At 68.7% G+C, this 57671-nt stretch carries 41 protein-coding genes and 1 pseudogene (1 of these 42 running past the window's edge); 23 read left to right on the top strand and 19 right to left on the bottom strand.

Annotated features, from left to right (window positions below; genetic code table 11):
- The 3 genes in view from OG792_RS22010 to OG792_RS22000 are tightly spaced (each overlapping or abutting the next) and all read right to left on the bottom strand, a layout consistent with a single transcriptional unit that may run on beyond the window.
- Positions 1-757: the 5' portion of an NAD(P)-dependent oxidoreductase gene (locus tag OG792_RS22010; RefSeq protein WP_329101789.1), read on the bottom strand. It extends 212 nt beyond the left edge of the window; the window shows 757 of its 969 coding nt (coding positions 1-757); its start codon is at positions 755-757; the stop codon falls past the left edge of the window.
- A complete protein-coding gene (locus tag OG792_RS22005; RefSeq protein ID WP_329101787.1) occupies positions 754-1605 on the bottom strand; it encodes a PmoA family protein in 852 nt (283 codons plus the stop codon). The genes OG792_RS22010 and OG792_RS22005 overlap by 4 nt, the downstream gene beginning before the upstream one ends.
- Positions 1598-2740, bottom strand: a complete 1143-nt coding sequence (locus tag OG792_RS22000) for a Gfo/Idh/MocA family protein (protein WP_329101785.1) — start codon at positions 2738-2740, stop codon at positions 1598-1600. The genes OG792_RS22005 and OG792_RS22000 overlap by 8 nt, the downstream gene beginning before the upstream one ends.
- Positions 2741-2870: 130 nt before the next feature.
- Here OG792_RS22000 and OG792_RS21995 point away from each other — a divergent pair, with 130 nt between their 5' ends.
- The 4 genes from OG792_RS21995 to OG792_RS21980 all read left to right on the top strand — a co-directional run bounded on the left by OG792_RS21995 (position 2871) and on the right by OG792_RS21980 (position 7454).
- Positions 2871-4058: a XylR family transcriptional regulator gene (locus OG792_RS21995; RefSeq protein ID WP_329101783.1), complete on the top strand. Its 1188-nt coding sequence runs from the start codon at positions 2871-2873 to the stop codon at positions 4056-4058.
- Between the two features lie 203 nt (positions 4059-4261).
- Positions 4262-5632 carry an ABC transporter substrate-binding protein gene (locus OG792_RS21990; protein WP_329101781.1) on the top strand — a complete coding sequence of 457 codons (1371 nt, stop codon included), beginning with the start codon at positions 4262-4264 and terminating at the stop codon, positions 5630-5632.
- The gene (locus OG792_RS21985; RefSeq protein ID WP_329101779.1) at positions 5629-6573 is read left to right on the top strand and encodes a carbohydrate ABC transporter permease; all 945 of its coding nucleotides are present in this window, start codon (positions 5629-5631) and stop codon (positions 6571-6573) included. The genes OG792_RS21990 and OG792_RS21985 overlap by 4 nt, the downstream gene beginning before the upstream one ends.
- A complete protein-coding gene (locus tag OG792_RS21980) occupies positions 6573-7454 on the top strand; it encodes a carbohydrate ABC transporter permease (RefSeq protein WP_329101777.1) in 882 nt (293 codons plus the stop codon). The genes OG792_RS21985 and OG792_RS21980 overlap by 1 nt, the downstream gene beginning before the upstream one ends.
- A 174-nt stretch (positions 7455-7628) precedes the next feature.
- Here the strand turns inward: OG792_RS21980 and OG792_RS21975 are convergent, their stop codons facing one another.
- From OG792_RS21975 to OG792_RS21965, 3 genes are all read right to left on the bottom strand, one after another.
- Positions 7629-8972 carry an ADP-ribosylglycohydrolase family protein gene (locus OG792_RS21975; protein WP_329101774.1) on the bottom strand — a complete coding sequence of 448 codons (1344 nt, stop codon included), beginning with the start codon at positions 8970-8972 and terminating at the stop codon, positions 7629-7631.
- A gap of 99 nt (positions 8973-9071) precedes the next feature.
- Positions 9072-10214 carry an ADP-ribosylglycohydrolase family protein gene (locus OG792_RS21970; RefSeq protein WP_329101772.1) on the bottom strand — a complete coding sequence of 381 codons (1143 nt, stop codon included), beginning with the start codon at positions 10212-10214 and terminating at the stop codon, positions 9072-9074.
- A complete protein-coding gene (locus OG792_RS21965; protein ID WP_329101770.1) occupies positions 10211-11221 on the bottom strand; it encodes an ADP-ribosylglycohydrolase family protein in 1011 nt (336 codons plus the stop codon). Before OG792_RS21965 ends, OG792_RS21970 begins: the two co-directional genes overlap by 4 nt.
- Positions 11222-11476: 255 nt before the next feature.
- Here OG792_RS21965 and OG792_RS21960 point away from each other — a divergent pair, with 255 nt between their 5' ends.
- From OG792_RS21960 to OG792_RS21935, 6 genes are all read left to right on the top strand, one after another.
- Positions 11477-12472, top strand: coding sequence for a LacI family DNA-binding transcriptional regulator (locus tag OG792_RS21960; protein WP_329101769.1), 996 nt, complete (start codon positions 11477-11479; stop codon positions 12470-12472).
- Positions 12473-12621: 149 nt separating this feature from the next.
- A complete protein-coding gene (locus OG792_RS21955; RefSeq protein WP_329101767.1) occupies positions 12622-13989 on the top strand; it encodes an ABC transporter substrate-binding protein in 1368 nt (455 codons plus the stop codon).
- Between the two features lie 9 nt (positions 13990-13998).
- Complete coding sequence (locus OG792_RS21950) at positions 13999-14922, top strand: carbohydrate ABC transporter permease (protein ID WP_329101765.1); 924 nt, start codon at positions 13999-14001, stop codon at positions 14920-14922.
- A complete protein-coding gene (locus OG792_RS21945) occupies positions 14919-15824 on the top strand; it encodes a carbohydrate ABC transporter permease (RefSeq protein WP_329101763.1) in 906 nt (301 codons plus the stop codon). The genes OG792_RS21950 and OG792_RS21945 overlap by 4 nt, the downstream gene beginning before the upstream one ends.
- Positions 15821-16729, top strand: coding sequence for a ribokinase (locus OG792_RS21940; protein WP_329101761.1), 909 nt, complete (start codon positions 15821-15823; stop codon positions 16727-16729). Before OG792_RS21945 ends, OG792_RS21940 begins: the two co-directional genes overlap by 4 nt.
- Before the next feature lie 171 nt (positions 16730-16900).
- A complete protein-coding gene (locus tag OG792_RS21935) occupies positions 16901-18502 on the top strand; it encodes a beta-1,3-glucanase family protein (protein ID WP_329101760.1) in 1602 nt (533 codons plus the stop codon).
- 49 nt (positions 18503-18551) lie between these two features.
- On the opposite strand, the gene OG792_RS21930 is transcribed toward OG792_RS21935, so the two are convergent.
- From OG792_RS21930 to OG792_RS21900, 7 genes are read right to left on the bottom strand one after another with little or no spacing between them, the layout of a single operon-like run.
- Positions 18552-19355 (bottom strand): HpcH/HpaI aldolase family protein, encoded by an 804-nt coding sequence (locus OG792_RS21930; protein ID WP_329101758.1) that lies wholly within the window; start codon positions 19353-19355, stop codon positions 18552-18554.
- A gap of 28 nt (positions 19356-19383) precedes the next feature.
- Positions 19384-20361, bottom strand: coding sequence for an aldo/keto reductase (locus OG792_RS21925; RefSeq protein ID WP_329101756.1), 978 nt, complete (start codon positions 20359-20361; stop codon positions 19384-19386).
- Positions 20358-21206: a dipeptide/oligopeptide/nickel ABC transporter ATP-binding protein gene (locus OG792_RS21920; protein WP_329101754.1), complete on the bottom strand. Its 849-nt coding sequence runs from the start codon at positions 21204-21206 to the stop codon at positions 20358-20360. Before OG792_RS21920 ends, OG792_RS21925 begins: the two co-directional genes overlap by 4 nt.
- Positions 21203-22042: an ABC transporter ATP-binding protein gene (locus tag OG792_RS21915; RefSeq protein ID WP_329101752.1), complete on the bottom strand. Its 840-nt coding sequence runs from the start codon at positions 22040-22042 to the stop codon at positions 21203-21205. Before OG792_RS21915 ends, OG792_RS21920 begins: the two co-directional genes overlap by 4 nt.
- Positions 22042-22944, bottom strand: a complete 903-nt coding sequence (locus OG792_RS21910) for an ABC transporter permease (protein WP_329101750.1) — start codon at positions 22942-22944, stop codon at positions 22042-22044. The genes OG792_RS21915 and OG792_RS21910 overlap by 1 nt, the downstream gene beginning before the upstream one ends.
- Positions 22941-23876, bottom strand: a complete 936-nt coding sequence (locus OG792_RS21905; RefSeq protein WP_329101748.1) for an ABC transporter permease — start codon at positions 23874-23876, stop codon at positions 22941-22943. The genes OG792_RS21910 and OG792_RS21905 overlap by 4 nt, the downstream gene beginning before the upstream one ends.
- A 3-nt stretch (positions 23877-23879) precedes the next feature.
- Entirely contained in the window at positions 23880-25499 is a 1620-nt protein-coding gene (locus tag OG792_RS21900; protein ID WP_329101747.1) for an ABC transporter substrate-binding protein, read from the bottom strand.
- A 222-nt stretch (positions 25500-25721) separates the two neighbouring features.
- Between OG792_RS21900 and OG792_RS21895 the strand changes: the two genes are divergently transcribed.
- The 3 genes from OG792_RS21895 to OG792_RS21885 are packed head-to-tail and all read left to right on the top strand — an operon-like array spanning position 25722 to position 28737.
- Positions 25722-26912, top strand: coding sequence for a four-carbon acid sugar kinase family protein (locus OG792_RS21895; RefSeq protein ID WP_329101745.1), 1191 nt, complete (start codon positions 25722-25724; stop codon positions 26910-26912).
- Positions 26909-27913: a 4-hydroxythreonine-4-phosphate dehydrogenase PdxA gene (gene pdxA, locus OG792_RS21890; protein WP_329101743.1), complete on the top strand. Its 1005-nt coding sequence runs from the start codon at positions 26909-26911 to the stop codon at positions 27911-27913. The genes OG792_RS21895 and pdxA overlap by 4 nt, the downstream gene beginning before the upstream one ends.
- Before the next feature lie 26 nt (positions 27914-27939).
- Positions 27940-28737, top strand: coding sequence for a DeoR/GlpR family DNA-binding transcription regulator (locus OG792_RS21885; protein WP_329101741.1), 798 nt, complete (start codon positions 27940-27942; stop codon positions 28735-28737).
- Positions 28738-28774: 37 nt separating this feature from the next.
- Here the strand turns inward: OG792_RS21885 and OG792_RS21880 are convergent, their stop codons facing one another.
- Positions 28775-29584, bottom strand: coding sequence for a nucleotidyltransferase domain-containing protein (locus tag OG792_RS21880; RefSeq protein WP_329101739.1), 810 nt, complete (start codon positions 29582-29584; stop codon positions 28775-28777).
- A gap of 303 nt (positions 29585-29887) precedes the next feature.
- Between OG792_RS21880 and OG792_RS21875 the strand changes: the two genes are divergently transcribed.
- Positions 29888-31018, top strand: coding sequence for a helix-turn-helix transcriptional regulator (locus OG792_RS21875; RefSeq protein WP_329101737.1), 1131 nt, complete (start codon positions 29888-29890; stop codon positions 31016-31018).
- Positions 31015-31665, top strand: a complete 651-nt coding sequence (locus OG792_RS21870) for a hypothetical protein (protein ID WP_329101734.1) — start codon at positions 31015-31017, stop codon at positions 31663-31665. Before OG792_RS21875 ends, OG792_RS21870 begins: the two co-directional genes overlap by 4 nt.
- Positions 31666-31696: 31 nt before the next feature.
- Here the strand turns inward: OG792_RS21870 and OG792_RS21865 are convergent, their stop codons facing one another.
- The gene (locus OG792_RS21865; RefSeq protein WP_329101732.1) at positions 31697-32647 is read right to left on the bottom strand and encodes a LysR family transcriptional regulator; all 951 of its coding nucleotides are present in this window, start codon (positions 32645-32647) and stop codon (positions 31697-31699) included.
- Positions 32648-32778: 131 nt separating this feature from the next.
- On the opposite strand from OG792_RS21865, the gene OG792_RS21860 reads away from it, so the two are divergent.
- The 4 genes from OG792_RS21860 (at position 32779) to OG792_RS21845 (ending at position 43103) form a co-directional block, all read left to right on the top strand.
- Positions 32779-34044 carry an MFS transporter gene (locus tag OG792_RS21860; protein ID WP_329101730.1) on the top strand — a complete coding sequence of 422 codons (1266 nt, stop codon included), beginning with the start codon at positions 32779-32781 and terminating at the stop codon, positions 34042-34044.
- 266 nt (positions 34045-34310) lie between these two features.
- Positions 34311-35375, top strand: coding sequence for a serine/threonine-protein kinase (locus tag OG792_RS21855; protein ID WP_329101728.1), 1065 nt, complete (start codon positions 34311-34313; stop codon positions 35373-35375).
- A gap of 13 nt (positions 35376-35388) precedes the next feature.
- Positions 35389-38190 (top strand): helicase-related protein, encoded by a 2802-nt coding sequence (locus tag OG792_RS21850; protein WP_329101725.1) that lies wholly within the window; start codon positions 35389-35391, stop codon positions 38188-38190.
- Positions 38187-43103 carry a class I SAM-dependent DNA methyltransferase gene (locus OG792_RS21845; protein WP_329101724.1) on the top strand — a complete coding sequence of 1639 codons (4917 nt, stop codon included), beginning with the start codon at positions 38187-38189 and terminating at the stop codon, positions 43101-43103. Before OG792_RS21850 ends, OG792_RS21845 begins: the two co-directional genes overlap by 4 nt.
- A gap of 164 nt (positions 43104-43267) precedes the next feature.
- Here the strand turns inward: OG792_RS21845 and OG792_RS21840 are convergent.
- A pseudogene (locus tag OG792_RS21840) lies at positions 43268-43449 on the bottom strand (IS5/IS1182 family transposase); the annotation flags it as partial.
- A 51-nt stretch (positions 43450-43500) separates the two neighbouring features.
- On the opposite strand from OG792_RS21840, the gene OG792_RS21835 reads away from it, so the two are divergent.
- Positions 43501-44229, top strand: a complete 729-nt coding sequence (locus OG792_RS21835; protein ID WP_329101722.1) for an EcsC family protein — start codon at positions 43501-43503, stop codon at positions 44227-44229.
- A 138-nt stretch (positions 44230-44367) separates the two neighbouring features.
- Here OG792_RS21835 and OG792_RS21830 read toward each other — a convergent pair whose 3' ends face one another.
- A complete protein-coding gene (locus OG792_RS21830; RefSeq protein WP_329101720.1) occupies positions 44368-44994 on the bottom strand; it encodes a DUF397 domain-containing protein in 627 nt (208 codons plus the stop codon).
- Position 44995: 1 nt separating this feature from the next.
- Entirely contained in the window at positions 44996-45136 is a 141-nt protein-coding gene (locus tag OG792_RS21825) for a hypothetical protein (RefSeq protein WP_329101718.1), read from the bottom strand.
- A 656-nt stretch (positions 45137-45792) separates the two neighbouring features.
- Between OG792_RS21825 and OG792_RS21820 the strand changes: the two genes are divergently transcribed.
- Positions 45793-47847: a DUF262 domain-containing protein gene (locus OG792_RS21820; RefSeq protein ID WP_329101716.1), complete on the top strand. Its 2055-nt coding sequence runs from the start codon at positions 45793-45795 to the stop codon at positions 47845-47847.
- A gap of 522 nt (positions 47848-48369) precedes the next feature.
- Here the strand turns inward: OG792_RS21820 and OG792_RS21815 are convergent.
- A complete protein-coding gene (locus OG792_RS21815) occupies positions 48370-48810 on the bottom strand; it encodes a hypothetical protein (protein ID WP_329101714.1) in 441 nt (146 codons plus the stop codon).
- 189 nt (positions 48811-48999) lie between these two features.
- Between OG792_RS21815 and OG792_RS21810 the strand changes: the two genes are divergently transcribed.
- Entirely contained in the window at positions 49000-55425 is a 6426-nt protein-coding gene (locus OG792_RS21810) for a DEAD/DEAH box helicase (RefSeq protein ID WP_329101712.1), read from the top strand.
- Positions 55422-57602: a UvrD-helicase domain-containing protein gene (locus tag OG792_RS21805; RefSeq protein WP_329101710.1), complete on the top strand. Its 2181-nt coding sequence runs from the start codon at positions 55422-55424 to the stop codon at positions 57600-57602. The genes OG792_RS21810 and OG792_RS21805 overlap by 4 nt, the downstream gene beginning before the upstream one ends.
- Positions 57603-57671 lie beyond the last annotated feature (69 nt).

The raw sequence follows: 57671 nt of genomic DNA, 5'->3' as shown, positions 1-57671 counted from the left end.
GGGTGACCAGCACGACCAGGCAGCCCTTCGGCAGGGCCCGGATGTGCTCGGCGGTGATCAGCCCCGTTGTGCTCGCCAGCAGCGGCACCATCGGGGCGAAGATCTCCGCGTCGGCGAGGAGCCGGTCGAGGTGCCAAACCTTCCGGGCACCCGACCGGTGGAACGACGGCTCGGTGGCGTACGGGTCCCAGGCGGCGACGTCGGCCCCGAGCATGTGCGTCCAGCTCGCGTACCGGCTGGCGATGTTGCCGGCGCCGACGATCCGTACCCGCTTGCCGGAGACGGTGCCGTGGCTGAAGTTCGGGTCGTCGCCGAACTGGCCGTACGTGTACCTCCACGGTGAGTCGTCGGCGACGATCGCGGCGTGCTGCTGGGGGATCCGGCGCAGCCCGCCGATCGTGAGCCCGAGCGCGTACTCGGCGACGGACTGCGCCCAGTAGCCCTCGGACCCGTGGATGATCCGCCGGACGTTGTGGCGGCGGAGGCGCTCGTCGACGTCCTCGGACGGGGGCCAGGAGCCGGCGACGTACGCCTCGGCGAGCGCGGGCAGCCCGTCGAGGTCGGCGTCGGTGGGGTGGACGCCGAGCGAGATCAGCCGTTCGACCGTGCCGGGGTCGGCGACGACCGTGGGCAGTGCGACGGTCTCCCCGGCGGAAAGCCGCGTGAAGGTGGCCGTCGGGAGCAGCCCATGGAGGTGGTCGGCGACGAACGGCCAGGTCCGGTCGAAGTCCGGGTGCACCACGATCGCTGTCTTCATGCGGACACCTCCGCGAACGCCCGCCACGCCTTTTCTATCTCCTGCGGCGCGACGGTGGCGCCGAAGACCACGACATTGTGGCAGAACCGCTGCTCCTGGCCTTCTGCGAGCTGCCAGGCACCGGCGATGCTGACACTGGGCCCGATGCCGAACTCGTTGTCGACCCGCCAGGGCGCGGGGTGCCGGAAGTTGGCGGGGTGGTCCATCACGGCCACCACGGGCGCCGGCTCGCCGGGTCCGGCGTCGAGGAGCGGCATCTGGACCGCGACCCACCGGGCCGTCTGCTGCTCGGCCTCCGCGCCGGTCCGGCCTTCACTGTTGTACGCCGTTGCGCCGTTCTCGGGCCGGTAGGGCATCCGCAGGAACAGCCCGCCATAGGCGTACTGACCGAACGTCAGGTCCCGTACCGCCCGGAGTCCGAGGACGAGACCGAGCTCGTACCGGTCGCCGTGGTCGGTCAGCGTCCACGCCTGGGTCTCGTCCAGCAGCGGCTCGCCGGCCGGGGAGCGCAGTTCGGTCAGCACCTGCCAGCTGGCGGTGTTGCCGTCGGCCGTCGGCTCGCCGACCAGCCTCGGGTGGAACGAACCGTCGTTGACGTGCCCGGGGTGCATCCCCTCGTGCCAGAAGCCGACGCCGTTGACGTCGTTGAGGCCGACGGAGAGGCCGTGCTGCCACGGGTGGTGGTCGGGCGCGTCCTCGGTGACCGTGCCCACGCCGGTCGGCGAGACGATCGGGTGGATGAACGGCCGCAGGTCGGGCCGGACGTGCTGGGTCAGGATGGGTGTCTCGGTGCCCGCGCGCAGCACGCTGACGCTGCCGAGCTCCACCCGTACGGTCAGGTCAGGCATGGACGCCGACCCCGGAGAGCGCGTCGGCCGCCGGACGGGCGAAGACCGGCAGGTCGATCTCCTCGCCGCCGCGCAGTGCCGACTCGTGGGCGCAGATACCGGCGCTGGTCCAGTTGGCGGCGGCGTAGACGTCGGGGAACGGCGCTCGGCCCTCGACGATGGCCGTCACGAACTCGTGCGCCAGGTGGGGATGCGAGCCGCCGTGCCCGCTGCCCTGGGTGAACGACAGGTGCTGGTTCTCGGTGGCGTCGTAGACACCCCGGGTGGTGTATTCGCGGATCGACGCGGGGAGCCGGTCGGCGTAGTCGGGTATGTCGACGCGCCGGCCGTCCTCACCGGTGAACACGACGGGGCTCTCGCGCTCGATCTGCTGCCACTCGTAGCTCTCCTTTTCGCCGTACACGTCGAAGCTCTCCACGTACTCGCGGGCGATGTCGAACAACGAGCGGGTGACCTCCATGGCGAGGTCGGAGTCACGCAGCCGGAACAGGGCGGTCTCGACGGCGAACGGCGGCCCGCCGCGCGCCGCGGCGTGGTTGACGCGACCGGAACCGAGGCAGCGCACCGACTCGGCCTCGCGGTCGCCGAGGGCGAGCAGCGGTGCGATCGCGTGGGTCGCGTAGTGCATGGGCGGCAGGTCGAGCCAGTAGTCGGGCCAGCCCGCCATCTCCTGCATGTGGGCGCCACGGAGGAACTGGATCCGCCCGAGTTGTCCGCTGTCGCGAAGGTCCTTGGCATAGAGGAACTCGCGGGTGTAGACGGCGGTCTCCATCATCATGTAGGACTTCCCCGAGTCCTGCTGGGCTTTGACGATCCGGGCGCAGTCCTCGACGGAGGTCGCCATCGGTACGGTGCAGGCGACGTGCTTTCCGGCGTTGAGCGCGGCGATCGACTGCTCGGCGTGCGCGGCGATGGGTGAGTTGATGTGAACGGCGTCGATCTCCGGGTCGGCCAGCATCGACTCGATGCTGGTGTGGCGGCCGGCGATCCCGAAGTGGTCGGCGATGCGGCGCAGCGAGTCCTCGGTGCGCTGGCACACCGCGACGAGCTCGGCGTGCGGATGGGCCTGGTAGATCGGGATGAACTCCGCGCCGAAGCCCAGCCCGATGATTCCGATCCGTACTTTTTGCGTCATGCGTGTACCTTCCGTCGTTACGAAGCCAACGTACGGACGGCGTTTCGGAACTACCATGAACTATCCCGCTGCAAGCCTTAGATTTTCTACGCTCGCTGCGGACCCCCGGGAAAGCGAGCGGACCGTGACCATGACGATCAAGCAATCCCCGGCACCGGCCGAGCAGGTCGGCACCCGGCACGTGGCCCTGCTGGTCGAGACGTCCAACGCCTATGCGCGTGGGCTCCTGGTCGGGATCAAGAAATACCTGGTCACCCACCCCGGCTGGTCGATCTACCTGGCCGAGCACAGCCGCCACGAGACGGACCTGTCGTGGCTCGACGGGTGGCGCGGCCACGGCGTCATCGCGCGCATCGAAAACCACGAAACCGCCGATCGGGTACGCCGGCTCGGCGTACCCGCGGTCGACCTCAGCGCCGCCCACCTCACCCCCGAACTGCCGTGTGTCGAGACCGACGACGACACGATCGCCCGCTGGGCGGTGGAGCACTTCGCCGAGCGCGGGCTGCGCACCTTCGCCTTCTGCGGCGACGCGCGCTACGGCTGGTCGGTCAAGCGGGCCGAGCGCTTCGCCGCGCACGTACGCGGCCTGGGCATCGAGCCGCACGAGTTCCGGATGGAACCCTCCGGCACGCTGGCCGGCGACCGGCAGGCCCTCGCCGGTTGGCTGCTCGGCCTGCCCAAGCCGGTCGGGGTGCTGGCCTGCTACGACATCGCCGGCCAGGAGGTCCTCGAAGCGTGCAAGATCGCCGGCCTGCCGGTGCCGGACAGTGTCGCCGTCCTGGGCGTCGACAACGACGACCTGATGTGCAGCCTGACCACCCCGGCGCTGTCGAGCATCCAGCCCGACACGACCCGCACCGGCTTCCTGGCCGCCTCGCTGCTCGACCGGATGATGTCCGGCGACAACCTCGATCCGCGCCTGCACCTCATCCCGCCGCTGCGGGTGGTGACCCGGCAGTCGACGGACATCCTCGCGGTCACCGACCCGGTCGTCGCGGGGGCACTCCAGCTGATCCGCGACCGGGTCGACGAGGGTGTCCCGGTGCTGACGATCCAGCGCCACGTCGGGCTCTCCCGGCGCGCGCTGGACTACCGCTTCCTGCGCGTCCTCGGCCGCACCGTGCACGAGGAGATCACCCGGGTACGCATGGAGCGCCTCGCCGACCTGCTCATCCGTACCGACTGGACGCTGCCGCAGTTGGCCGAGCGCCTGAACTTCAGCCACGCGGAATACATGGGCGTCGCGTTCAAGAAATACAGCGGGAAGTCACCGGGGGAGTACCGGCGCGCCAACCGCGCCCAACTCCCGCGCTGACCGGGGCGGGTCGCAGGACGTCCTCCGGGGGGTCCCGCAGGTGTAAGAAAACTCAGGAAAGCAGCATGATATCGCATGGTCTTGGTCGGTCGAGCCACCTAGCTTCTAGGGATCGTTGCACCCGTTCGCGGCGACCTAGCACAAATGGCGGAGTCAAGATGACCAATGTCTATAACCGCGGCACGCGAAAATTGTCCCGCCGGATGCGCTTTCTGAGCGCCGTCGCGGCGGTCACCGCTGTGCCGCTCCTGCTCGTCAGCTGCACGTCCGCGCCGGAGGAAAGCGACAACGTTCCCGCGGGCGAGGTCGGCGGCACCCTCAACCTCTGGGTCGGCATGGACGCGGTCGACGATGCCAGCACCGCCGATTACAAGCGTCTTTACCTCGATCCGTTCACCACCCTGTACCCCAATGTCCAGTTCAAGCTCAGTCCGCAGAACAACGAGGGTCTGACGCAGAAGGTCCAGACGGCGCTCGCCGCAGGCCAGGGGCCGGACCTGCTACCGCTCAACGCGTCGATCGCCATCGACTTCGCCGACGCCGGCTACCTCGCCGACCTCGGTTCCCTCGCGGAGCAGGAGAAGTGGAAAGACAAGATCTTCCCCTGGGCCATGGACATCGGTGTCGTCGACGGGAAGCTTTCCGTGCTGCCGGTGAGCTACGAGACGATGGTGCTCTACTACAACAAGACGCTGTTCGAGAAGAACGGGTGGCAGATTCCCAACGACCGCCCGTCGCTGGAGGCGCTCGCCGCGACGATGATGGCGGCCGGAATCACGCCGTTCGCCAACGCCAATGCCGACTACGCCGGTGCCACCGAGCACGTGTTCTCGTGCTTCATCAACATGGTGGCGGGCCCCGGCAAGATCCATGACGCCCTCACTGGCTCGATCCCCTTCACCGACCAGGCGTTCGTCGACTCGGTCGACCTGATGGTCGACTACTTCAAGCGGGGCTACTTCAGCGGCGGGGTCAAGCAGTATTTCTCGACCACCGACCCGCAGAAGATGGCCAGCCTCGCCAACGGCAAGACCGGCATGTTCCTCTCCGGAAGCTGGGAGATCGGAGCGATGAACGAGTATTTCAAGGACAGCGAGAGCGATTGGGACTGGGCCCCGATTCCGGCGCTCGCGCCCGGCGTGCCCGCCAACGTGTTCCCGCTGGCCCTGGGTGAGTCCGTGGCCCTCAACGCCGCGAGCAAGAACCTCCCCGCCGCCAAGGCATACCTGAAGTGGAAGTATTCGGACACCAACGCCAACTGGCAGGCGATCAAGGACTTCGGCGACCAGCCCCTTCCGATCAAGTTCGACGCCGCCGCCGCACCCGAGGGCATCGACCCGCGGTTCCTCACCCAGTACACGGCCCTGAGCGAGGCGTCGCTGTCGAAGAAGGTCGGCTACGTGACCTGGACCTCGTTCGGCCCGGGAGCCGAGACCTACCTCTCCGAGAACCAGGACCGCCTGCTGACCGGCAACCTGTCCACCCGTGACTTCCTCGCGAATCTCGACAAGGCGTTCAAGAAGGACCTCGACGAGAAGCTCATCCCGCCGGTCTTCGACACGGCAGCGCGATGACAGCGCCACCCGTCACGACGTACGCCGAACCGGCCACGCGGGAGGTGCCCGCGCCTCCCCGAGGTCGCATTCGCAGGAACTCGCGACTGGTCGCGATCACGTTCGTGGTGCCCGCGCTCGCCCTCAACCTGCTGGTGATCGCCGGACCGACGGTCAGCAGCGTCGTCTACTCGTTCACCGACTGGAACGGCATCAGCAACCCGGAGTTCACCGGCTTCGACAACTGGGTCACCCTGGTCCACGACGACGCGTTCTGGAACGCCATCGCCAACAACTTCATCTACCTGGTCATCTTCCTGACCGTACCGATGGCGATGGGCCTGCTCGGCGCGTTCATGCTCTCCCGGATCCGCCGCGGCGCGTCGCTCTTCCGGGTGCTCTACTTCATCCCCTACCTGCTGGTCAGCGTGATCACGGCGCAGATCTGGCGGAACATCCTCGACCCCGAGTTCGGACTCGCGTCCGCGTTGAACAGCATCGGCATCCACTGGCTCGACGACGTCTACTTCTTCGCCGACGAGCGCTTCGCGCTCTACAGCGTCGCCTTCGTCGACAACTGGCACTTCTGGGGTTTCCTCGTCGTCCTCTTCCTCGCCGCGATGCAGGGGATCGACGGCAGCCTCTACGAGGCCGCGCGGATCGACGGGGCCAACGCCTGGCAGGAATTCCGGAACGTGGTGCTGCCCGGCATCCGACCGACGTTGACCTTCGCGCTGACGATCATCGCGATCGGGAGCCTGCTGGTGTACGACTACCCGTTCATCCTCACCAACGGTGGGCCGGCGGGTTCCACGGACGTCGCGTCGCTGCTCGTCAACCGGACGGCGTTCCTCGCCCGGGACGCGGGCTACGCCTCGGCCATCGCGCTCGCGCTCTCCGTACTGAGCGCGATCTTCCTGGTCCTGTTCGGGTTCCTGCGTCGCCGGGAGGAGGAGCTCTGATGTCGGTGCTGACCGCTGTCCGCGCACGTCGGCGTGCGCGGCCCGGGGAGCGGCCGCCGGGTGGTCTCGACCGCACCCCGTTCTCGTACGTCGTGCTCACCCTGCTCGGTCTGTTCGCGCTGCTTCCCGTGCTCGTGCTGGTCGTCAACGCGTTCAAGACGAGCCTGGAGATCGGCACCAACCCGCTCGGCCTACCGACCTCGATCGACCTGTCGAACTTCGCGGAGGCGTGGCGGCGGGGCAACATGGCCCAGGGTTTCGTCAACACCGCGTTCCTCGTCGCGGGCACGATCGTCGGGACCTGGCTGTTCGCGGGCGCCGCGGCCTATTCGCTGGCGAGGCTCAACCTGCCGTGGAAGCGGGGACTGGAGACCTATTTCTTCGTCGTCATCTCGCTGCCGGTGCAGATGTTCATCGTGCCGCTGTTCTTCCTCTGGGTGAAGCTCGGGCTGATCAACACGCTCTTCGGGCTCGTCGTCATCTACGTCGCGCTCAACACCCCGTTCTCGGTGCTGTTGCTCCGTACGTTCCTCGTCGGCATCCCGAGGCAGCTCGACGAGGCGGCCCGGCTCGACGGGGCGAACGAGTGGCAGATCGCCACCCGCGTCATCATGCCGCTGAGCTGGCCCGGCTTCCTGACCGTCGGTCTGGTCTCGGGGCTCGGCGCCTACTCGGAGCTGCTGTTCGCGGTGACCTTCCTGATCGACGTCGACAAGATGCCCGTAGCCACGTCGTTCCTGTCCTTCAGCACCGGCTACACCCAGTTCTACAACCTCGTCAACGCGGCGGGCGTCATCATCGTGCTCCCGCTCATCGTGCTGTTCCTGTTCATGCAGCGACGCTTCATCACGGGTCTCGCGGCCAGCGGGAGCAAGGGATGACCACCTGATCCACCACGGCGGCACAGGATCCGCTACGGCGGCCCGTTCACCCACGAGGTCATCGAACGGGCCGCCGGTCTGTCGGCCGGGTGACGTGGTGACGGAAACGGGGCGTCCCCCCCGGTTATGAGGGGGGACGCCCCGTTTGGGCGGAACCGTGTTCGAGTACGGGGCCTACGCCCTCTCGCCCGCCTCGGGCGTACGCGGGGACAGCGCACCCGATGCGGCGAGGGCGGCTGTCCGCCGGGCCAGATCGGAGATCGCCGAGTTGTCGTAGCCGAAGAGGGCCGACCGGGTACGGTCCTGCAACGGTGCGATGAAGTGCTCCGGCAGGCGGGCCGCGCCGAGTACGACCCCGACGACGGAGCCCGCGGTCGCCCCGTTGGAATCGGTGTCCCAGCCGCCCTGCACGGTCAGGCCCACCGTGCTGGCGTAGTCGTCGTCGCCCCAGAGCAGACCGGCGGCGATCAACGCGGCGTTGTTGACGGTGTGCACCCAGCTGTAGGAGCCCCAGCGCTGCTGGATGGTGGCCAGGGCAGCCTCCCAGGTCACGCCGGCGTCGCGCAGGTCCCGTACGGCGGTCAGCGTCTCGTACAGCCGTGAGCCCGGCGGGACCGAGCGCAGCGAGCGGTCGAACGCCTCGCGTACGGTCGCCGCGGTGAACGCGCTCGCTACGATCGCCGCCGCCCACAACTCGCCGTAGACGCCGTTCGCCGTGTGTGACAGCGAGGCGTCCTGGAAGGCGAGCCGGATCGCCTCCCGTGGCCGGCCCGGATTGGTCCAGCCGAAGGCGTCGCCACGGATCAGCGCCCCGATCCACTCCCGGTACGGGTTGCGGTGTGCGGCGGCGCGTTCGGCCGGTACCCCGCCGAGCAGGCTGCGGTACGTCGCCCGCTCCGCGGTGTAGGTCTGCTGGTAGGGCAGCAGCGTCAACCAGGCGTCGGCGACGTGCCCGGGGGTGAGCCGGTCACCGTGCTGTTCCAGCAGGTGCAGGCCGAGGATGGCGTAGTCGATGTCGTCGTCGCGGGCCGAGCCGTGCACGCGGCCGAGGGTGGTGTGTACCCAGTTCTCGCGCAGGACGAAGCCGTCGGGCATCGGATCGAGGGCGGGGATGTACCCGCGCAGCGGCCACGCTCCGGCCCGCTCCAGATAGTCGCGCAGGTGCGCCGAGGTCCAGTGCTGGCCGTTCTCGACCGGTTTGCCGAGGTTGCAGCCCGCGATTCGTCCGAGCCAGCCGCCGCGGACCCTGTCCTCCAGTTCGGCCCCCTCGGGTGCGGGTCGCGGCGGGTCGGTCGGCAGGCTGGCGAGGATGGCGTCGAATCCCTCGGGTTCGTCGTATGGCCACTCCGCCCCACGCGGCGCGTCGAGTACCCGCTGGTAGAGCGCTTCGAGTGCGGCCGTGTCGCCGGGGTCGAGGGCGGCGAGTTCGGCCGAGAGGTCGTCGACCCGGTGGCCGGTTTCCCGGGCCTGGTCGATCTCGTCGTGGACCAGGTCATAGGGGTTCAGTGGATCGTGCACGTCTTCCTCGGTTTCGTTCTGCCCGCGGTGCGAGGCGATTGGCGGCATGGGTGTGCGTCGCCCGTGACCCGGCGGGACGGGCCCGCCCCGGAGTGGCCGTCACGAACCACGGCGGACCTCTCCGGTGGCAGCCGGACCGGGAGCCACGTCGGCGGGGTCGGGCCGGGCACCGGCCGCAGCGGGGTCGGTTCGGGCGGCGACCAGCGCGCCGGCCAGCTCGCGCAGTCTCAGGCCGCGGGTCGAGGGCACGCAGACGGCCTTGAGTTCCTCGACCGGCGCGCACCAGGTGGCCGGCAGCGCGCTCGCCCCGAGGGTCGCGCCGACCAGCGCGCCGACCAGCGCCGGCATGGTGTCGGCCTGCTTGGGTAGGAGCGCGGCGGCGCCGAGCGCTTCGGCGAGGCTGCTGCTCTCGCGGGCGATCAGCAGCGCGAGGGGCAACGTCTCGGCGACCACGTTGCCGAAGTTGTACTCGGCGTTGACCACCTCGTCGCTCCACACCGGAACGGCCGCGAAGACCGAGCCGGTCTCGGCGAGCACCCGCTCGGCGACCGCGAGCTTGCGGCCCAGCCAGCTGTCCGTGGTGATCTCCCGGCGGGCGGCGTCGACGGCCGTCGTGAGCGGGTCGCCGCCGACGGCGACCGCGACGGCCGCGGCGAACGCCGCCGCGCCGTCGATGCCGACCTCGGCGTTGGTGATCGCCGCCAGCCGGCGGGCCACGGCGGCGGCCCGGCCGGGGTCGCCGGCCCAGCGGATGCCCACGGGCAGCACCCGGGCCAGCGCGGAGTCGTCGTAGTGGTGCGGGTTGTCGTTGCCGGTGGTCGGCGCGCGCAGGCCGAGCAGCGCGTTGGTGACGGCGGACCGATCGGCGACCGAGCCCCAGAACTGCGCGTGCTGCGGCTCGACCCGAGTCCACCATGCGTCGAAGAGGTCGTCCACGGTCGGGTCGGCACCGACGGCGAGCAGGACCTGGGCGCCGATCGCCGCCTGCTCGGCGTCGTCGGTCGGGCCGAAGTCCAGCAGCGCCGGGTCGGCGGCGAGCGTGAACGGCAGGGGGAACTTGTTGACCTTGCGGGCGTCAGCGTCGAGCGCGAACGTCCACAGCAGAGAGCGCAGGTGCGGCAGCCGGAGCGCCCGGTGCCACATGGCGGGGAAGCTGGCCGCGTCGCCGGCGGCGAGCCCGAGGAACGCGCCTTCGGCCCGGTCGAGGAGCCGGTCGTCGACGCGGCGGGAGGGGGCGTTCATCGGGGGTCTCCGTTTCTGGTCGCGGCGTCGCGGGCCTCGACGGCGTCGGCGATCTCGTCCGCGAGCGCCGTCAGGCGTACTCCCGCGGTGTCCTGGATGCAGCTACCGCGCAGCGCGACGATCCGGCTGGACCACTCGGTGGGGATCGCGCTGGCACCGTGCAGGCCACCGGCCATGGCGCCGGCCATCGCGGCGATCGTGTCCGCGTCGCGGCCGATGTTGACGCCTCCGAGCACCGAGTCGACGTAGTCGCCCTCGGCGATCGCGAAGACGCCGAAGGCGAGCGCGGTTGCCTCCGGGGCCACGTCCGCCCAGGGGTAGTGGAAGATCGATACTCGGCGCTCCAGCTCGTCGAGGCGTTCCTCGCTCGTGCCGGGGCCCGCCGCGACCGTCAGGGCTCGGTTGATCATCCGGGCCGACCAGGAGTCGGCGGCGATCGCCGTGACACCCGCGGCGACGACCGCCTGCCAGTCGTCGGTGGTCGTCGCGGCGGCCACTGCGGCGGCTACCGCCTGGCCGCAGAGGACTCCGTCCCGGGCGTGGCTCACCTGCGCGTCGATGCCGGCGATCCGGGCGGCCTCGGCAGGGTCGCCGGCGAAGTACGCGCCGATCGGCGCGACCCGCATCGCCGACCCGTCGCTCCACATCTCGTGGTTGTCCGACCCGGAGTGCGGGGCGCGCAGTCCACGGGACAGGTTGTGGATCGCCTCGATCTCGGAGAATCCGCCTCGGTTGAAGGCGCCGTGCTGGCCGGCGAGCACCCGTATCCACTCGGTCGACACGTCGTCCGGGGTCAGCGCGGGGCCGTACGTCAGCAGGATGCGTGCGGTGAACGCGGCGTACTCGGTGTCGTCGGTGCCGGCGGGGTCGTCGGAGAGGAAGCCGGTCACCCGGCCGTGGGCGGCACGGATCGCGTCGCGCGTCATTCCCTCGGTCGGCGCGCCGAGGGCGTCGCCGATCGCCTGGCCGAGGACCGCACCGTGTACGCGGTCGCGCAGGGCAGTCATGAGCTTTCAACTCCGTCAACGTTGAGGGGGGCTGGGTGGGACGCGAACACGATAACGCGCAAACGGATTTGCGCTAGTGGCCAAAAGGGAGTGACGTCCCGTTCCCGCCCGACCCCGTCAATAAGTCCGGAAGGTCGGGAAACTGATGTTTGACAAGGTGCGGCCACTGGCGTGAGACTGCTCACCACCCCGGACCGGCAGGGTCGGGATGCCAAACCGGTTTGCGCTTCGCGCTCTCACCGCAAGGAGTTGGTCATGCCCCGACCTCGCATCGGTGACGTCGCGGAGATCGCCGGCGTGAGCCGGACGACCGTGTCGCACGCGCTGAGCGGTCGACGGCCGGTCTCCGCCGAGACCAGGGCGAAGGTTCAGGCCGCGGTCAAGGAACTCAACTACCGGGCCAACCAACTCGCGGTGAGCCTGCGGACCCAGCGCACCCAGACCATCGCGTTCGTCATGTCCGACATCACCAACCCGTTCTATCCGATGGTCGCCCGCGGCGTGCAGGACGCGATCAGCGACGCCGGCTACCAGGTGGTGGTCTGTAGCACCGACGGCGACGCCGCCCGAGAGGTCGCCTTCATCACCGACATGCTGAGCAGGGCGGTCGACGGCCTGGTCATCGACCTGTTCCGGACGCCCGCCGACGCCCTCGAAGGGCTGCTGGGCACGCACCCGCCGGTGGTCATGCTCGGCCCGATGAAGTCACCGCCGATCGGCGACCGGGTGCATGGCGACGACCGGGTCAGCGTGGCCGAGGCAACCCGGCACCTGCTGCGCCGGGGCCGTACCCGGATCGCGTTCGTCGGGGCGACCCGGATCGGCCCGGCCGTCGGTCGACTCGGCGGCTACGAGGACGCGCTGCTCGGCGCCGGGCTGGCCGTCGACCCCAAACTGGTCATCAGATCCGACTACAGCAGGCGCGGCGCCCGCGCCGCCGTCACGGCCGCCCTCGGCGACGGCGTCACCCTCGACGCGATGGTGTGCGTCAACGATCTCGTCGCCATCGGCGCGATCGAAGCGCTCCGGGACGCCGGACGCGTCGTACCCGATGACGTGGCGGTGGTCGGTTTCGACGACATCGAGGCCGCCGCCCTCGTCCGCCCCGCACTGACAACCATCGACAACCGCGCCTACGAGAAGGGGACGGTCTGTGGCCGGCTGCTTCTCCGGCGGATAACCGGGGAACTCGACGGGCCCGCCCGCGACATCGTCGTACCCGGTGCCCTCATCGTGCGGGAGTCGGCGTGACCAGCGCCGATGCCCGGGGTCGGGCCGTCCCGCCCGACCCGGGCCGCTGCCGTACCCCTCAGCCTCCGTTCCCGAGCCGGCCCGGCCGGCTCTCCCGAGCCGTGGTCGTCCCCACCGGCTCCAGGTAGCAGAACAGGAGAACACCGCTCATGCCACACACCCCAGCCGGCCTGTCCCGCCGGAACCTGCTCTCCATCGGCGGCGGCACCGCCCTCGCCGCCTTCCTCAGCGCCTGCGCCGGTGGCGGCGGCGCTCCCGGCGGCAAGTCCGACAAGCTCGCCATCTGGTCGGGCTTCGCCACCAAGGACGCCGAAAACTGGTACCGGAAGAACGTCGTCGAGGTGTTCAACAGGGAGCACCCGAAGGTGCCGGTGGAGATGTCGATCAAGCAGTTCGACACCGTCGAGCGACAGCTTCAGACCGCGTTGGCCGCCGGCTCCGCGCCCGACATCCTCAGCGCCGCCGGTCCCGGCCCACTTCGGGAGTACGCCGCCGCCGGTCACCTGATCCCGCTCGACGACTATGCCAGGAAGCTCGGCTGGAACGACCGCATCCTTGACTGGGCGATGCAGACCGGCGTGATCGACGGCAAACTCCTCGCGCTGCCGACCAGCTACGAATCGATGCTGGTCTTCTACAACCCGGCGACCCTGGCCAAGCACGGCTGGACCTACCCGAAGACCCGCGCCGAGTTCGAGGCGATCTGCACGGAGGCCAAGGCCAAGGGAATGATCCCGGTCAGCGCCGGCAACGCCGACTACAAGAACGCCAACGAGTGGCACGTCTCGGTCCTGCTCAACCACGCCGCCGGCCCCGACGCGGTACGGCGGGCACTCAAGGGCGAGATCAAGTTCACCGATCCGGTCTTCGTCGACGCGGTCGAACAGGGGCGGAAGTACTTCGTCGACGGCTGGTGGGGCGGCGCGGTCGACCGCTACTTCACCAACAGCTTCGCCAAGCAGTACGAGCAGCTCGCCAAGGGCGAGGCGGTTTTCAACATCACCGGCTCGTGGGGCCTGGCCGAGATCGAACCGTTCTTCGGCGCGGCGGCCGGCAACGACCAGGAGTGGGCCTGGGGCGCCATCCCGTCGCTGCGCGACGGCGTACCGCAGGACATCTGGGAACTGGCCCTCGGCGGCACCTACTCGATCAACGCGAAGTCGAAGAACCCCGACGTGGCCGCCGACTGGATCGACTTCAACATGTCGGACCCGAAGCGGCTGGCCCGGGGCCTCGCCGAGGCCGGCTTCCAGCTCCCGCCGATCGGCGTCGCCGAAGCCGACTTCCCCGCCGACATCGACAAGCGGGTCGCCGGGCTGTTCAGCGCGATCACCACCGCGACCGACGTCGGCTACACCACCTGGACCTTCTTCCCGCCCAAGACCGTCACCTACATCATCGGGAGCTGGGAGAAGCTCATCACCGGCAAGATCGATTCGAGGGGGTACTGCCAGGGCCTGGCGGAAACCTTCGAACCCGAACGCGCCGCCGGCGCCGTACCGCCGCTTCCGGCGTAGCGCCGGCCGATGACCGCCCCGACCCCCACCCTCGCCGAGACCCCGCCGGCCGCCCGAACCGGCGGCCGGCCACGGCGACGCAGCGTACGCCGACGCACCAGGCTGGTGGCATGGCTGTTCATGCTCCCGCTGATCGTCGTCAACTTCACGGTGATCCTCTGGCCCGCCGTCCAGTCCGTCTACTACTCGTTCACCGACTGGTCCGGAATCGGTCCGGGCAGGTGGATCGGGTTCGCCAACTACACCCGGATGCTGGCCGACGAGGAGTTCCGGTCGGCCCTGTCGCACAACCTGGTGTGGACCGCCATCAGTCTGGTGATGCCGATGCTGCTCGGGCTGGTCGGCGCCTACCTGCTGTCCCGGCTGCGCCGGTTCCAGGTGCTCTTCCGGCTGGCCTACTTCATCCCGTACACCGTGGCGAGCGTGGTCAGCGCCGCCGTCTGGGAGAACCTGCTCTCCCCGGACAGCGGCATCGGGCGGATCCTCGGGGTCAACTTCCTCGGTGACCAGAATCTTGCGCTCGGGACCGTCGCCGTCGTCAACACCTGGGCCTTCTGGGGATTCCTCGTCGTCGTCTTCCTGGCCTCGATGCAGTCGGTGAATCCGGCGCTCTACGAGTCGGCGTCGCTCGACGGCGCGGGACCGCTGCGCCAGTTCGTGTCGATCACGCTGCCGAGCATCCGACCGACCCTGGTCTTCCTGGTCGTCCAGACGATCATCTGGTCGTTCCTCGCCTTCGACTTCGTCTACATCCTCACCCAGGGCGGCCCGGCGGGCGCGACCGAGGTGCTCAGCACGCTGCTCTACCGCAACGCCTTCGCCAACCTCGAAGCCGGCTACGCCTCCGCGATCGGCGTGGTCATGGCCCTGTTCACCGCGGTCATCGTCGTCACCTACCAGGTACTGCGCCGAGTCAGGAGGTGGGAGGCGTGAGCACCGGAACGGTCCCACAGCAGACCCGTCCAGCCCGCCCGACCCGCCCGACCCGCCCGACCCGGCTGGCCACCGTGGACGGCCGGCAACGAACCGGCATCGGCGGGTGGGCGATCCTGCTCATCCTCGCGCTGTTCGCCGTCGGCCCGCTCATCATCTTCGTCTTCGCCGCGTTCAAGACCCAGTCCGAACTCGTCGGCGACCCGTTCGGCCTGCCGGCGGACCTGCTGTGGTCGAACTTCGCCGACGCGTGGAACCAGGCGCACATGGGGCGCGGCCTCTACAACAGCCTGGTCCTGGTCGCTGGAACGGTGCTCGGCACCGTGGTCATCGCCGGGCTCGCCGCGTACGCGATGGCCCGGCTCGACCTGCCCGGAGCCGGCAGCGTCATCCTCTACCTGTTGGTCAGTAGCGCGCTCCCGATGCAGATGTTCCTGGTACCGCTGTTCTACATCTGGACCCGCACCGGGCTCTACGACACCAAGCTCGGTTTGATCATCATCTACTGCGCCACCCTCACGCCGTTCGCGACGCTGCTGCTGCGGGCGTTCCTGCTGACCCTGCCGCGCGAGTTGGAGGAGGCCGCCCGGATCGACGGGGCCGGTGAACTGAAGATCGCCGCCCGGGTCATCCTGCCCAACGCCCTGTCCGGCATTCTCACCGTCGCGCTGGTGACCGCGCTCGCCGCGTACAACGAGTTCCTGTTCGCCGTGACCTTCCTACAGTCCGAGTCACAGATGCCGATCTCCACCTCGTTCTTCTCCTTCCAACAGGCGTACGTCCAGAACGCCGTGCTCAACGCGGCGGCCGGCCTGATCATGCTGTTGCCGATGTTGGGCCTGTTCCTGGTCCTGCAACGGCGCTTCGTGGCCGGCATCGCGAACACCGGGATGGCCGGATGAGCACGGTGATCGTCGTCGGATCCGTCAACATCGACGTGGTCGCCGTCGGCGACCGGATGCCGCTGCCCGGCGAGACCGTCACGATGGGACAGCTCACCGAGACGCACGGCGGCAAGGGCGGCAACCAGGCCGCCGCCGCGGCCACCCTCGGCGCGACCGTCCACCTGGTCGCCGCCGTGGGCGACGACCCTCGGGGTACGGCGGCCCGCCGCGACCTCGCCGCCCGGGGGGTGATCGACGACGCGGTGACGACGGCCCCCGGCCCTACCGGGGTCGCGATCGTCCTGGTCGACCGGGCGGGCGAGAACTCCATCGCCGTTGTCCCCGGCGCCAACGCGGCGCTGACCCCAGCGCTGGTCGTCTCCGCGCTGACGGCGGTCACCGGCAGCGACGTCGTCGTGGTCGCCTGCCTGGAGGTCCCGCTCGAAGCCATCGAGGCCGCGGCGTCGACCGCGAGAGCGCGAGGCTGGCAATTCGTGCTGAACCCCGCCCCGGCCAGCCCGCTGCCGGCGGCACTACTCCGCCTCGTCTCCGTGCTCACCCCCAACGAGACGGAACTGTCCGTGCTCGGTGGGATCGATGCGCTGCTGGCAGCGGGCGTGGGGGCCGTCGTGGTCACAGCGGGGGCGGCCGGCTGCCGCGTGTACGTGACCGGGACGGCCCCGGTACGGGTGCCCGCGTCCCCGGCCACCGTGATCGACACGACCGGCGCGGGCGACGCGTTCACGGCCGCCCTGGCCGTCGGATTGTCCGACGGCCGTTCGCTGCTCGACGCGGCCCGCTGGGCGGCAGCGGCCGGAGCGATCGCGACGGAGGGTTTCGGTGCCCGCGGCTGCCTGCCGGCCCGACCACAGGTCGCCGCCCGGCTGGCCCGCACCGGGCGGGCGGACCCGACGCATCTGTAACCATCTATTGACATCAACGTCATCGGCGGCGATTCTGTGAGAGCGCTCTCACGGTTACCGTCCGGTACCCGTCGAGCAGCGCCGAGAGTCCCGTGGCCCGTCCCGGCCGCCATCGGTCCGGCCGCCGCGAGCGACCGGACCGGTGCCCACCCACGGACAGAGGAGTTGTCGGTGCGTACCGGAAAGAAGTTGCTGGGCGTGGTCGCCGCGCTCGTGTTGGCGGTCCCCGCCGCCATCACCGCGGCCCCGCCGCCGGCCCAGGCCGTCGGCCCGAACCTGCTGCCCTTCACGGTCACCAACAACACCGGCCGGGGCGACGCCGTCTACCTGTACGTCCTGGGCGTCAACCTCAACACCGGCCGACTCGGCTACGTCAACGCGGGCGGTACGTTCACCCCGTGGGCCCCCGGATCGAACCCGCCCTCGCCGGCGCCGGACGTCTCCATCGCCGGACCGGGCAACGGCGGCAGCACGACGATCCAGCTGCCACGCGGGCTCTCCGGCCGCGTCTACATGTCCCTCGGCGAGCGGCTCAAGTTCTTCCTCACCCCGGACGGTCTCGTGCAGCCCGCCCCCTGGGCCGGCGGCGACCCGAACCGCGACATCCTGTTCGACTGGAGCGAGTTCACCTACAACGACGCCGGACTGTGGCTCAACAGCTCGCAGGTCGACATGTTCGCGGTGCCGCACGCCGTCACCGTCACCGGCAGCAGCGGTGCCACCAAGCGGACCGGTGACCTGGTCAACAACGGCCGGGACAACGTGATCAACCAGATCCGGGCGCAGGCCGGCTGGGCGGACACCGTACGCACCCGCGCGGACGGCACGGTGCTGCGGGTTCTCGCGCCGGGCAAGGCCGCCGACGCCGGTCTGTTCAGCACCACGTACCTGGACCCGTACATCAACAGCGCGTGGGCGGCGTACGCCGGCCGGACGCTGACCGTGGTGCCGTTCACCGACCAGCCCAACACGAGGTTCCTCGGCCGGACCTCCGGCAACGTGATGACCTTCACCAACCCGGCCGGTCAACAGGTCGCCTCGTTCAACCGGCCCTCCAGCGCCAACGTGTGGGGCTGCGACGGCAACCTCAGCGCGCCGAACGACCAGATAGTGGGGCCGATCGCCCGTACGCTCTGCGCGGCGCTGCACCGCAGCACGCTGGGCACCATCGACACCCAGCCGGGCGGCGGGCCGGCGGACTTCTACCGGGGTGCGCTCACCAACCACTACTCGCGGATCATCCACGCGAACATGGTGGACGGCAAGGCGTACGGTTTCGCCTTCGACGACGTCCAGGCGCAGGAGTCCCTGGTGCACGACGGCGATCCGCGCGCCGCCGGTATCGTGCTCACCCCGTTCGGGTCGGGTGGCTCGACCCCGCCGCCGGCCACCGGCAGCCCGATCATCAGCAACTGGCACAACAAGTGCGTCGACGTGCCGAACTGGAACTTCACGGACGGCCAACGGTTGATCGTGTGGAACTGCACCGGCGGCACCAACCAGGCGTGGACGTTCACCAACGGCACCCTGCGTACGCAGAACAACAAGTGCATGGATGTCGCCTGGGGTGGCACCGCCAACGGCAGCATCATCCAGATCGCCACGTGCAGCGGCAACGCCGCCCAGCAGTTCGTGCTCAGCGCCGCCGGCGACCTGGTCAACCCGCAGGCGAACAAGTGCGTCGACATCGCGGAATGGAACCCGAACAACGACGCCGTGCTGCATCTGTGGGAGTGTTCCGGCGGCGCCAACCAGAAGTGGCGCCGGGGCTGACCGGCTCGGCGCGTCCGGACCACGGTGCGACGGTCCGCCGTCGCGGGACCTACACCGGGCCGCCGATCCCGGCGGCCCGGAGGTGGTCGGCCGCCGCCCGTTCCAGGTGCACGAGGTCGGACGAGACCGTTGCGAAGGTGAAGCCCTCGGCCAGCCGGTTCGCCGCGTCGTGGCCACCGGCGGTGTGGATGCCGGCCGCCACCCCGGCGTCGGCGGCGGCCCGGCGGATCCGGGCCAGGGCCGCCTCGAACACGTCGGTCACCTCGGGGTCGCCGGGGTAGGCGCCGCCGACGGCGAGGCACAGGTCGGACGGGCCGACGTAGACGCCGGTGAGGCCCGGCACGGTGCAGATCCGTTCGACGTTCGCCAGCCCGGCCGCCGTCTCGATCATCGCCAGGCAGGCGACGGACGCGTTGGCCTCGGCCGGTAGCGGGCCCACCCGCAGGGCCGAGCGCATCGGCCCGTACGACCGGACACCGTGCGGCGGGTACGTCGCCGAGGCCACCGCCGCGACGGCGTCGTCGACCGAGTCCACCAGCGGCACGATCACCCCGGCGGCACCGGCGTCCAAGGCCTGTCCGATGTGGTACGGGTCGTTCGCGCCGACCCGTACCAGCCCCACCGACCCACCACCGGCGTCGATCGCGGTGAGCCCGCGCAGGATGCCCGCGTACTCGACCAGCCCGTGCTGTGCGTCGACGCAGACGTAGTCGTAGCCGAGCCGGGCGATCCGTTCGGTGGACACCGGGGAGTCGAGCACCACCCAGTAGCCGAGCGCGCGGTCGCGGCGCCGGAGCCGGTCGACGAAGGCGCGGGCGGTGGGCCGGGTGGCGTTCGGGTCGGGTGTGGTCACGTCGTTCCTCCGGTCGTGGGTGCTCGGTTCACCTGTTGTACGCCGGCATCGGACCGGCGAGTACGCGGCCGACCTCGTCGCAGGCGTCGAGGACGTCCGGTGGTAGAGCGCCACCGGCCGCCGCGCGGATGTTCTCGCGCAACTGTTCCGGTTTCGAACCGCCGAGCAGGACCGCACTCACCACGTCCCGGGAGAGCAGCCAGCGCAGGGAGAGCTCGGGCAGCGACACACCCGCCTCGCCGGCGATTCGGGACAGCGCGGCGACGGCGTCGAAGACCGGCCGGTTCCAGTAGCGCTCGCGGTACATCCGGGACAGTGCGGACGAGCCGAACCGGCCTTCGCCGGGAGGGTCCTCCAGAGTGTGCCGGCCGGTCAGCAGCCCGCCGCCGAGCGGGTTGTAGACGACGGTCGCCAGCTCGTGCGTGCTGGCGTACTCGGAATACTCGTCTTCGATCCGCCGTGCGACCAGGTTGTAGAGCTGTTGGGCCACGACCGGCGGGGGCGCCCCGGCGGCGGCGCAGGCGGCGCGTACGTCGCTGATCTGCCAGGCCGCGTAGTTCGACACCCCGACGGCGCCGACCAGACCGTCCGAGACCAGGTCGGCCAGGGCCGCCGCGGTCTCCGCGAGCGGCACCGAGCGGTCCGGCTGGTGCAGGTAGAACAGGTCGACCCGGTCGGTGCCGAGCCGGCGCAGGCTGGCCTGGAGGGAGGCCCGGATCCCCCGGCGGGACAGCAGCGGGTGCCCCCCGGCGTCGCCGGGATAGATGCCGGCCTTGGTGGCCACGGTGACGTCGTCCCAACGGCCCCGCAGAATCTCGCCGAGTATCTGCTCGCTGCGCCCACCGGCGTACCCGTTGGCGGTGTCGAACGAGGTCAGGCCGTTCTCCAGGGCGATCTCCACCATGGCGCGGGCCGCGTCCGGGTCGGCCGTGTCGCCGAAGGTCATGGTCCCCAGCACCAGCGTCGGCAGCCGGTGGCGCAGCCCGGCGAGGGTTTTCCCGCTCATGACGTGGCCGCACTCTGCGCGGTCCGGGCCGCCGCGACCTGCCGGACGACCTCGCGGGGCTTGCGCCCGGTGATCAGCGCCGGTTCGAGCGCACTGCGGCGCAGCCGCCGGGTGTACTCCTCCCGGGGATGTCGCAGCACCTCACCGGTCCCGCCCCGCTCGACGACCCGGCCCCCGTTGAGCACCAGCACCTCGTCGCTGACGGCCTGGACCACGCCCAGGTTGTGCGAGATGAACAGGAAGGTCAACCCGCGTTCCCGCCGCAGCCCGGCGAGGATGTCGAGCACCTGCGCCTGCACCGAGACGTCGAGGGCACTCGTCGCCTCGTCGCAGACCAGCAGGTCGGGCTCGGCCGCCAGGGCGCGGGCGATCCCGATGCGTTGCCGCTGTCCGCCGGAGAACTCGTGCGGCTTGCGGTGCAGCGCCGAGGTGGGCAGGCCCACCGCGTCGAGCAGCTCGGCAGCCCGACGCTCCCGCACCCGGCGGGCGCGTTCGCCGCGCGCCGCAAGGGGTTCGGCCACTATCTGCTGCGCGTTCAGATGCGGATCGAGCGAGCCGTACGGGTCCTGGAAGACCATCTGGATCCGGTGCCGCAGTGGGCGGAGTTGACGGTCGGTGAGCCGGGTCAGGTCGACGCCGTCGAAGGTGATCGACCCGGCGGTCGGCCGGACCAGCCGTACCAGCGCGCGGGCGATGGTCGACTTGCCCGAACCCGATTCGCCGACCACGGCCAGCGATCCGCCCCGGGGGATCCGGAACGAGACGTCGTCCACGGCCCGATAGCGCTCCCGGCCGACGCCGTACTCCACCACGAGGCCGGCGACGTCGAGCAGCGGTTGGTTCATACCGCTTCCTCCTGTATCAACTGGGGCGTCGGCGCGTCCGGGTCGTCCCAGGGGCCGAGCTTGGGCAGCGCGTCGAGCAGCTTGCGGGTGTACGGGTGCCGGGGCTGGTCGATCACGTCCTCGACCGTGCCGCTCTCCACGAACCGGCCGGACTGCATCACGTGCACCCGGTCGCTCATCAGCCGGGCGACGCCGAGATCGTGGGTGATCAGCAGTAGCCCGGCACCGGTGCGTTCCTGGATCTCCAGCAGCAGGTCCAGGATGCCGGCCTGCACCGTCACGTCCAGGGCCGAGGTGGGCTCGTCGGCCACGATGAGGTCGGCCTCGGCCGAGAGCGCCATGGCGATGAGAACCCGTTGCAGCATTCCGCCCGACAGCTCGTGCGGGTACGCCCTCAGCCGTCGTTCGGGCTCGGTGATGTGGACCGCGCGGAGCAGTTCGAGGGCGTGCTGATCCGCCTTCGCGCGGGAGTGTCCGGGATGGGAGAGCCGGATCGCCTCGGTCATCTGCCGGCCGACGGTGGCGATCGGGTTGAGCGCCGTCATCGGGTCCTGGGGGATCAGGGCCACCGTCCGGCCGCGCAGGGCACCGATGTGCCGGCGGGTGCCGATGACGTCCCGACCGGCGATCTCGGCGTGGCCGGAGAGCACGGCCAGGTCGTCCGGGAGCAGCCGGAGCAGGGCCATCGCCGTGGTCGACTTGCCGGAGCCGGACTCGCCGATGATGGTCACCGTCTCGCCCGGCTCGACGGTGAAGCTCACCCCGTCGACGGCGCGTACGACGCCGGCGCCGGTCATCAGGTCGACGGTCAGGTCCCGCACGCTGAGTACGGCCATCAGGCGCTCACCGCCTTCGTCCGCCGTACCCGGTCGCGTAGCCCGTCGCCGAGCAGGTTCACCCCGAGCACCAGCAGGGCGATGGCCACGCCGGGAATGGTGACCAGCCACCAGGTGCCGGTGACGAAGAGTTCCCGCCCGTCGGAGATGATGCCGCCCCAGGTGGGGTAGGGGCGCTGGACGCCGGCGCCGAGGAAGCTCAGCGCGCTCTCCAGCAGCACCGCCTGGGCGAGCAGCAGGAACACCACGACGAGGGTCTGCGACAGGATGTTCGGGATGATGTGCCGGACGATGATGGTCAGCTTCCGCAGGCCGAGGACCTGCGCCGCGGCGACGTACGGCTTCTCCCGCTCCACCAGTACGAGCGCTCGGGTGAGGCGGGCCGGTTCGGGCCACTGGGCGAGGGCGATCACCAGCGTGATCACCGGGATCGACGGGCCGAAGAGGGCGACCACCAGCAGGAGCATGAGCAGCAGCGGCAGCGCCATCTGCGCCTCCAGCAGGCGGGAGATGACGGTGTCCACCCAGCCGCCGAAGTAGCCGGCGGTGGCGCCGGCCACGATCCCGATCACACCCGACAGCAGGATCGCCAGCAGGCCGATGAGCAGCGAGGTCTGACCGCCGTACAGGATCCGGGAGAGCAGGTCCCGGCCGTTGGGGTCGGTGCCGAGCAGGTGCCCGTGACTCAGCGGCGGCAACGAGGTCTCGCGGAGTACGCCGCGTACCGGGTCGGGCAGCGGGAGGACCTGCGCCAGCGCCACCGGGACGATGACCACCGCGGCGCAGGTGCCGCCCACCCACATCTTGATCGTGCTGTAGCGGGCCTTGCGCGCCGCCGCCGAACCGCGTAGCACCCGTGGGGCGACGTTGGGACGGGCGGGGGAGACGGCGAGATCGCTCACCGGAGGGCCTCCTTACCGAGTCGGACGCGGGGATCCATGAGGGGATAGAGCAGGTCCACGCCGAGCTGGACCAGCAGGGCGAGGACGACCGTCACCAGCACCGTCGCCTGGATCAGCGGAAAGTCCCGCCGTTCCAGGGCGTCCACCACCAACTCGCCGACCCCGGGCCACTTGAAGACGACCTCGACGATGACGACGCCGTTGAGCATGGCGGCGAACCGGGTGCCGAGGGCCGTGACCACCGGAATCGACGAGTTGGCGAAGGCGTACCGCCAGGTCAGGCGGCGTTCGGAGACACCGCGCGAGCGGGCGATCGTGACGTACGGGGCGTGCAGGTTGTTGACCATCTCCCGTCGCACCAGGCGCGAGATGAGGGCGACCTGGAGGATCACGATGGTGAGGCAGGGCAGCACTATCGAGCCGGCCGAGGTGAAGCCGGCGGGGGCGACCCAACCGAGGTTCACCGCGAACACGATGAGCAGCACGAAGCCGATCCAGAAGTCCGGCATCGACTGCCCGACGATGGTCGCGATGTTGGCGCCCAGTTCGGGTGCGGTGTTGTCGCGCCGGGCCATCCACACCCCGAGGGGGATGGCGAGCAGGGCGGTCACGACGATCGCCGCGACCGCGAGCGTGATCGTGTACGGCAGCCGGTCGAGCACCACCTGTAGGGCGGGTTGCCGGAACTGGAACGAGTCGCCGACGTCGCCGCGCACCAGGTGACTCAGGTACGTCAGGTACTGCCCGAGGACCGGCTGGTCGAGCCCGAACTGGTGCCGTACGGCCTCCAGTTGCTCGCTGGAGGGGTTGGGTGGGGCGTAGTTCACCGCTGGGTCACCGGGTGCCAGGCGCAGCAGGACGAAGACGACGGTGAGGGTGAACCACGCGGTGAGTGCGGTCTGCGCGAGGCGTTTGAGGAGATAGCGCGGCATGGGTCAGTCCGAGACCCGAACCTTGGACAGATCGTAGGAGTTGGCGGGAGAGAGCCCCAGGGCCGTGACGTGCTTGCGTCGGGCGAGCACGTTGTCGGGGGTCCAGGCCCACAGCGCCGGCCAGAGTGCCCAGATCCTCTCCTGCGCCTGCCCCAGCAGCGCGGTGCGCTTGACCGCGTCCGCCTCGGCGCCCGCCTGGTCGAGCAGGCCGGTCACCTCCGGGACGACAAAACCGTGGTACGAGTCGCGGGTCTTCTCCTTCTCCGCGGTGCCGCCGTACTGGCCCTGGAGGTTGGTGATGGCCAGGCCGGTCTGGTTGCCGTACCCGTTGCCCAGCACGTCCCAGTCGCCCGCCTCGCCACGGCGCCAGGTGTTGATCTCACCGCCCTTGGGGATCTCCTTGAGCTTCACCGTCACGCCGACGTCGCCGAGCATGCCGACCAGCGCCTCCATCACCCGGGCCGCCCCGGCGAACTCGGACTCCTCCCAGATGAAGGTGAGGGTCAGGTTCGACACCCCCTCGGCCGCCAGCACCTGCTTCGCCTTCGCCGGGTCGTACGTGTACTGCCCGGTCCGGACGAAGCCGGCGAGGGTCTTGGGTACGACCCCCTCGGCGGAGGAGACCAGGCCGTTCATCAGGCTGGAGATGAGCGAGTCGTGGTCGACCGCGTAGGTGAGGGCCTCCCGGACCCGGGGGTTGGCCAGCGGGTGCCCGGCCGGCTTGCGGAAGTTGTAGAAGAGGTGGATCAGACGGGTGCCGGGACCCTGGACGAGTTCGATCTCCGCGTTCTTCTTCAGCGCCGCGGCCGACTCCGGGGTGATGGTGTCGATGACGTCGGCCTGTCCCGAGGTGATGGCGATGACCCGCGCGCCCTCCTCCTCCTGGTACGAGATGTCCACCTCGTCGACCAGTGCCGCCTCGCCCCAGTAGTTCTCGTTGCGCACCAGCCGGTAGGTGCCGGTGCCGGAGTCGGCCGAGGCGACCTTGTACGGGCCGGTGCCGAGGCCGTCGCGCAGTTCCTCCGGCTTGTTGGCCTTGGCCGGGGTGATGAGGATGTTCGACATCAGGGAGTCGAGGGTCACCAGCGGCTTGCTGGTGGTCAGCGTGAAGGTACGGTCGTCGATCTTGGTGAGCCTGGGCTGCTCGGGGAACTGGGAGGCGACGAAGCTCGCCTTGACCTGGAAGTAGTACCGCAGCGCCGTCTCGACGTCCTCCACCGTGACCGGTGACTTGTCGGAGTAGTGGATGTTGTCGCGGAGCTTGACCCGCCACTGCGTCGGGGAGCTGATCTCGAACGACTCGGCGAGCACGAGTTCCGGGCGCAGGTCGTTGCCGATCTGGGTCAGGGCCTGACGGACCGCGCGCTGGACGGTGACGGCGGCGTCGTACTGGTTGAGCTTGTTGTCGAGGCTGACCAGGTTGCGGTTGAGGACGATGGTCAGCTTGCCGCCGTTCCCCGTCCCGCCGGTCGCGCCGCCCTGTGGTCCGGCGCAGGCGGTCAACGCCGAACCCACGACGGTGCCCGCGCCCACGAGGCCGGCGAATTGCAGGAGCGCGCGGCGTGACAGCCCAGCGCCCGACCCGGCGACGGTGACGCCAGACCTCCGGACGATGTCGGACATGAACTTCCTCCTTGTGGTGGTTGGCGAGTTTCGTCCGTTGTGACGGACGCCACTGGTGGTGGGCACACGATGGCACAGTTGCGCGTTGTGCGCAATGCCGCTAGCGTCTTTCGCATCACGCAAGCCGCCGAGTTCGCCGGGGACAGCTCGGTCGAACCTCGTCGGGGCTGTTCGGTGCGGTGCTAAAGGTGCTGCTCAGGTGCGATCCATTGGAGGTGTTCGGTGCCAGAACTGGTAGTCGTGGCCGATGACCTCAGTGGCGCATCCGAGGCTGCCGCCGCCTTCCTCTTGCGCACAACGCGCATCTCGGTGCTCCTTCGGTCCGGTGTTCCGTCCACGTCGTCCCGTGTGGTCGCCGTCGACAGCGACTCCCGTGGATCGAGTCCGGCGGACGCGGCGGACCGGGTGAAGTCCGCGCTCGACTCGTGCGCCGGAGTGCCGGTGCTGAAGAAGGTCGACTCGCTGCTGCGCGGCAACCTCGCCAGCGAGGTGGCGGCCCTGCGCGACCTGCTCGGCGTCCTGCCCGTGGTCGCGACGGCGCTCCCGGCCGCCGGCCGCGTGGTGGTCGACGGCGTGCTGCGCGTGCACGGGGTGCCGCTGCACGACACCCGCCTGTGGCACGCCGAGGAGCGGGCCGTACCCCGTACCGTGGCCCACGCGCTGAGTCCGATCGAGACCGTGCCGGTGCCGCTGGCCGCCGTACGCGATGGGGTTGGTGCCCTCGCCCGGCTGCTCGCCGCGGCCGCCTCGGCCCGGCTGCTCGCCGTCTGCGACGCCGAGACCGACGCCGACCTCGACGTTGTTCATGCCGCCGCGCGGCTGGTGACCGACCGCCCCCTGCTGGTCGGATCCGCCGGCCTGGCCGCTGCCGCCGCCCGCGCCATGGCGCCGGACCCGCAGTGGCGGGCCGAACCCCTTCCCACCGCCCGGTCCGTGCTGGTCGTCGCCGGTACGGCCGCGCCCGCCATCGAGACCCAACTCGCCGCCCTGGCACCCGAGGCCGATGTCGTGGTGCGACTCGACCCGCAGCTGCTCCTGAACGACCCGTCGGCGGTGGGGCGCGAGTTGGCCGCCCGGACGGCCGACGCGCGCTGCGCGGTGCTGAGCCTCGACGGCGGCGCCGGGCTCCGGCCCGATCTCGCGGCGCGGCTCACCACCGCCCTCGCCGACGCCGTCGCCCCGTCGGCGGCGGACGGGCGGGCGCTGATCCTGACCGGCGGGGCGACCGCCCGCGCCGTGCTCGACCGGCTCGGCGTCGAACGCCTGCGACCCGTGGCCGAGCGGGAGCAGGCGGTGCTTTCGACCACCGGGACGGGGCAGGTCGTCGTGACCCGCCCCGGCAGCTTCGGCGGCCCGGAGTCGCTGATCGAACTCGTCCACACCGTGCTGTCCTGGAATGAGGAGCCGAGATGACCAGTAGTCCCTACATCGCCGTGACCATGGGTGACGGCGCCGGAATCGGCCCCGAGATCATCGTCCGGGCGCTGCTCGATCCCCAGCTCCCGGCCGCCGCCGGGTACCTCGTCGTCGGCGACGCCGCCCGACTACGGCAGGCCGCCGGAATCGTCGGGCTCGACCCGGAGATCGTGGCGGTGGCCGGTGTGGCCGACGCGGTGTTCCGCGACGGCCGGATCAACGTCATCGACCTGGGACTGATCCCGGCCGACCTGCCGTTCGGGCAGGTCTCTCCCGTCGCCGGCGACGCGGCGTACCACTACATCCGGGTGGCGAGCGAGCTGGCGATGGCCGGGGACGTGCAGGCCATCTGCACCGCGCCGCTGAACAAGGAGGCGCTGCACGCCGGCGGCCACGTCTATCCCGGCCACACCGAACTGCTCGCGTACCTCACCGGGACCGGTGAGGTGTCGATGATGCTGTCGACCCCCAGGGTGAAGGTCATCCACGTGACGACCCACGTCGGGCTCCTCGACGCGGTCGAACGGATCGAGCCGGGACTGGTGGAACGCACCATCCGACGTGGACACCGCGCCATGCTGGACGCCGGCGTCCCCACGCCCCGCATCGGTGTCTGCGGCATCAACCCGCACGCCGGCGAGAACGGGCTGTTCGGCCGGGGCGAGGAGGACGCCAAGATCGCACCGGCCGTCAAGACCTGCCAGGCCGCCGGAATCGACGTACAGGGACCGCTGCCCGCGGACACGCTCTTCTTCCTTGCCGGGCGCGGCGACTACGATCTGGTCGTGGCGATGTACCACGACCAGGGACACGGGCCGGTCAAGGTGCTGGGCCTGGAGGCCGGGGTCAACATCACCGTCGGACTGCCCGTCATCCGCACCTCGGTCGACCACGGGACGGCGTTCGACATCGCGGGCAAGGGCGTCGCCGACCACCGATCCATGATCGAGGCGCTGCGGCTCGCCGTGGCGATGGCGCCGCAGCCGGTTGCCGGGTGACCCGGTCGGATAGGGTGCCGGATGACATGAGCAGGCAGAGATCGTGGCAGCGGCGTGACCAGATCCTCCAGATGGCCGCGCACAACGGGCTGGCCAGTGTGGAGGAACTCTCCACCAAACTCGGCGTCACCCCCTCGACCATCCGCCGTGACCTCGCACTGCTCACCACCCAGGGCAAGCTCGCCCGAACCTACGGCGGCGCCCTCAGTCTGGAACCCCATCCGGAAGCCTCGCTGCGTCAGCGGCTCGGCGAGGCGTACGCGGCCAAGCAGGCGATCGCCGCCTGGGCCGCCGAACAGATAGTGCCGGGGGAGAGCATCCTGCTCGACGCCGGCTCCACCACCGCGGCCCTGGCACAGCTGCTCAGCGGGTTCAGCAACCTGTCGGTCTCCCTGATCGGGCTGACGGCGCTGGAGGTGCTGGCCGAGGCGGAGCGGATCGAGGTCGTCCTCCTCGGGGGTAGGCTGCGCACCCTCAGCCAGAGCTTCGTCGGCCCGGTCACCGAGTCGGCCCTCGAACGCATGTCGTTCGACCGCGCGTTCATGGGCGCCGACGGCGTACGCGCCGACCGGGGCATCAACGAGAAGGACCTGGAGCAGACGCGGCTGAAGGAACTCATGATGAGCCGCGCCGACCACACCTACGTGCTCGCCCACGGGGCGAAGATCGGGCAGGCGCCGTTCCACGCGTGGGCCCTCATGCCGTCCCGGTGGACCCTGGTCACGGACAGCTCCGCACCCACCGACGAGGTGGCCAGGTTCCGTGACCGTGGCATCTCGGTCGTGGTCGTCGACGCCCCGCCGCCCGCTCCGAGCATGCTCTGACGGGACTCACCCGGCCGCCGGCTGAGGGCGGGCCGGTTCAGTCCGACAGTCGCCGCAACACCTCTCGTTGCAGGGCTTCGGCGTCGTCCAGTCGGGCGGCCAGCGAATCGGTGCCGGCGACGCCGAACAACGCGTGGGCGCGTACGGCGAAATCCGCCGGGGCGCCGGGAAGAGTTCCCGCTGCCCGTACCGCTCCCTTCTCGTTGAGCACCCAGCGTTCGGCGTGGGCGTGCAGCGCGTGGGTGAGCAGTCCCACCGCGCGGAAGAGGCAGCCGGCGACGTAGAAGGCGTCGCCGCGAGCTGCTCCCTTGCGGGCGGCGGCGAGGATGAACGGCACCTCCCATCGGGCGTTGGCGATCAGCGCCGTACGCAGCGGTTGCGGGTAGTGCTGCATCTCCTGCCGTAGTGCGGCCAGCTCCCCACCACGGTCGGCGAGGATCCGCCCCAGGGCCAGTTCGCCGACGTAGGCGTACGAGTAGACCCCCAGTGGATGGCCGGGCTGGGTGCCCACCTCGAACTGCCCGACCTCACACTGACGCCAGATCCGGCGTACGCGGTCCAGGTCACGGTAGATCCAGTCGACTTGAACGCCGTCGATCGTGAGCCAGGCGCCACCGTCCACCCACGGCCCCCAGCCACCGGGCTCGGTCATGTCGACCTCGCGCTCGGTCAGCTCGGCCGCCAACAGGCGCAGTGCGCCCGTGTCCAGCGGGGGCCGGTAGTACAGGCCGAGGTCGTAGTCGGAGTCGGGGCTGTGGGTTCCCCTCGCCCGACTGCCACCCAGACACACCCCGACCACGCCGCCGACCTCGGCCAGTCGGCCGGCGATCTCCACCAAACGTTCCACGGTCCGAGTCTGCCCAACCGAATCGACCGAGGCCAGCCGGTTACCGACGATCGGTCGGCACGGTTGCCCGTGAGTCGGTCGGGCGAGATGTCCGGTGTGGGACGGGGCGAGCTCGCACCCACCGATTGCATGATCCTGCAATCGGTGTCCGAACACCTTCCGTTGCCCGACCGTCGAGTGGTCTGCTGTCCGCGCCCGGGTGGAAAGACGGCCGGACACTCCGTCGTGGGGGCACCCGGCGAGTCACGGCCGCCACGGCGGCTGGTCGGATACCGGGCGGCGACACGTACGGGAGGGAATGGCATGCCGGAACCCACGGCGGTGATCCCGCAGCTGACCCGGTGGGGGGTCTCAGCGGACGCCGACCTCGTCTATCGCGCGCTGGCTCTGCTCGGCCCGCGCCGGCAGCCGGAGCTGAGCCGGGAACTGGGCCTGCACGTCGGGCGGGTCACCGCCGCGCTGGAGGAACTTGCGGCGCTGGGCGGTGCCGTGCCGGGCACGGCGGGTACGGGTGCCGGGCGGCGCTGGTCGTCCGCCGCCCTGCCGACGCTGCTGGCCCGGCTGCGCCGGCCACCGTCGGTGCTGACCGACCAGGAGCGCTGGCGGCACCACCTGCACGCGCTCGACGGCCTGGATCTGCCGGCCGTGGACTCCACCGCCGTCCGGCGCTGGCCGAGCCGGGCGTTGACCCGGCGTCGAGTCGCCCACCTGGTCGCGGCGGAACAGCACGAGCACCTCGCGGTGAACACCGAAGAGGTGTTCAGCTCGGAGTCGTGGGCCGCCGCGCTGCCGCTGGACCGCAGCCTGCTCGCCCGGGGCATCCGCGTACGGGTGCTGAGCCGGCTGCCCGGCGACGGCGACCAGGGTGCCCCGCCCGCCTCGGCTGCCGCCGAGGCCCAGGGAATGTACCGACAGCACGCCGACCTGCCGCTGAAGCTGATGATCTTCGACCGGCGGGTCGCCCTCCTCCCGGCCGACCCGGTGAATTTCGAGGCCGGTTTCGTGGAGGTCACCGATCCGCCGGTGGTCCAGGCACTGTGCGGGATGTTCCATCGACTGTGGGCGGACGGCCGCGACCCGTTTCGCCAGGGGGTGCCTCCGATTAACCTCACGCCCCGGGAGAACGCCCTGGTGGCTCTCCTGGCCGCCGGCCACACCGACGTGACCGCAGCCACCCGACTCAACGTCAGCCTGCGTACCGTCGCCTACACGCTGCGAGCCCTGATGGACCGGCTCGGCGTGCAGAACCGTTTTCAACTGGCGTTGCTGCTCGGCGCCGCCGGCGCCACACCCCTGCCGGCCGACACCGAGACGGCAACCGGCCGCACGATGCCGGCCGACGCGGCCACGCCGGTCTCCGCAGTCCGAAACCACACCGATGATCCAGCCACCGGCGACCGTCCGGTAGCGGGTCACCGCGAAGGAGAACAATGATCCGTCACCTACGGTCCGTCGTCGCAGCAGCTGCGCTCGCCGCCGGAGCCGCCCTGCTCGTCGCGCTCGCGCCGACGCCGACGCTGGCCGGCGACCGGCCGCAGGTCGGCCCGATGCTGCTGCCCAGCTTCTCGGCCTCGCCCCTCCCGACCGCGAGTCCGGAGCCGGAGGAGCCGTACATTCCCTGGGGCGCGGCGCCCTGCGCCACCGGGAGTCTCGGCCCGGTGGAGGTCGACGCCCAGCACAACGTCACCATCCCGGGGCAGGCGACCATCTGCGGCACCTGGGCCGCCAAGTACTCCTTCACCGTGGTGGCGTTCCCGTCCAACCGCGCCTTCGGTCACGCCTTCGCGTCCAACCTGCGCCCGTACGCGCAGACCGGCCCGACTCCGGTACGCGCCGCGTTCATCACCCCGCCGGCCGTGGGTAGCACCGGGGTCTGCCTGATGCGCGGCGTCGACGCCCGGATCGTGTGCCTGGCCGTCGACGTCGACGCGCAACACCAGATCACCTCCCGTCCGGTCGCGACGAACGATCCGCTGGTGGCCAAGCCGGTGCTCTACGACGGGGGCGCGAACCAGCCCGAACCCGGCACCGGGTTCTGCGCCACCTGCGTCGGGATTCAGGGGTACGAGACCGAGGACTAGCGTCGCTGACAGGGTCGACCCGGTCAACGGCTCACGATGTCGGGGCCGGAGGCTGTGCCCACTTCGGCAGCCACACCTTTTCGTCGGGCGGGTCCACCCGTCCGGAGCTGAGATGGTCGCGAAGTTTGCCGAGCGCGGGGTGCGGGTTGTCGTCGCGCCAGAGCAGTGACATCGGGTAGACCGGCGCCGGGTCGCGTACCGGTATGCGCCGCAGGTCGTAGCTGTCCGGCCACAGGTACCGCGTGCGTTCGCCGGCCAGGGTCGCGAGTTCCGGGGAGTCGGCGATCTCGGCCAGCAGCGCCTCGTTTCCGAAGACCGGCCCGACCAGGTCGATGGTGAGGCCGAACGCGGCGGCGAGCTCGTCGTAGTAGGCGGCCCACTCGGTGCCGGCGGCCATGCCGGGCATCCAGATCCGGTGTGCGGCGAGTTGTGCGGGCGTGACGGCGCGGGCATTGGCGAGGGCGTGGCGTGGACCGACGAGGACCTCGTGGTGCTCGTCGATCACGCGGGCGGTCCTGATCGCGCCCGGCAGTTGACGCGGGGGGACGGTCACGGCGTGGAAGGTTGCGTCGATCGTCCCCGCCTCGACGGCGGCGGTCGCGGCGTGGACGTCGCCGTCGAGGGTCACGACATCCAGCTCGATCCGCGGATTCGTCCGGTGGAAGTCCTGTAGCAGCACCGCCGGCGCCGTCCGTCGACTGTGGACGTCAACGCGCAGCGCGCGCCGACCGGGGCGTACGGAGGCGTCGGCGCGGGCTTCCGCCCGGAGCAGTTCCCGGGCGTGGGGGAGCAGGGCCTGGCCGTCGATCGTGAGTTGGGCGCCGCGAGCCGTGCGGGTGAACAGCCGTACCCCCAGATCTTTTTCCAGTGCGGCGATGCGCTTGGACACGGCCTGCTGAGTGATCGACAGCGCCGCCGCGGCGTCCTGGAACTGGCCGCCGTCAGCGGCGGCGACGAAGGTACGCACGGCGTCGAGATCCACGCACCGGATCCTACCCACACAACGTTTGGTTGTGGCTCGCGGTCGTTCCGGTTGTTTGATCTGCTGTCGAGCGGCTTGCTTTGATCACCTCGGTCAACGGCGAGTTGTTCGAAGCGGAGGGTGTGAGGCTGGTGGCGAGACGATCCCTGGGTCGGCGGTTCGGATGGCTGTGGACGTCGTACGCGGTCAGCGCCTACGGCTCCGGTCTGGGGTTCGGTGCCCTGCCGCTGATCGCCGTGCTGGTGTTGGATGCCAGCCCCGCTCAGGTCTCCGCACTGTCGGCGGTCGGGCCGGCAGTGGGCGCACTGATCGCCCTGCCGCTCGGGCCGTGGGTGGAGTTCCACCGCAAGCGGCCGGTGATGATCGCGATGGACCTGGCCCGGTTCGCGGTCATGCTGACAATCCCCATCGCGTACGCCCTCGGCCGGCTCGGTTTCGTGCAGTTGCTGGTCGTCTCGGCCGTGGTCGCCGCCGCCAAGATCGCGTTCAGCGCGGCCAGCGGTGCCTACCTCAGGGCCCTCGTCCGGCCGGACGACCTGCTTGTGGCCAACGCGCGGTTCGAGTCGACGACGTGGAGCTCCATCGCGGTCGGGCCGCCGCTGGGCGGGGCGGCGGTCGGCCTGTTCGGGCCGGTCGCCACCATCGTGGCCGACGCGCTCAGCTACCTGTTCTCCGCGCTGGGCATCGCGGCGATTCGCGGCCACGAGGAACGCGCGCAGCGCACCGGCAAGCGCCGGGTCCGGGCCGGTGAGCTGCTCGACGGCTGGCGGCACCTGCTGAGCCATCCCGCCCTGCGCGCGCTCTACCTCAACCAGCTGCTCGTCGGCGGACTGATCATGGCCACCGAGCCGCTGCTGGCCCTGCTCCTGCTGCGCGAACTCGGATTCCCACCCTGGCAGTACGGCCTCGCCTTCGCCGCCCCCTGCGTCGGCGGACTCATCGGCTCACGCCTGGCCCTCCGCCTCGTGGCCCGGTACGGCCAACACCGGATCCTCCGTACCGTCGGCACCCTGCGCGCGATCTGGCTGCTCGGCCTCGCCTTCGTCCAGCCCGGCGTCACCGGTCTCGCGACGGTGATCGGCGTCGAGCTCGCGATCATCATCAGCATGAGCCTGTACAACCCGGTGCTCGCCACCTATCGACTGGAGCACATCCCCGACGATTGCATCGCTCGTACCCTGTCGGCCTGGTCGATCGGCAGCAGCGCGGCCATCGCCGTCCTCGGCGCGCTCGGCGGAGTGCTCGCCGAAGCCACCAGTCCACGCACGGCCCTCACGGTCGCGGGGCTGCTCATCCTCACCAGCCCGCTGCTGCTACCCCGCCGCCCGGATCCCGGATCGGTGGTGCCGGTCAGCAGATCCAGCTCGTCGCCGGGACGGGCAACGCTCTTACGCTGAGGCGTTCCGTCGCCTCGACGCCTTCGAGTCGGCCATCCGACAGGCGGCCTCACTCGGTGCGGAACTGGTCCAACTCACCACAGACGGCCTGGACCCAGGCACCCTGCATTCCCGAGGTCCGACACGGTGAGTTCGTACAGGGGCGACGCACCGTTCGGTTGTCATCCCGAGATCGCATCCCGAGGTACCGTCATGCGTCCACCTGGCGTGGGGCTGGTGGGGCGGACGCAACAACATGTGTGGGGTGTCATCGTGAGGGGGAACGGATGACGCTGGACCAGATCGGTGGCTACCAGATCGTGAAGCCGCTGGGCTCGGGTGGCATGGGGGACGTCTATTTCGCGGTGTCGCCGACCGCGGACCGGGTCGCACTCAAGGTCATCAAGCGTCACCTGGTCGAAGCCGATTCCATCCGGAAGCGGTTCGCCGCCGAGGTGGAGAGCCTCAAACTCGTCTACGGCTCGCGGGTGGCGCGGTTCGAGGACGCTGACATCTACGCCGACCCGGCCTGGCTGGCCGTCGAGTACGTGCCGGGCGCCACCCTGCGTCAGTACGTCGACGCCCGTGGCGCACTGCCGTTGGCGCTCGTCGCGATGGCCGGTGCGATGCTCGCTGACGGCCTGGCAAAGGTGCACCAGGCGGGTCTGCTGCACCGGGACCTGAAGCCGCAGAACATCATTCTCGGCCCGGACGGACCCAAGGTGATCGACTTCGGGCTGGCAGTGCTGCTCGACCGGAGGCAGTACCTGACCGAGCCGGGTGCTCTGGTCGGCACTCCCGCCTACATGTCACCGGAACAGGTCAAGGGCGAACGCGTCCTCACCCCGGCCGTCGACGTCTACGGCTTGGCCGCGACGCTGGTCTTCGCCCTCGCCGGCCACAGCCTCTATACCTCGTCGAACCCGTGGAATCTCCTGCTGCGGATCAGCGAGCCCAGTGATCTGCCCGACCTGTCCGGGGTGCCGGTCGAGCTCGCTCCGCTGATCGGAGCGATGCTGGCCTTCGACCCGACGGCCCGGCCGGGCCTCGACGCCGTGCAGTCGCGCCTGCTGGCGGTGGCCGTCTCGGTCAGCGGGGCCAGCGCCGCCGACCTACGCCGTCAGGTCATCGAGTCGACCTACGCCAGCGACAACGAACTCCTGGTCCCGCCGGATCTCGCTGACCCACAGCAAGATCCCGAAGGTGGCGCTTCCGGTTACCCGGAAGATCCGCCGATACCGGAACCGACGACGACCCCGACCGGACCCGCGCCGATGGCAAAACCCGGAGCGGACGTGACCTGGCTGGTCAACAAGGTTCGCCGCCAGTACGCCCGCCGCTCGAAACTGTAGGAAGGTTCCACCGATGAGCACCCCGCAGACCGCTACCTATGCGCCCGGCTCGCGCATCCTCGTACGCGACGAGGAGTGGTTGGTGCGTACGGCCAAGCCGTCCCGCGACGGCACGATGATCAAGGCCGTCGGCATTTCGGAGTTCGTGCAGGACGTCGAGGCAACGTTCTTCACCGCGTTGGAGGACGTCCGGGCGATGCGGCCCGAGGAGACCGTACTGGTCCGGGACACCTCGTCGCGATTCCGGCAGAGCCGGCTGTTCCTGGAGGCGGTGCTGCGGCGTACGCCGTTGCCCCGGTCCGAGCGGGGCCTGGCGTTGGCCGACCGTTTCCTGCTGGACCCGCTCACCTACCAGCAGCGCCCGGTCGAGCTGGCCCTGTCCGGCCTGCGCCCACGGATCCTGCTCGCCGACGTGGTCGGTCTGGGCAAGACGCTGGAGATCGGCCTGATCCTCGCCGAGTTAATCCGGCGGGGTCGGGGCGACCGGATCCTGGTGGTCTCGCCGCAGCAGGTGCTGGAGCAGTTCCAGCGGGAACTGTGGACCCGCTTCGCGATCCCGCTGGTGCGGCTCGACTCGACCGGCATCCAGCGGATCCAGCAGGAGATCCCGGCCGGCCGGAATCCGTTCACCTACTTCAAGCGGGCCATCATCTCGGTCGACACCCTCAAGGACGCCGGCCAGTTCGGTCACCACCTGGACGCGATCAACTGGGACGCCGTCGTCATCGACGAGTCACACAACCTGATCAACAAGGGCACCCAGCGTAACGAGCTGGCCCGACGACTAGCCGCGAAGACCGACGCACTGCTGCTGGCCAGCGCCACCCCGCACAATGGTGACAAGGAATCGTTCGCCGAGCTGATCTCGCTGCTCGACCCGGCTGCCATCGCTGACAAGAAAAACTACGCGCCCGGCGACATCGCCCACCTCTATCTCCGCCGGACGAAAATCAGCCCGGAGGTACGCGACCAGATCGGTGGTCGCTGGGCCGAGCGTGGGCCGTCGAAGGCCCTGCACTGCGCGGCTACCGACGCGGAGGAGCAGATCTTCACCGAGCTGACCGAGGTGTGGCTGGCCGGCAAGTGGAGCGACGAGGGCGCCACCGGCCAGGGCCGGCTGTTCCCGTACACGTTGTTGAAGTCCTTTCTCTCCTCGCACCGGGCGCTGCACGAGACGGTGACCGCCAGACGCAGGCAGGGGAAGGCCACCGGCACCGAACGGGCGGCGCTGGACCGGCTCGCGGAGCTGACCTCCGCGATGACCGACAAGGACTCCAGCAAGCTCGACCGGCTGGTCGAGGAGCTGAGGTCGATCGGCATCAGGCCGGGCAGCGCCATGCGGGCGGTGGTTTTTTCGGAGCGGGTGCCGACCCTGAAGTGGCTCGCCGAGGTCGTCCCGGCCAAGCTCGGCCTCAAGCCCAGCGCGGTACGGGTGCTGCACGGCGGTGTGGCCGACGCCGACGAGCAGAAGATCCTCCAGGAGTTCGAACTGGAGGGCAGCGACGTGCGGCTGCTCTTCACCGGGGACGTAGCCTCCGAGGGTGTCAACCTGCATCAGCAGTGCCACCACCTGATCCACTACGACATCCCGTGGAGCCTGATCCGGATCGAGCAGCGCAACGGCCGTGTCGACCGGTACGGGCAGAAGCATCAGCCCCAGTTCCGCGCGCTGATCCTCACCTCCGAGGTCCCTGACGCGAAGGACGACCGGGTGGTGGCGGAGAAGTTGCTCGACCGGGAGGAGGCAGCGCACCACAGCCTCGGCACCGTCGCACCCGTCATCGGCCTTTACGACGCCAAGGCGGAAGAGGACCGGCTGGTCAAGGACCTGTTCGCCGGTAAGACGGTGGAGGAGTCCTACGACACGGGTGTCGAGATCGACGTGCTCGCCGGGCTGATGGCCGAGGTCGGCCTGACCCCGGTGACCACCGACGTGCAGCGGGCCAGGGTGCCGAAGCTCTTCGACTCCACCCGTGATTTTGTCGACGCCGCGCTCCAGGAGATCTACGACGACCGACCCGACGACGCCATCGACCTGCGCCGCGAGGATGACCTGCTGACCTTCCTCGCCCCCGACGATCTGATGCACCGCCTGTCGGACCTGCCGAAGTCGTATCTCGGAGCGCACCGGGAGGGCGACCACCTGCGGTTGAAGGTCACCTTCGACCGCAAGCTCGCCCAACGCAAGCTCGACCAGGCCCGCGAAAGCAAGACCCCGATGTGGCCCGAGATCGCCTTCCTCAGCGACGTGCACCCGATGGTCGACTGGCTGGTCGACAAGGTGCTCATCCGGCTCGGTCGGCAGCAGGCCCCGGTGCTCACCGCCGGCGTGACCGAACCGGTCTTCCTCGTCCAGGGTGTGTACGCCAACCGACTGGGTCAGCCGACCGTCGTACAGTGGATGGCGATCTCCGGCCTGCCGGGCCAGCCGACGATCCGACCGATGGACGAGGTGCTGCGGCAGGCGAACGTCGGCCCGATGATGGTCAACCGGGCGGGGCGGATCGCGACGGACGAGCTGGCACCGTTGCTGGAGCCGGCCGTCGACGCGGCCCGCCGGCATCTCGCCGACAAGCGCGATGAGTGGGCCGAGGCGCACGCCGAACCGCTTCGCCGCTACCGCGCCCAACTCGACCGCTTCCAACAGGCCAGCCTCTTCGACGAACTGCCGTCCGCCCACCGCGAACGACGCCGCCAACGGGTGCACGACACCGTCCGGGAGCAGAACGATCTGCTCGATCGCCTGGAAACCGCCGGCGACCCGCTGCTGCGGGTCCTCGCGGTCCTCGTACCGTCTCCGGAGAATGCCGCATGAGTTTCGAATCGCTGACCAACCGCGGCGAATACCTTTCCGCGCACTACCTTGCCGAGGTGCTACCCGTCACGCTCAAGGGCGGCTTGCTCAAACGCTGGGCCGAGGAGAGGAAGGGCGGCAGGCTCACCCCGGACGCCGGCCTGGTCGGAATGCGCCGCGACTTCTTCGACGCCCGGACCGAGTTGGCCGACGTCGAGCTGTTCGACCCGGAGCGGCTGCGCAAGCTGCACGACGAACTGCTGAGGGCGCTTGCTTTCGACCCGCAGCCGCAGGTCATCACCGTCGAACGGGCCGGCCAGGAGCACGAGATCCGGGTCGCGCACGCCGAGCTGTCCTCCGCACACGGCATCGTGGCTCTGGACTGCGGTTGGGCGGTCGACACCGACGCGGCCCAGGACCCGGACGGCGCCGGCCGCCTGCTCGCCCCGGTCACCCTTGCCGGCGGCGACACCATCGAGACCGGGGCGAAGCTCGCCTCCTGGCTCTTCGCCGCCGAGAACCCACCCCGGTACGTGCTGATCCTCAGCGGCGGTGTGATCACCCTCGCCGACCGCAGCGTCTGGGGCGAGGGCCGCTACCTCGCGGTCAGCCTCGACTCCGCGTACGCCCGAAACGAGGAGCGGGAACTCGACGTCGTCGCGGCGCTCTTCGGCGCCGACTCGCTGCGCCCGCCCGCCGAGGGCGGCACCGAACCCCTCGCCGACCTGGTCGCCGGCTCCCGCCAGCACGCCGTCGGAGTCTCCGGCGAGCTGCGCGAGGGTCTGCGGATCTCGGTCGAACTCATCGCCAACGAGGTCCTGGATCGGATCCGGCAGGCCGGCTACCAGCCCCAGCAGGTCATGGAGCTGGACGAGTTGGCCAAGGAACTGGGGCGGGAGGCGCTGCGTTACCTCTACCGGATCCTGTTCCTGCTCTACGCCGAGGCCCGCCCCGAACTGGGCGTGCTGCCCGTCGACGACCCCGAGTACGTCGAGGGCTACAGCCTCGGCCGCCTCGGCGACCTGATTTCCCGGCGACTCGCCCCCTCGGCCGGGGGCGGCTTCCACCTCTACGAGTCTCTCGACCTGCTGTTCCGGATGGTCAACGAGGGTCACCGGGCCCGAGGCGGCGAGACCGTCGAGGAGAAGGCCAGCGAGGGTGAGGGGCTGCGGTTCGAACCGATGCGTTCGGACCTGTTCCTGCCGGAGAAGACGAAGCTGATCGGTTGGCAGCTCCCGCAGCCGGACAGCGATCCGGACGACCCCGATGGCCCGAAACTCGACACCCGGCTGCGCAACGCCACCCTTTACGAGGTGCTGCGTCGGCTGATGCTCACCAAGGGCGGCAGGAAGCGGCGCGGCGGGTTCATCTCGTACGCCCAGCTCGGCATCAACCAGCTCGGTGCGGTCTACGAGGGACTGATGTCCTACACCGGTTTTGTCGCCACCGAGAAGCTCTACGAGGTGGCCAAGAACGGCGACCCCAAGGACGGCTCGTGGATGATCCCGGCCACCAAGCACGACGAGTACGAGGACGCTGTCTTCGTCTACAAGGAGAACCCGTACACGGGTGTGCGCAGCCAGGTCAGCTACGAGCCGGGTCAGTTCGTCTACCGGCTCGCCGGCCGGGACCGGCAGACGAGCGCCTCCTACTACACCCCGCAGTCGCTGACCGAGGTCACCGTCCAGCTCGCGTTGAAGTACCGCCTGGACCAGGACGGGACCACGACCCGGGCACGTGAACTGCTTGACTGGACGATCTGCGAGCCGGCGCTCGGCTCCGGCGCCTTCCTCAACGAGGCGATCAACCAGGTCGCCGCCGAATACCTGCGCCGCCGGCAGAAGGAGCTGGAGCTCACCCTCGAACCGGAGGGCTACCACCTCGAACTCCAGCGGGTGAAGGCGTACATCGCCCTGCACAACTGCTACGGCGTCGACCTCAACCGCACCGCCGTCGAACTGGCCGAGGTCTCGCTCTGGCTCAACGTCATGCACTCCGGCCTCCAGGCCCCCTGGTTCGGCCTGCACCTCCAGCGCGGCAATTCCCTCATCGGCGGCGGACGCAAGCTCTACGACCCGAAGCAGCTCACCGACAAGTCGTGGCTGACCACCGCCCCGCAGGACAAGCCGTTCCGGGACGGCAAGATCGACGAGGGCACCATCCACCACTTCCTGCTCCCCGCCGACGGCTGGGGCGCGGTCGCGGGGGAGAAGGAGGCCCGCGAGCTGGCGCCGGCCCAGACTAAACGACTAAAAGCATGGCGTACGGCGATGAAGCGCGTCCCGTCCGCCAAGGGCTCGCGCGGTAAGCCGTCGCAGGTGGCGAGGTTGCAGGCGCTCGCCGGCCGGGTCGAGTTCCTGTGGGACCTGGTGCAGCAGCGGCTGGCCATCTCGGAGCAGGAGATCCGCCGCGATATCAAGGTCTGGGGCGCTGACGACCTGCCACCGGTCACCGGGGCGGTGGCCCGGGAGAAGATTCTCGAAGACCTGACCAGCCCCGGCACACCATATTGGCGCCTCAAGACGCTGATGGACGTCTGGTGCGCGCTCTGGTTCTGGCCCTTGGACAAGGTCGGCCTACTCGACGGCGCCGACGACGCGTACCCAGCAGCACCCGTCGAAATAACCCACGTGAGCGAAGAGCCGGAGTACGAGGACCCAGCCGTCTATGTGGTTACCGACATCTTTGGCCAGGAACAGGCGCAGCAGCTTAAGCTGCCGACGAGGCCGACCGTTACACGCAAGATTAGCCGGGCTGAACAATTTGATCGACCGGTGGCCCTGACCAACCTCGACGACTGGCTGACCTTCGCGGAGGCGTTGATCGGGCGGGCCGACATCCCAGCCGACTCGTTGGTCAGCGGGTTCTCGTCATTGGACGAACTGAGCGACTACGAAGATTCGCTGATCGGCCCAACGGGTATGGAGCCAGCGTACCGCCTCGGCGGCCGTTTCCCTTGGCTACCATCAGCCGAGTCGGTTGCTGAAGGGCAAGCTTTCTTCCATTGGGAGCTAATCTTCTCCCAAGCGTTCGGCAACGGCGGCTTTGACATCCAGGTCGGCAATCCGCCCTGGGTCCGTCCGCGCTGGCTAGAAGACGGTGTTCTTGCCGAGCACGATCCATGGTTCCGGTTGGTAGAAAAGGCTCCGGTGGACGATTGGCGAGCACGCAAGAGTGCACTCTTCAAACAATCCGCGTCAGCCCGATCGGACTTTCTAGCCGAGCTGATTGTCAACGCCGGCTTGACTGCCGTGCTCGGGCACTCAACGATGTACCCGCTGTTGGTGGGCACCCAGCCGAATCTCTACCGATGCTTCATGTGTCGAACTTGGACTCATCTCGGTCGGGATGGGACAGCAGGACTTGTGCATCCGGACACGCACTTCGCTGGCACTAAGGAGGTTCTCCTACGCAGCGCCGCATACCACCGTCTTCGGGTACATGGCGGGTTCGTCAACGGCGGTAACTGGGCGTTCAGTGACGCAGGCCGGGCTGTCGAATTCGGGCTGCACGTCTACGGCCGCCCCGGTCCCGTTCGATTCAATCATCTGAGTCGGCTCTACACCGCGTCGGTGCTGCCCGAATCGCTAAGACATCTTGGGGACGGACCGGTGCCGGGCCAGCGTTACGGTGGCACACCGGATAATCGGCCACACTCGTCCCGGGTGGTCGAGGTCGACGAGTCGACGCTGGCGGTGTGGCAGCGGCTGCGCGGCGGTGAGACTGAGGAGGATGTTACCCACGCGTCGCTACTTCAGCCGGTCACGGTGCACGAAGAGCGCGCCATTGCCGCATTAGCGTCGGTCGGCCGCCGGTTGGCGGCCGACGCTCCATACATCAGTAGTGGCTATCACGAGGCAAGCGCGAAAAAGGACGGCCTGATTCGGTGGCAACAGATCACACCGCGTAATCTTGCGGGACTCGTCATCCAGGGACCGCAGTTCGGGGTCGCGACGCCGTTCGCCAAGCAATCCCGTATCCCATATCGCAACAACCATGATTGGGACCCGCTCGATCTTACCGCCCTGCCCGAAGACTTTGTGCCAAGAACGAACTACGTCATAACCCCGGAGGAGTCGAAGACCCAAAAGGCCCAGGACCTGTGGAATGGAGAACGATATACAAGCCACTATCGGGTCGTGTGGCGCGAAATGATCGCTTTTAACATTGAGCGCTCGTTATTCGCGGCGCTCATCCCTCCGGGGCCGGCGCACATACATGCCGTCCGCAGCATGTCAATGACAACCAATCGTGCCACGGCGATTGTCGGTGGGCTCCTAGCGGCGCTTCCGATCGACTACCAACTTCGCATCACGGGGCGAGGCCATCTGGACGTCGCCGATCTGGAGGCCCTGCCCTCGCCGCAGGTCGACCACCCACTGGCGCCCGATCTACTGCTGAGGACGCTGCGGCTCAACTGTTTAACCAATGCGTTCGCGGCCCTGTGGAGCGAACTATTCGATCCGCGCTGGCGTGCCGAGCGGTGGGCGGTGCGGTGGGCAGGGCTGGGATCGCTTGGAGATGTTGGGCCGGCGTGGGACGGGGGGACGCCGCTCAGAACAGAGCGAGAGCGACGTGCCGCGCTTGTCGAGATCGACGCACTGGTAGCCGTCTGGCTGGGCATCGAGATAGAGGAGTTGATCGCAATCCTGCGGGCGCGGTACCCTATCCTCAACGAGCGCGAGGAGCGAATGTGGTGCGACGTGTCTGGCCGGAGAATCGCCGCTGATCCCTACGCGTTCGGATACGGGCAAACGAAGGAGCACTACGAGCAGTTGATGGCGTACCTGGATGACCCGGAGCGGAATCCGGTGCCGGAGGGGTACGTGGCGCCGTTCTACAAGGCGGATCGGGAGAACGAGTACCGGCAGGCGCACGCGGAGTTCAGTAAGCGGCTCCAGGACGCCATCGATGGGGGTTGGCAGCCTTCGTAGGTGATCGAAGCTTTCTCCATAACCGTCTCCTAAGGACCACCTGATGACTCCCAGCCACCGTCAGAAGCACCAGGCCGGTCGGCGCCTTGCGTGTTGCGGGGGATCTGCTGTCTGGCTGCCCGGCATGCATTGATGCTCTTCGTCCTGGGTAATGGTTGGCTTAAGAGGTGGTGCAGGACGAGGATGGCCTGCACGATCGCGGTGGCCCGGCCGGAGCAGCAGCGCAGCTTGACCAGGATCTTCCAGGCTGTGAAGGCGGAAATCGCCCGTTCGCCGTAGGCACGGATCTTCATGCGCGCCGATTCACGGCTTTCTGCCGGCGTAACAGAGCTATGGGACGGTGTCGATCCACGCGTGTGGTTCGATGAGCCGCGAGCGCTACCAGGGACGGAGAGCGATGGACGCGAACGAGACGGACGCGGGCGAACACGGTGAGGGTACTTCCAACGCGATGGTTCGCTTCTTCCAGAATCAGGTCATCAGGATCACCCGAGATGGTGTAGGTCCGATCGCTGGGTCGATCCCATACGCGGAGGCCCGTCTCGGCAAGGTCGACCCGTACATGCGCGGCCCGTTTACCGATTCTGATCGCGAGCCACTGCGTGACCAAGTGAGCGAGGCGGCGATCGAGCGGGTAATCGATCGACTAATCAAGGAGTCTATGGCTGCGTCTTCGACAAACGGGTTCTTCACCGGCCTAGGCGGTTTCGTGACCATGCCCGTCACGCTCCCCGCGAACGTTGCGGGGGCGCTGGTGATCAACGCGCGACTTGTTGGGGCGATTGCGTACCTTCGGGGCTACGACATCTCGGACCCGCACGTCCAGACCGTCATCACACTCGCGACGGCGGGCGGAACGCTAGGGAGCGCACTCCATGGGGTCGGAGTCAAGATCGGGACAAAGTTGACTGCGCAAGTAATCAAGGCGATCCCGATCGCTGTCATTCGGAGGATCAACGCGCGGGTGGGGTTTATGCTTCTCGCCAAGTACGGGACGCAGCGGTCGGTTCTTACCTTGGCGAAGGGCATCCCGATTGCCGGGGGCGTCGTCGGCGCCGGAGTGGATGCAACTTTCACCGCTCTGGTTGGTCGCGCAGCCAAAGCGAGCTTTCCGGCACAGGTCTAATTCGGAGGTGAGGTGTTTGACGAGATTGACGATCTCTGAGCCGTTTCAGCCCGGCGGTGTCAGCCTCGTCCTGTAGCTCGCCGAAGCCAACCGCCACGCGGGATGAGAATGGCTCATGCAGTGTGCCCAGACCTTCGTTTAGGTCAACAGACGCGCCGTCGCTGTGGGTGGTGACCGTGCAGGGTGTGTGTGGATGATTACCGGAGTTGACAAGTGCGCTGCGGCGACCACCATGGCGCACGTGCTGGTGAAAATTTGACGCGGGGCAGGCGAGACTTCTGCGTCGTGCCGGGTGACCCACTGCGTCGTGACATGGCCGAGCCGCACCAGGAGTTCGTGGGTAGAGTCGGCACCTGTCCGCGCAACCCGGAAAGCAAGCACACTGCGATCGAGCCCGCGCGGGTAGCAGCGTGCCAGGACCGCTGGACGCTGTTTGAACAGTCGGAACAGGTCGAGAGCGACGACGTCGGACAGTACTTGTAGCAGGGTCTGAGCCCAGGGTCTGAGCCGCTGATCCTGAGCGTGGCAGAGCGCACCTAGCAGGTCTACCAGGTGCGCTCTGCATCGTTGTACGGGGCTCATTCGGCCGAGCGAGCCGTTTCGATGAAGGTAGCCCAGGCGTCGGGGGGAGAAGGTTGAGCGCAGGGCCAGCAACGTGCTTGCTGTCGTGTACGCGACGATGCTGGGCAGGTCGTGAGCGACCTCGATGCAGTTGCCGCCGTTGTCGTCGCTGCGGGTGCTCTTGCGCCACCGGGTGCCGCTCAACTCAGCCCTGGCGAACCTTTCTGATGATTTTGTTGATCAGATGCTTCGATTCTTCCTCGTCAAGGGCCGGCTCATCGATGCGTAGCCAGACCACGCCGGGGCGGGTCCGCCGGGCGCGCTCTTGTTCGTCTTGCAGCTTCAACTTGCCGCGCTGGCCGTTCGGACGGAGGCTGAAACACGTATATGTTGCCCTTACCTATTTGGTGGGTTGCGCACAGCCATTCATCACTGTCGCATCTGTGGCCATATGGGAGGCTATGGCAAAGGCGATGAGGCGACCCAAATTGGCCTCAAGATGGATGCAGGGTGGTGGATTTAAGGGATCTTGAGCAGGCTATCTGACACGGTCCGGGCGTCGCCGACTGTTCGACTCGTGATGATCTCGGGTCCGGTTGTCAAGGCAAGATGCCGAGGCATGGCCCCTGGGCTGTCCGAAGCAGACAAACGGTTGAGCCGTCGTCGCTCTCCGATCGATAGGTTTGCGGGCATGCCATCTCGCAAACGACACGGCCGATGGCCGCCCACACCCACCCAGATTGAGCGCGGTACCCCGAAGCTGTCGCCACCCGAGGAGCTAGATGAGTCCGAGGACTGAGTGGAGAGCCCGTAGATCGTGGCTGGTTACGCCGATCTGTGAAGGGCGGCGAGGGCATGTGTCAGCAGGACGCCGAGCGCGACCAGTTGGGTCGGCGGCCAGGACACCTCGGCCGGCGCGACCGAGTCCCGGCTCAGGGCGGCTGTAGCCCCGCCCCTCGCTTCACCGCCGTATAGTCGCACCTCACCGATGAGGGGAGCCCCGTGCCGTTTCAAGCGCCCATCACAATCGCCACCGCACTCGAGCGGATGAACCGCCATGAGTACGTCCTTCCTGCGATCCAGCGCGAGTTCGTCTGGGGTCCTGACCGAATCTGCAAGCTGTTCGACAGTCTGATGCGTGGTTATCCAATTGGCTCATTCCTGTTCTGGAAGGTGGATGGTGAGCACGTAAAGTCTTATACATTCTATGACTTCGTGCGCACCTATCACGCCAAGAACTCGCCGCATTGCCCAACTCTGGATGTCGAACGGGGGCGGGCGGTAACCGCAATCCTTGATGGGCAGCAGCGGCTGACTGCGCTGAATATCGGCCTTCGGGGGTCACACGCCGAGAAACTTCCGCGGATGCGTGCCAACAACCCGTCCGCGTATCCCATCAAGAGGCTGTACATCGATCTGCTGTCCCGGGGCGACGACGATGAATTGGACCTCGCTTACCGTTTCCGTTTCCTCACCCCAGAAGAGGCGGCCGCTTCGGTAGACGGATCGTTCTGGTTTCTCGTCGGAGATATCCGCGAGGTGAACGAGGGTGACGAGGTGTTCGACATTGCGGCGCAACACAATCTTCCTGTTGTGGCAGGTCGAGTGCTCTTCAAGCTGTACGACGTAGTGAAACGACAGACGTTGATCAACTACTTCGAGGAGGAGGACCAGCGCCTCGAAAAGGTGCTGAACATCTTTATACGCGTTAACAGTGGCGCTGTTCCTCTTTCGTTTAGTGATCTGCTTCTTAGTATCGCAACTTCCCAGTGGCGGGACCGCGATGCGCGAGAGGAGATCCACGAGCTCGTTGATGATCTGAACCGCACGGGTCAGGGTTTCAACTTTGACAAGAACAGTGTGCTCAAGACCGGATTGGTCTTGTTGGGGAAGGGTGATATTCGGTTCAAGGTTGGCAACTTCGATCGACACACGATGCTGGAGATGGAGGATGGCTGGGAGGATATCGAGCGGTCGCTTCGCCTAGCCGCCCAACTGCTGAGCGACTTTGGTTTCTCGTCGGCTACTCTGCCGGCAAGCAGCGTGATGATTCCGCTCGCCCACTACGCCCACCTTCGCCGGCTGGATGATGGCTACCTGCGCCGTGCTGCTGATGCGGTAGATCGCAATGAGGTTCGGCGGTGGTTATTGAAAGCGGTGATCAAGAGCGGGATTTGGGGTAGTGGGCTCGATACGCTGCTCAGCGGCCTTCGTGCGGTGCTCGACGCTGAGGCGCGCTACGGGTTTCCCCGTGTGGCGGTGGAGCGTGAAATGGCGCGACAAGGCAAGCCATTGCGATTCGATCCATTCGAGGTCGAGGACCTGCTTGATATTAAGTATGGTGGAGCGCGAACCTATGCGCTACTCGCCCTGCTCTACCCTGGGATCGATGTGCGCAACTCATTTCATGTCGACCATGTCTATCCGCGTAGCAGGTTCACTACAGCTCGGCTGCGGTCCATGGGGATTCCGGAAGACAAGATCCCGCTATACCTTGAGCGATGTGATCGGCTAGCGAACCTCCAACTGCTGGAAGGAGCTGAGAATGTCGACAAGCGCGCGGCTCTGCCGGCGGAATGGGTGGTGCGGGCCTACCCTGATTCTGGCGCACGGTCCGGCTACCTTGCGCGGAACGACCTCGGGGAAATGCCGGAGCTAGATGGCTTTCTTGAGTTTTACGATAGGCGTCGCGCCCTCATGCGCCAGCGGCTGCTCGACCTACTAGGAGTTGATCCTGCGGCAGTGGCCGAGGTGCAGCGGCAAGCAGCAGATGAGGCCAAAACGTCTCTTGGATTCGGTCTGGCCAGCGCTTCGGCCACCGGGCGGAGAGACATCGCGGCCCATATCGTCTCGGCATTTGCCGCAGTTCCGCCTGGCGCGTTCCTGACAGTCGGAGAGATCAGGTCACACAGGAGCGAGGAGTACGGCGACGAATTCCCCTCCGCAGGGGCGATTGCCGCCCGGCTCTTCCCCGCGTCTGGCCGCTGCACGGTGCCTGACGTCGAGCCGGGTGCGAACGACCGTGGCGTACGGGGGGCCCGGAAGTCAGTTGGTTGACCACACAAAGTCGAGGACGTACCGACCTCGTACCCGCATCCCGCACGGACGACCCCGCGCCGATGACTGCGGCGCGGTACGCGTCTGCCGGGGCGGATCGTGGCGCCACCACCAACTGCGGGCTCGGGCCGGGTACCGGGACGCGGTCAGTTCTTCGTACGCAACGACGACCTCGGATTCCGTATCCTCCGAGACCGCTATTAACGGTGGTCATGAAGTTCTGGCGCGGGCTACGCGTTGGCCCTGTGCTGCACCTCACGTGTCACTGTCGACAATTCGCGCTCCCTTTGCCCCGTGCCCGGCCCAGTGGATTGCCGGTCGCCTCGATATCACGTGGCACGCGGCGGGGCCGGAGGGCGCCGGATCCACACCGTATGGTGGCTCGGGCGTGGACGATCGATGGCGAGACCGTCGAGAGCGCGATTGTGCGGGACGGCAGCGGGGTCACCGAAAAGTTGGATGGGACGGCTGACGCCGGGCTGGGTGGAGTGGGCGGGGCCTCGGTCCCCGCCCACTCGTGGGTCAGCGGCCCCCGCGTCCCGCGCCACCACTCTCGGCGCGTAGCTGTCGCAGCGTCTTGCCGGAAGGCTGGTGGGTCCAGTTGGCCCAGCCGTCTATTGCCGTGCCGACCAGCTTTCCGAGAGCCGGAGACGGGTCCTTGTAGCGGTCGAGGTCAGTCTTGATCCAGCCATCCGCCTCGACCACGGCGGTGAAGCTCCGACCTTTCCGCGCCTGGACGTGAGCGAGCGCGTCCCCCGGTTTCACGGGCCCTTTCGCGATGAGTTCCGCGAGGGCACCCGGGATGGACGACATGGGCTGACGGCCGGCGGATGGGCTGACGCTCTTCGTGACGGTGCCGGGCGTAAGCAGCAGCCGTCGCAGAACGTCATTGGGTTGCTCGAAGCCTTGAACACGCGCCTCCAGATGCGAGTAGACCTCGTCATCGATCTCTATTCGACGCACTGCACCTCCATACGTGATCTGCCAGATCTTGGAGATCTGGGCGACTGGGTGAGATCCTACCATGCGTGCCCGGTGCTGTTGAGGCTCTGTTGGTCGGCTTGAACCATGCGGCCGGTAGTCCAAAATGTCGGACCGGGCGGGGGTTCGGCACCCCGTGTAAGCGCAGTAGCATTCGGCGGTGATCCGCTCATGAGGCCCACCGTCGCCGCCGACACCCTGCGCAGGACCCTCACCCAGTACCTGACCACCACCTTCGGGCTCACCGAGGACGGCGTACGCGAGGGTTTGGAGGGGTTTCTCTCCCACCCGGAGCAGGGCATCTTCCGGGGGCCGTACCTGCGGATTCGTACCCCGTTCCGGCCGGCGGAGGGTGACTGGCGGGCGAGCCTGGATTGGGCGCCGGTCGACTTCGCGCCCTATCTGCACCAGGCCAAGGCGTTCGCCCGACTCTCCTCGAAGGGCAAGGCCGCCGAGCCGACCCTGATCACCACCGGTACGGGCTCCGGCAAGACCGAGTCGTTCCTGATTCCGGTGCTCGATCACTGCCTCCGGGAGAAGAGGCGGGGTCGGGTCGGGATCAAGGCGATCCTGCTGTACCCGATGAACGCGCTGGCCACCGACCAGACGCAGCGCATCGACGGACTGCTGCGCGATCCGGCGCTCGTCCAGGTCACGGCAGGTCTCTACATCGGCGACGTGGCGGCGACCGAGTACCCACACGTGATGACCAAGCGGTCAGAGATGCGGCGCACTCCGCCGGACATCCTGATCACCAACTACAAGATGCTCGACCTGTTGCTACAGCGCGCCGACGACCTCCCACTCTGGGAGGGGGCCGAGCCGGCGTACGTGGTCCTGGACGAATTCCACAGCTACGACGGCGCGCAGGGGACCGACGTGGCCATGCTGCTGCGGCGGCTCGGCGCCGCCCTGGACCTGGCCCGGCCGGACCGCCCGCTGGGGTCGATCTGCCCGGTCGCCACGTCCGCCACGCTCGGTGAGGGCGGTGGCCGGGATGGTCGTACGGCGATCCGCGAGGTGGCCGAGCAGGTCTTCGGTACGAGCTTCGACGAGAGCTCGCTGATCGGCGAGCAGCGGTACGAACCGGGCGAATTTATTACCAAACAGGACTTCAATCTGCCGCTTCCCAGTCCCGAAGAGCTCGCCGCAGTCGACGACCACGACCCGGAGCAGATGATGGCGGAGGTCTCCGAACTGCTGCTCGGCGAACGCCGCGTCGACGACCCGACCCGGCTGGGTGAGCTGCTGCGCCAGCACCCACTGACCAAGGCGGTGCTCGACTCCCTCGGCCCGGCCCCGCGCACCCTCGACGAGATCATCGACGTGCTTCCGCGCAAGAACGCCACCGGCTGGGGCAGCGCGATGAAGACCCGCCCGGAGATCACTGCCAAGGCTCTCGCCCGGTTCGTCGGCCTGCTCTCCATGGCACAGAACCCGGATGCACCGGGTCGTCCGCTACTCAACATCGAAACCCACCTCTGGGTACGTGCCGTCTCCCGACTGCTGCGCGGCACCTCCCACCGGGCCGCGTTCGGTTGGTACGGAGAGCCACCCCGGGAGCAGGACCCGTACGCGCCCGAAGCAGACGCGGTGGTCGCCGACAATCGCCACCCCCGGCTGCCCGCCATCTACTGCCGCCACTGCGGGCGGTCGGGCTGGATGGCCCTGTCACCGGAGAAGGATCCGCAGGAGTTGGAGACCGACCCGGACAAGATCTACCGGGCCAGCATCGGTCGGGACAAGCGGCGGGTCCGTGCCCTCATCGCCGCCACCGGCGACGAGGTGCAGCGGCGCTCCGGTGGGCTCCTGGTGCTGGAACACGGTCGGCGGGTACGGCCCTTCAAACCCGGGCAGGACCAGCAGCAGGTCGACGAGGCGGTCGTCGTGCTCGGCGACATCCTCGGCATAGATGGGGCGGAGAAGGACCGCTGTCCGTCCTGCCAAATGGATCATGGCATCCGGTTCCTCGGAGCCGGCCTGGCCACCCTAGCCTCGGTGGCGATCACCCAGCTCTTCACCGGTGCCGAGCTGAAGGGAACCGAAAAGAAGACCCTGCTGTTCAACGACTCGGTCCAGGACGCCGCGCACCGGGCCGGCTTCGTCGCCAACCGGTCGTACGCCTTCTCGCTGCGCTCCCTGCTCGCCGACAAGTTGTCGCCCGGCGTGACGGTCGGCCTGGACGAGCTCCTCGTCAACATGATCGAGGCTGCGGCACAGCCGGAGATCCTCTCCACCGTCGTACCACCCGATCTGCACGACCAGCCCGGCGTCGACACCCTGCTCGCCGGTGAGGACATCGGTGCCCGCGACACCTGGACCCTGATCAGCGAGCGGCTGGTCTTCGCCGCCGTGATGGAGACCGGCCTACGTGCCCGGCAGGGCCGTACCCTGGAACTGACCCGCAGCATCGCCGTCGAGGTCGCGCTCGGCGATCCGGCGAAGGCCGCGGTCGTCTGCCGCGATGTCCAGCGCACCGGGCCGGGCCAGCTCGACGGTACCCAGCCGGACGACGCCCGTTACCTCGCCTTCCTCCGAGGACTGCTGGAACGGCTGCGTACCCGGGGAGCGATCTACCACGAGTGGCTGGCGCCGTACCTGAAGCGGGGCGGCACCCGCTGGCAGGTCTGGGGCGGGCGGCCGCCCGGCATGCCAGCCTTCCCGAGGGGCCTCTCCGCGCCCGCATTCTTGCTCGCCACCCCCAAGGCACGCTCCGAGTTCGACGCGATCACCGCGCGGGGCAACTGGTACCAGGACTGGACCTCCCGCTGCCTCGGGCTGGACCTCAACGAGGCCGCCGGCTACCTCTCCCGGCTGTTGCCGGCCCTAGCCGCGGCGGACATCGTCGCCGCCGGCAACACCGACGACGGCAACACGGTGTACGGCCTGATGCCCGGCCATCTTCGCGTGACCCGGCTCGATGATACGGCGGCGGCGGTGGCAGGGGTCGGCTGCGACACCTGCCACTGGCAGCAGACCGAACACCCGGACCGGGTCGCCGACTGGATCGGACAGCCGTGCCGGCAGTACCGCTGCGCGGGACGGCTACGAGCGGCCCACGACGACACCGCGCCGGGGGACTACTACCGTCGGCTCTACCTGGACAGCCCCGTGTTCCGGGTGGTCACCGGCGAGCACACCGGCATGCTGACCCGCGCCCAGCGGGAGACTGTCGAAAAGCAGTTCCGCGAGGGCGACCGCTACACCGATCCGAACGTGCTCTCCTGTACACCCACGCTGGAGATGGGCATCGACATCGGTGCGCTGTCCGCCGTCGTACTGGCGTCGCTGCCGCACGGACCGGCCAATTATGTCCAACGGGCTGGCCGGGCCGGCCGTAAGAGCGGCAACGCCCTGGTGCTGACCCTCGTCGGTCGCACGGAGCGGGACCGCTACTACCTGACCGAGCCGCGCGACATGATCGCCGGGCAGATCGTGCCGCCCGGCTGCTTCCTCTCGGCGGTGGAGATTCTGCGCCGGCAATACCTGGCCCACTTGATCGACCTGGCCGCCCGGGACCGGCTGCCCGGGGTCATGCCCATGCCCCGCCGCGCACACGTGCTCTTCGGCCCGAACGGCTGGCTCAGCGGTCTGGCCCAGGCAGGTCGGCGCGATGGTTCTCGCCTGGTCGAGGAGTTCCTCGTGCTCTTCGGCGACAAGGTGCTTCCGGTCGCCGCCGACCAGCTACGCGAGTTCGCCGCCGACGGCATCGTTCACCGGGTCACGGAGGCGGACGACGCGTGGGAGGACCGCCTCGCGGACCTGCGGCGTCGGCTCCACGAAATCGATACCGCGCGCGGCACGCTGGTTCCGAGCGACCCGGACCACGCCCGTGAACTGAGGATGCTGAAAGCGGAGGCGGGTGCTATCCGCAGGCGGCTCCGCGAGGTCAGCTCGGCCGCCGCGCACGCCACCCTGGTCGAGTTCGGCCTGCTTCCCAACTACGCCCTGATCGACACCCGGACGGCGTTGGAGGCGACGCTCACCTGGGAGGAGAAAAGCGAGGGCGACCGGCGGTTCCACAGCGAGCTGCGCGAATACGACCGGCCCGCCCGGCAGGCGCTGGTCGAGATCGCCCCCGGCAACAGCTACTACGTGCGCGGCTACAAACATGAGATCTCCGGGCTGGACGTCGGCCCGGCCGACCGGCCGGCGTACGAGCAGTGGCGGGTCTGCGCCCAGTGCGGCTACGTCCGTACCCACCTGGCGCAGGAGGACACCAGCCCCTGCCCGCGCTGTGCCGACCAGGGCATCGCCGATCACGGGCGACTGTTCAGGGTGCTCCAACCAACCCGGGTGCTCAGCCGGGACAAGCGGGAGGACGCACGCATCCGGGACGACAGCGACGACCGGGACCGGCGCTTCTACGCCACCACCGTCGCCGTCGACATCGACCCGGGCAGGGTCGAGTCGTCGTGGCGGCACGCACACGACACCTTCGGAGTCGACTACAGCCGGCACGCGATGATCCGGCACTTCAACCTCGGCGCCCAGCGGTACGACCGAGCCACCGAACCGTTTGCCGGCGATGAGGTCCGGATCACCCGGTTCCACACCTGCACATCGTGCGGCGGAACCACGGTCGACGGAGCGCCGGCCGTCGGTCAGAAACTCGCCGCGGAGGCGTCCGGCTCGACAGTGATCCAGGGGGCTGAGCATCACCGACCGTGGTGTCCGTACCGGCGCTCGCCCAGCGGCCCCGACTCCCACGTCGACCTGATCCTCGCCCATGAACTGGAAACCGAGGCGCTGCGCATCCTGATACCCGCGGTCACCGCCGTGGTGCAGGAGCGGCTCGTCTCGTTCGCCGCCGCCGTCCGCCTGGGCATCGCGGCCCAGTACGGTGGCGATCCGGTACATCTCCAGGTCGTACGGGCGACGATGCCCGACGGACAGAGCGGCGGTACGCGTAACTTCGTCGTCGTATACGACACACAGCCTCAGGGCACCGGCTACCTCCACCGGCTCGCCCGGCCTGAGGAGTTCCGGGCCATCCTGGAGCTGGCTCGCCAAAGGATCGCCGACTGCGTCTGCCGGACCGAGGGCAAAGCCGTCTGTCACCGCTGCCTTTTGCGCTACGCGCGCAACGAGGAGTTCGCGTTGATGAGCCGTGACGAGGCGTTGTCCATGTTGGACCGGCTACTCGACGGCTGGGAGGTCCAGCAGGGACCCCGCACCGACGAGATCTCGCTCATCCACCAGGTGGAGAGCGAGCTGGAAATGCTCTTCCTCAACAAGTTGCTGGCCCGCCCCGAGCTACCCGGCTCCGGGCTGCGGATCGAACGGCGTACCGACCACGACGGGGCCCGCATCGCCGATCTTCGGTTCACCACGAACGGTGGCCAGAACATGACGCACTGGCAGATGAAACTTCAAAACACCATCCGGGGCACGCGGCCCGACGTCCACTTCAAGCGGCTTGACGCACCGTCGCCCGAGGTCGCCGTCTACCTGGACGGATTCAAGTACCACGCCTCGGCGGAGCACAACCGTCTGGCCGACGACGCGGAGAAGCGGGCACGGCTCCGCGCTCACAACTACCGCGTCTTCGCCGCCACCTGGGACGACGTCACCACCTGGGGCAACGAGGAGAAGCCGGGGAGCTGGACGCCGTACGCGGGAAACGGGCAGCAGAAGGCCCGCGATCTGTACCGGCAGATCGCCCCCGTCGCGGACCCCGACGAACTGAGACGCGTTGTCTGGACGAATCCCATCGACCTACTCATGCAGTTTCTCGCCGATCCTGACCTGGGCCTCTGGCAGAAGAGGGCGGAAGCGACCCTCGCCGGTCTGCTTCCACAGGCGCGGGAGAAGACCGCTGCGGCCTCCGGCGGGATCGGTGAGCGGATCCTGTCCGCCCTTCGCGGTGAACCGCTGCCGCCGGCGCAGCCGGGCCGGATCGCGTTGTTCCGCGCCAGGGACGACGCAGACTGCTCGCTTACCCTGATCGTCGACGGCCGTGGCGACACCCGTGTCTGGTCGGCACTGTCCGTGATCGACGACTCGGCAGCCGCGGTGACCGGCGATGGCCACAAGAAGCGCTGGGCCTCCTGGCTGGCCTGGGGGAACATCGTCCAGTTCGTCGCCAACGGGGGCGGGGATGCGGGGCAGCTTGCTTCCTCCGCGCTCGACTCCTTCGACCCGGCCTCCATGGCGGTCACCGAGGGCACCGGGTTCACGCTGGCGCGGCGGGCGCTGCCGTTGGACAACGAGACCGCCACCTGGCTCGGCGTCGTCGCCCAGCAGGTGCCGGTCGAGCAGGAGGCCGTCGACAACGAGTCACCCTGGCACGAGGTGTTGCAGTACGTGAACCGGGACGAGAGCACCCTGGAAGCGCTCGTCCAGCAGCTGGCACGGCAGGGTGCGCCAGCACCGGTGGTCGGGTACGAACTCGGCGACCAGGGCTGGCAGGCCGAGCTGGCCTGGCCGGACCGGCGGGTAGCGATCGTGCTCGCCGGCTCGCAGGACGACCCGGAGGTGGCCGACCGGGACCAGGCGTACGCGGTCGCGGGCTGGCACGCCCGTACCGCACGGGACTGGTCGGCAGACGAACTGGCGGCGCGGATCGAAGCGACGAGTGAGGGAGAGCGTCGATGAACACCGGAACCAATTTGCGCATGCTGGATCGGGCTGACAAGGAGGTCATGAAGCTCAACCGTGCCGACAAAGGCGCGGTCTACGAGTTCATGCACAAGTTCCGGAACAATCCGGAGAACCCTGGCCTCAACCTCAAGCCGCTCAATGGCGACGCCCGTCTGATGTCTGCGCGGGTCAGCAAGGACTATCGTGCTCTGCTCCTGCACATCACTGAGCGTGACTACCTCCTCGTCGCAGTCAAGCACCGTGGCGAGGTCTACGAGGACCTGGACCGGTACGCGTACCGGATCAACCGGGTCACCGGCGGTATCGAGGTCGTCGACCTTGCGCCGGTGGGAGACAGCATCGTCGGTCGGGTGGTGCCACCGGAAACCAAACCGGCGCCCGCGAAGAAGCCGCTCTTTGACGCGTACACCGACCCCCAACTGATCGACCTGGGGGTGGCCGAGCCGTTGTTGCCGCAGATCCGAGACCTGGCCGACGAGACCGAGTTGCTGCAACTGCTCGACCGCGCGCCCCAGTTGACTACCGACGTGCTCTTTGCGCTCTTCGACGGTGTCCCGTACGACGATGTGCTCAAGCAGGTCACAGACCCGGTACGGGCCGACGAGCCGATCGACCCGGAGGACTTCGAGGCGGCGGTGGAGCGTCCGGCAACCCAGGTCTCCTCGGACGACGAGGCACTCCAGGCCATGCTCAACGAGTCATTCGAGCGTTGGCAGATCTTCCTACACCCTACCCAGCGCAAACTCGTCGAACGCAGGTACAACGGGCCTGCTCGGGTCGGTGGGGGGCCGGGCACCGGCAAGACCATCGTCGCCCTGCACCGGGTCGCGCATCTCGCCCGGCAGTTGCCGCCCGGCACGGACAAGCCGATCCTGCTCACCACCTTCAACCGAAATCTCGCGGCCGACCTGCGTACTCGTCTCATGGCGCTGTGTGGGCAGGAACTGGTCTCCCGGGTTGACATCGTCAACATTGACCGGCTGGCGAGCCGGGTGGTGGCCGAGGCCAAGGCAGGCGGCACCAGGCGAGTGGTCGACGACAACCGGGTCCCGCAGTTGTGGACCGATTTCCTCGTCGAGACCGGCGTGTCCGGCTGGGATGCGGAGTTCCTCACGGCCGAGTGGACCCAGGTGATTCTCGGACAGGTGCTCAACTCCAGGACCGACTATTTCAAGGCCCGCCGTCCCAATCGCGGACGTACGCTTAACCGGGCCGAGCGGGACCAGATCTGGCAGTTGACCGAGCGGTTCACGAGCTGGCTCGAAGGCCAGGGAGTCTGGACCTGGCGGCAGGTAGCTCAGCGGGCGGCCCGGTTGGAGATGGATCGAGCTGCTCAGCAGCCAGCCAACGGTAGCGAGTCCTCGGCAGGTCTCTACCGCCCCCGGTACCGCCACATCGTCGTGGACGAGGCCCAGGACCTGAGCGCCGCGCATTGGAAGATGCTGCGGGCGATGGTGGCGCCCGGTCCGGACGACCTGTTCCTTACCGGCGACACCCACCAGCGCATCTATGACAATCACGTGACGCTGAGCAGCCTCGGTGTCAATATCCGTGGTCGCTCGTCGCGTCTGACCCTGAGCTACCGAACCACCCGGCAGATCCTCGCGGACGCCTTGCAGATCATGACCGGAGAGGTCTACGACGATCTCGACGGTGGAGCCGAGGACCTGGCCGGTTACCGGTCACTGCTGCGCGGCGGCAAGCCGACGTTCCGCAGCGCGGCTACCTGGAGCGAGGAGCGGGATCTCATCACCGAGCAGTTGCGGAGTTGGGGCAACCCGGCTGACGGCTCGGTGGCGATCTGTGTACCAACGAAGGATCTCGCGAACGACATCGCTGCCCGTCTGGAGGCCGAGGGCGTGATGGTGGTCGAGATCGGCCCGGACGGACCGAGACGCCCGGATGGCGTCCACGTCGGCACCATGCATCGGTTCAAGGGCCTGGAGTACCAGCGTGTGGTCATCGCGGGGGTCAGCGATGGACTTGTGCCCCGGCAGATGATCAGCCGATACCGCGACAGCGATCCGAAGCGTTACCAGCGCGAGCGCCAGCGGGATCGATCCCTGCTGTTCGTCGCCGCGACTCGTCCGCGCGACGAACTCGTAGTGTCCTGGCATGGCACGCCCAGCCCGTTTTTGACCAGCCGGCTCGTGCAACGCCCACGGACGTGAGGTCCACCCCTGGGTTCGCGATGCGACAGCGTCGAGCCGGGTGCGGCACCGAGGCCCCGTCCACCGTTG

The sequence above is a fragment of the Micromonospora sp. NBC_01699 genome, assembly GCF_036250065.1.
GTDB lineage: Bacteria > Actinomycetota > Actinomycetes > Mycobacteriales > Micromonosporaceae > Micromonospora_G.
Note: the sequence above shows the minus strand (reverse complement) of the source record. Positions and strands in the feature narration are given on the sequence as shown.

What these genes read in the sequence shown, in the direction of transcription:
- OG792_RS21995 (WP_329101783.1), top strand. Translation starts at nt 2,871, where the DNA reads ATGACGATCAAGCAATCCCCGGCACCGGCCGAGCAGGTCGGCACCCGG.
- OG792_RS22000 (WP_329101785.1), bottom strand. Translation starts at nt 2,740, where the DNA reads ATGACGCAAAAAGTACGGATCGGAATCATCGGGCTGGGCTTCGGCGCG.
- OG792_RS21960 (WP_329101769.1), top strand. Translation starts at nt 11,477, where the DNA reads ATGCCCCGACCTCGCATCGGTGACGTCGCGGAGATCGCCGGCGTGAGC.
- OG792_RS21810 (WP_329101712.1), top strand. Translation starts at nt 49,000, where the DNA reads ATGAGGCCCACCGTCGCCGCCGACACCCTGCGCAGGACCCTCACCCAG.
- OG792_RS21950 (WP_329101765.1), top strand. Translation starts at nt 13,999, where the DNA reads ATGACCGCCCCGACCCCCACCCTCGCCGAGACCCCGCCGGCCGCCCGA.
- OG792_RS21915 (WP_329101752.1), bottom strand. Translation starts at nt 22,042, where the DNA reads ATGGCCGTACTCAGCGTGCGGGACCTGACCGTCGACCTGATGACCGGC.
- pdxA (WP_329101743.1), top strand. Translation starts at nt 26,909, where the DNA reads ATGACCAGTAGTCCCTACATCGCCGTGACCATGGGTGACGGCGCCGGA.
- OG792_RS21835 (WP_329101722.1), top strand. Translation starts at nt 43,501, where the DNA reads ATGGACGCGAACGAGACGGACGCGGGCGAACACGGTGAGGGTACTTCC.
- OG792_RS21985 (WP_329101779.1), top strand. Translation starts at nt 5,629, where the DNA reads ATGACAGCGCCACCCGTCACGACGTACGCCGAACCGGCCACGCGGGAG.
- OG792_RS21920 (WP_329101754.1), bottom strand. Translation starts at nt 21,206, where the DNA reads ATGAACCAACCGCTGCTCGACGTCGCCGGCCTCGTGGTGGAGTACGGC.
- OG792_RS21885 (WP_329101741.1), top strand. Translation starts at nt 27,940, where the DNA reads ATGAGCAGGCAGAGATCGTGGCAGCGGCGTGACCAGATCCTCCAGATG.
- OG792_RS21855 (WP_329101728.1), top strand. Translation starts at nt 34,311, where the DNA reads ATGACGCTGGACCAGATCGGTGGCTACCAGATCGTGAAGCCGCTGGGC.
- OG792_RS21900 (WP_329101747.1), bottom strand. Translation starts at nt 25,499, where the DNA reads ATGTCCGACATCGTCCGGAGGTCTGGCGTCACCGTCGCCGGGTCGGGC.
- OG792_RS22005 (WP_329101787.1), bottom strand. Translation starts at nt 1,605, where the DNA reads ATGCCTGACCTGACCGTACGGGTGGAGCTCGGCAGCGTCAGCGTGCTG.
- OG792_RS21870 (WP_329101734.1), top strand. Translation starts at nt 31,015, where the DNA reads ATGATCCGTCACCTACGGTCCGTCGTCGCAGCAGCTGCGCTCGCCGCC.
- OG792_RS21925 (WP_329101756.1), bottom strand. Translation starts at nt 20,361, where the DNA reads ATGAGCGGGAAAACCCTCGCCGGGCTGCGCCACCGGCTGCCGACGCTG.
- OG792_RS21905 (WP_329101748.1), bottom strand. Translation starts at nt 23,876, where the DNA reads ATGCCGCGCTATCTCCTCAAACGCCTCGCGCAGACCGCACTCACCGCG.
- OG792_RS21965 (WP_329101770.1), bottom strand. Translation starts at nt 11,221, where the DNA reads ATGACTGCCCTGCGCGACCGCGTACACGGTGCGGTCCTCGGCCAGGCG.
- OG792_RS21980 (WP_329101777.1), top strand. Translation starts at nt 6,573, where the DNA reads ATGTCGGTGCTGACCGCTGTCCGCGCACGTCGGCGTGCGCGGCCCGGG.
- OG792_RS21850 (WP_329101725.1), top strand. Translation starts at nt 35,389, where the DNA reads ATGAGCACCCCGCAGACCGCTACCTATGCGCCCGGCTCGCGCATCCTC.
- OG792_RS21805 (WP_329101710.1), top strand. Translation starts at nt 55,422, where the DNA reads ATGAACACCGGAACCAATTTGCGCATGCTGGATCGGGCTGACAAGGAG.
- OG792_RS21875 (WP_329101737.1), top strand. Translation starts at nt 29,888, where the DNA reads ATGCCGGAACCCACGGCGGTGATCCCGCAGCTGACCCGGTGGGGGGTC.
- OG792_RS21955 (WP_329101767.1), top strand. Translation starts at nt 12,622, where the DNA reads ATGCCACACACCCCAGCCGGCCTGTCCCGCCGGAACCTGCTCTCCATC.
- OG792_RS21990 (WP_329101781.1), top strand. Translation starts at nt 4,262, where the DNA reads ATGCGCTTTCTGAGCGCCGTCGCGGCGGTCACCGCTGTGCCGCTCCTG.
- OG792_RS21845 (WP_329101724.1), top strand. Translation starts at nt 38,187, where the DNA reads ATGAGTTTCGAATCGCTGACCAACCGCGGCGAATACCTTTCCGCGCAC.
- OG792_RS21970 (WP_329101772.1), bottom strand. Translation starts at nt 10,214, where the DNA reads ATGAACGCCCCCTCCCGCCGCGTCGACGACCGGCTCCTCGACCGGGCC.
- OG792_RS21940 (WP_329101761.1), top strand. Translation starts at nt 15,821, where the DNA reads ATGAGCACGGTGATCGTCGTCGGATCCGTCAACATCGACGTGGTCGCC.